The organism is Variovorax sp. P4_B11 (genome assembly GCF_056402355.1).
The window spans coordinates 55,400-111,701 of sequence record NZ_JBFUHO010000018.1 but is presented as its reverse complement, the minus strand read 5'-3'; the positions used below and the strand labels follow the sequence as shown (position 1 = coordinate 111,701).

53 protein-coding genes and 2 pseudogenes (1 of these 55 only partly in view) are annotated in these 56,302 nt (G+C 65.7%); 28 read left to right on the top strand and 27 right to left on the bottom strand.

Features of this window, described 5'->3' with window-relative positions; translation table 11 throughout:
* Positions 1-507 precede the first annotated feature (507 nt).
* Positions 508-684, bottom strand: a complete 177-nt coding sequence (locus tag AC1DYD_RS17970; RefSeq protein WP_478174100.1) for a hypothetical protein — start codon at positions 682-684, stop codon at positions 508-510.
* 686 nt (positions 685-1,370) lie between these two features.
* Positions 1,371-2,282, bottom strand: a complete 912-nt coding sequence (locus AC1DYD_RS17965; protein ID WP_478174099.1) for a LysR family transcriptional regulator — start codon at positions 2,280-2,282, stop codon at positions 1,371-1,373.
* Between the two features lie 237 nt (positions 2,283-2,519).
* Here AC1DYD_RS17965 and AC1DYD_RS17960 point away from each other — a divergent pair, with 237 nt between their 5' ends.
* The 17 genes from AC1DYD_RS17960 (at position 2,520) to AC1DYD_RS17880 (ending at position 21,021) form a co-directional block, all read left to right on the top strand.
* Positions 2,520-3,494 (top strand): ABC transporter substrate-binding protein, encoded by a 975-nt coding sequence (locus AC1DYD_RS17960; RefSeq protein WP_478174098.1) that lies wholly within the window; start codon positions 2,520-2,522, stop codon positions 3,492-3,494.
* 5 nt (positions 3,495-3,499) lie between these two features.
* Entirely contained in the window at positions 3,500-4,357 is an 858-nt protein-coding gene (locus AC1DYD_RS17955; protein WP_478174097.1) for an ABC transporter permease, read from the top strand.
* An 11-nt stretch (positions 4,358-4,368) separates the two neighbouring features.
* Positions 4,369-5,154, top strand: a complete 786-nt coding sequence (locus AC1DYD_RS17950; protein WP_478174096.1) for an ABC transporter ATP-binding protein — start codon at positions 4,369-4,371, stop codon at positions 5,152-5,154.
* A gap of 20 nt (positions 5,155-5,174) precedes the next feature.
* Positions 5,175-5,969 carry an enoyl-CoA hydratase/isomerase family protein gene (locus tag AC1DYD_RS17945; RefSeq protein WP_478174095.1) on the top strand — a complete coding sequence of 265 codons (795 nt, stop codon included), beginning with the start codon at positions 5,175-5,177 and terminating at the stop codon, positions 5,967-5,969.
* A 3-nt stretch (positions 5,970-5,972) separates the two neighbouring features.
* Positions 5,973-7,139, top strand: coding sequence for a thiolase family protein (locus AC1DYD_RS17940; RefSeq protein WP_478174094.1), 1,167 nt, complete (start codon positions 5,973-5,975; stop codon positions 7,137-7,139).
* 5 nt (positions 7,140-7,144) lie between these two features.
* Positions 7,145-7,591 (top strand): Zn-ribbon domain-containing OB-fold protein, encoded by a 447-nt coding sequence (locus AC1DYD_RS17935; protein ID WP_478174093.1) that lies wholly within the window; start codon positions 7,145-7,147, stop codon positions 7,589-7,591.
* A gap of 7 nt (positions 7,592-7,598) precedes the next feature.
* Complete coding sequence (locus AC1DYD_RS17930; protein WP_478174092.1) at positions 7,599-9,143, top strand: class I adenylate-forming enzyme family protein; 1,545 nt, start codon at positions 7,599-7,601, stop codon at positions 9,141-9,143.
* Complete coding sequence (locus tag AC1DYD_RS17925; RefSeq protein ID WP_478174091.1) at positions 9,140-10,603, top strand: aldehyde dehydrogenase family protein; 1,464 nt, start codon at positions 9,140-9,142, stop codon at positions 10,601-10,603. The genes AC1DYD_RS17930 and AC1DYD_RS17925 overlap by 4 nt, the downstream gene beginning before the upstream one ends.
* A 19-nt stretch (positions 10,604-10,622) precedes the next feature.
* Positions 10,623-11,795: an acyl-CoA dehydrogenase family protein gene (locus tag AC1DYD_RS17920; protein WP_478174090.1), complete on the top strand. Its 1,173-nt coding sequence runs from the start codon at positions 10,623-10,625 to the stop codon at positions 11,793-11,795.
* Entirely contained in the window at positions 11,792-12,826 is a 1,035-nt protein-coding gene (locus AC1DYD_RS17915) for an acyl-CoA dehydrogenase family protein (protein ID WP_478174089.1), read from the top strand. Before AC1DYD_RS17920 ends, AC1DYD_RS17915 begins: the two co-directional genes overlap by 4 nt.
* A gap of 31 nt (positions 12,827-12,857) precedes the next feature.
* Entirely contained in the window at positions 12,858-14,378 is a 1,521-nt protein-coding gene (locus tag AC1DYD_RS17910) for an AMP-binding protein (RefSeq protein WP_478174088.1), read from the top strand.
* 79 nt (positions 14,379-14,457) lie between these two features.
* Complete coding sequence (locus tag AC1DYD_RS17905; protein ID WP_478174087.1) at positions 14,458-15,435, top strand: NAD(P)H-dependent flavin oxidoreductase; 978 nt, start codon at positions 14,458-14,460, stop codon at positions 15,433-15,435.
* Between the two features lie 35 nt (positions 15,436-15,470).
* Positions 15,471-16,505: a Bug family tripartite tricarboxylate transporter substrate binding protein gene (locus AC1DYD_RS17900; protein ID WP_478174086.1), complete on the top strand. Its 1,035-nt coding sequence runs from the start codon at positions 15,471-15,473 to the stop codon at positions 16,503-16,505.
* Positions 16,506-16,522: 17 nt separating this feature from the next.
* Positions 16,523-17,707 carry an acetyl-CoA C-acyltransferase gene (locus AC1DYD_RS17895; protein ID WP_478174085.1) on the top strand — a complete coding sequence of 395 codons (1,185 nt, stop codon included), beginning with the start codon at positions 16,523-16,525 and terminating at the stop codon, positions 17,705-17,707.
* Positions 17,708-17,713: 6 nt separating this feature from the next.
* Positions 17,714-18,901, top strand: a complete 1,188-nt coding sequence (locus AC1DYD_RS17890; protein ID WP_478174084.1) for an acyl-CoA dehydrogenase family protein — start codon at positions 17,714-17,716, stop codon at positions 18,899-18,901.
* 10 nt (positions 18,902-18,911) lie between these two features.
* Positions 18,912-20,045: an acyl-CoA dehydrogenase family protein gene (locus AC1DYD_RS17885; RefSeq protein WP_478174083.1), complete on the top strand. Its 1,134-nt coding sequence runs from the start codon at positions 18,912-18,914 to the stop codon at positions 20,043-20,045.
* A gap of 61 nt (positions 20,046-20,106) precedes the next feature.
* Positions 20,107-21,021 carry a LysR family transcriptional regulator gene (locus tag AC1DYD_RS17880; protein ID WP_478174082.1) on the top strand — a complete coding sequence of 305 codons (915 nt, stop codon included), beginning with the start codon at positions 20,107-20,109 and terminating at the stop codon, positions 21,019-21,021.
* Between the two features lie 3 nt (positions 21,022-21,024).
* On the opposite strand, the gene AC1DYD_RS17875 is transcribed toward AC1DYD_RS17880, so the two are convergent.
* The 10 genes from AC1DYD_RS17875 to AC1DYD_RS17830 form a co-directional block, all read right to left on the bottom strand.
* Positions 21,025-21,576: a VOC family protein gene (locus AC1DYD_RS17875; protein ID WP_478174081.1), complete on the bottom strand. Its 552-nt coding sequence runs from the start codon at positions 21,574-21,576 to the stop codon at positions 21,025-21,027.
* An 8-nt stretch (positions 21,577-21,584) separates the two neighbouring features.
* Positions 21,585-22,568 (bottom strand): zinc-dependent alcohol dehydrogenase, encoded by a 984-nt coding sequence (locus tag AC1DYD_RS17870; RefSeq protein WP_478174080.1) that lies wholly within the window; start codon positions 22,566-22,568, stop codon positions 21,585-21,587.
* 26 nt (positions 22,569-22,594) lie between these two features.
* A complete protein-coding gene (locus AC1DYD_RS17865) occupies positions 22,595-23,377 on the bottom strand; it encodes a 3-ketoacyl-ACP reductase (protein ID WP_478174079.1) in 783 nt (260 codons plus the stop codon).
* Between the two features lie 5 nt (positions 23,378-23,382).
* Positions 23,383-25,098: an acetolactate synthase catalytic subunit gene (locus AC1DYD_RS17860; RefSeq protein ID WP_478174078.1), complete on the bottom strand. Its 1,716-nt coding sequence runs from the start codon at positions 25,096-25,098 to the stop codon at positions 23,383-23,385.
* Positions 25,099-25,107: 9 nt separating this feature from the next.
* The gene (locus AC1DYD_RS17855) at positions 25,108-26,076 is read right to left on the bottom strand and encodes a tripartite tricarboxylate transporter substrate binding protein (RefSeq protein WP_478174077.1); all 969 of its coding nucleotides are present in this window, start codon (positions 26,074-26,076) and stop codon (positions 25,108-25,110) included.
* A 235-nt stretch (positions 26,077-26,311) separates the two neighbouring features.
* Positions 26,312-27,124 (bottom strand): alpha/beta fold hydrolase, encoded by an 813-nt coding sequence (locus tag AC1DYD_RS17850; RefSeq protein ID WP_478174076.1) that lies wholly within the window; start codon positions 27,122-27,124, stop codon positions 26,312-26,314.
* A gap of 34 nt (positions 27,125-27,158) precedes the next feature.
* The gene (locus tag AC1DYD_RS17845; RefSeq protein WP_478174075.1) at positions 27,159-27,935 is read right to left on the bottom strand and encodes a ferredoxin--NADP reductase; all 777 of its coding nucleotides are present in this window, start codon (positions 27,933-27,935) and stop codon (positions 27,159-27,161) included.
* A gap of 57 nt (positions 27,936-27,992) precedes the next feature.
* Positions 27,993-28,271 carry a 2Fe-2S iron-sulfur cluster-binding protein gene (locus tag AC1DYD_RS17840; protein ID WP_478174074.1) on the bottom strand — a complete coding sequence of 93 codons (279 nt, stop codon included), beginning with the start codon at positions 28,269-28,271 and terminating at the stop codon, positions 27,993-27,995.
* A complete protein-coding gene (locus AC1DYD_RS17835; protein ID WP_478174073.1) occupies positions 28,268-28,603 on the bottom strand; it encodes a ferredoxin in 336 nt (111 codons plus the stop codon). The genes AC1DYD_RS17840 and AC1DYD_RS17835 overlap by 4 nt, the downstream gene beginning before the upstream one ends.
* 16 nt (positions 28,604-28,619) lie before the next feature.
* Positions 28,620-28,925, bottom strand: a complete 306-nt coding sequence (locus tag AC1DYD_RS17830) for a 2Fe-2S iron-sulfur cluster-binding protein (protein ID WP_478174072.1) — start codon at positions 28,923-28,925, stop codon at positions 28,620-28,622.
* Positions 28,926-29,186: 261 nt separating this feature from the next.
* Between AC1DYD_RS17830 and AC1DYD_RS17825 the strand changes: the two genes are divergently transcribed.
* From AC1DYD_RS17825 to AC1DYD_RS17800, 6 genes and pseudogenes are all read left to right on the top strand, one after another.
* The gene (locus AC1DYD_RS17825; RefSeq protein ID WP_093012495.1) at positions 29,187-29,918 is read left to right on the top strand and encodes an iron-containing redox enzyme family protein; all 732 of its coding nucleotides are present in this window, start codon (positions 29,187-29,189) and stop codon (positions 29,916-29,918) included.
* A 100-nt stretch (positions 29,919-30,018) separates the two neighbouring features.
* On the top strand, positions 30,019-30,999 hold the full coding sequence (locus AC1DYD_RS17820) for a Bug family tripartite tricarboxylate transporter substrate binding protein (RefSeq protein WP_478174071.1): 981 nt from the start codon (positions 30,019-30,021) through the stop codon (positions 30,997-30,999).
* On the top strand, positions 30,996-32,435 hold the full coding sequence (locus tag AC1DYD_RS17815; protein ID WP_478174070.1) for an aldehyde dehydrogenase family protein: 1,440 nt from the start codon (positions 30,996-30,998) through the stop codon (positions 32,433-32,435). The genes AC1DYD_RS17820 and AC1DYD_RS17815 overlap by 4 nt, the downstream gene beginning before the upstream one ends.
* A gap of 85 nt (positions 32,436-32,520) precedes the next feature.
* Positions 32,521-33,441 carry a LysR family transcriptional regulator gene (locus AC1DYD_RS17810; RefSeq protein WP_478174069.1) on the top strand — a complete coding sequence of 307 codons (921 nt, stop codon included), beginning with the start codon at positions 32,521-32,523 and terminating at the stop codon, positions 33,439-33,441.
* A 565-nt stretch (positions 33,442-34,006) separates the two neighbouring features.
* Positions 34,007-34,154: pseudogene (locus AC1DYD_RS17805) on the top strand (IS3 family transposase); the annotation flags it as partial.
* A 463-nt stretch (positions 34,155-34,617) separates the two neighbouring features.
* Entirely contained in the window at positions 34,618-35,241 is a 624-nt protein-coding gene (locus AC1DYD_RS17800) for a TetR/AcrR family transcriptional regulator (protein WP_478174068.1), read from the top strand.
* 266 nt (positions 35,242-35,507) lie between these two features.
* Here the strand turns inward: AC1DYD_RS17800 and AC1DYD_RS17795 are convergent.
* The 8 genes and pseudogenes from AC1DYD_RS17795 to mdlC all read right to left on the bottom strand — a co-directional run.
* Positions 35,508-36,577, bottom strand: a pseudogene (locus AC1DYD_RS17795) (maleylacetate reductase); the annotation flags it as partial.
* Positions 36,558-36,917, bottom strand: a complete 360-nt coding sequence (locus tag AC1DYD_RS17790) for a Dabb family protein (RefSeq protein WP_478174067.1) — start codon at positions 36,915-36,917, stop codon at positions 36,558-36,560. The gene AC1DYD_RS17790 and the pseudogene AC1DYD_RS17795, both read right to left, overlap by 20 nt.
* Positions 36,918-36,953: 36 nt before the next feature.
* Complete coding sequence (locus AC1DYD_RS17785; RefSeq protein WP_478174066.1) at positions 36,954-37,802, bottom strand: intradiol ring-cleavage dioxygenase; 849 nt, start codon at positions 37,800-37,802, stop codon at positions 36,954-36,956.
* Between the two features lie 12 nt (positions 37,803-37,814).
* Complete coding sequence (locus tag AC1DYD_RS17780) at positions 37,815-38,735, bottom strand: Bug family tripartite tricarboxylate transporter substrate binding protein (RefSeq protein WP_478174065.1); 921 nt, start codon at positions 38,733-38,735, stop codon at positions 37,815-37,817.
* Between the two features lie 38 nt (positions 38,736-38,773).
* On the bottom strand, positions 38,774-40,534 hold the full coding sequence (locus AC1DYD_RS17775) for an FAD-dependent oxidoreductase (RefSeq protein ID WP_478174064.1): 1,761 nt from the start codon (positions 40,532-40,534) through the stop codon (positions 38,774-38,776).
* Between the two features lie 23 nt (positions 40,535-40,557).
* Positions 40,558-41,523, bottom strand: coding sequence for a Bug family tripartite tricarboxylate transporter substrate binding protein (locus AC1DYD_RS17770; protein ID WP_478174063.1), 966 nt, complete (start codon positions 41,521-41,523; stop codon positions 40,558-40,560).
* A 20-nt stretch (positions 41,524-41,543) separates the two neighbouring features.
* Positions 41,544-42,995 carry an aldehyde dehydrogenase gene (locus AC1DYD_RS17765; protein WP_478174062.1) on the bottom strand — a complete coding sequence of 484 codons (1,452 nt, stop codon included), beginning with the start codon at positions 42,993-42,995 and terminating at the stop codon, positions 41,544-41,546.
* A 40-nt stretch (positions 42,996-43,035) separates the two neighbouring features.
* Positions 43,036-44,664 carry a benzoylformate decarboxylase gene (gene mdlC / locus AC1DYD_RS17760; RefSeq protein ID WP_478174061.1) on the bottom strand — a complete coding sequence of 543 codons (1,629 nt, stop codon included), beginning with the start codon at positions 44,662-44,664 and terminating at the stop codon, positions 43,036-43,038.
* 84 nt (positions 44,665-44,748) lie between these two features.
* Between mdlC and AC1DYD_RS17755 the strand changes: the two genes are divergently transcribed.
* The gene (locus AC1DYD_RS17755) at positions 44,749-45,654 is read left to right on the top strand and encodes a LysR family transcriptional regulator (protein ID WP_478174060.1); all 906 of its coding nucleotides are present in this window, start codon (positions 44,749-44,751) and stop codon (positions 45,652-45,654) included.
* Here AC1DYD_RS17755 and mhpA read toward each other — a convergent pair.
* The gene (gene mhpA / locus AC1DYD_RS17750; protein ID WP_478174059.1) at positions 45,644-47,284 is read right to left on the bottom strand and encodes a bifunctional 3-(3-hydroxy-phenyl)propionate/3-hydroxycinnamic acid hydroxylase MhpA; all 1,641 of its coding nucleotides are present in this window, start codon (positions 47,282-47,284) and stop codon (positions 45,644-45,646) included. The genes AC1DYD_RS17755 and mhpA overlap by 11 nt on opposite strands.
* Before the next feature lie 25 nt (positions 47,285-47,309).
* Entirely contained in the window at positions 47,310-48,461 is a 1,152-nt protein-coding gene (locus tag AC1DYD_RS17745; protein WP_478174112.1) for an alpha/beta hydrolase family protein, read from the bottom strand.
* 38 nt (positions 48,462-48,499) lie between these two features.
* Between AC1DYD_RS17745 and AC1DYD_RS17740 the strand changes: the two genes are divergently transcribed.
* Entirely contained in the window at positions 48,500-49,531 is a 1,032-nt protein-coding gene (locus AC1DYD_RS17740) for a LysR family transcriptional regulator (protein ID WP_478174058.1), read from the top strand.
* On the opposite strand, the gene AC1DYD_RS17735 is transcribed toward AC1DYD_RS17740, so the two are convergent.
* Positions 49,482-50,633, bottom strand: a complete 1,152-nt coding sequence (locus AC1DYD_RS17735) for an MFS transporter (protein WP_478174057.1) — start codon at positions 50,631-50,633, stop codon at positions 49,482-49,484. The two genes, AC1DYD_RS17740 and AC1DYD_RS17735, sit on opposite strands and share 50 nt — an antisense overlap.
* A 390-nt stretch (positions 50,634-51,023) precedes the next feature.
* Between AC1DYD_RS17735 and AC1DYD_RS17730 the strand changes: the two genes are divergently transcribed.
* The 3 genes from AC1DYD_RS17730 to AC1DYD_RS17720 all read left to right on the top strand — a co-directional run bounded on the left by AC1DYD_RS17730 (position 51,024) and on the right by AC1DYD_RS17720 (position 53,127).
* Positions 51,024-51,548 carry an MOSC domain-containing protein gene (locus AC1DYD_RS17730; RefSeq protein ID WP_478174056.1) on the top strand — a complete coding sequence of 175 codons (525 nt, stop codon included), beginning with the start codon at positions 51,024-51,026 and terminating at the stop codon, positions 51,546-51,548.
* A 1-nt stretch (position 51,549) separates the two neighbouring features.
* Positions 51,550-52,500, top strand: coding sequence for a PDR/VanB family oxidoreductase (locus tag AC1DYD_RS17725; RefSeq protein ID WP_478174055.1), 951 nt, complete (start codon positions 51,550-51,552; stop codon positions 52,498-52,500).
* A gap of 96 nt (positions 52,501-52,596) precedes the next feature.
* Positions 52,597-53,127 carry a helix-turn-helix domain-containing protein gene (locus AC1DYD_RS17720; RefSeq protein ID WP_478174054.1) on the top strand — a complete coding sequence of 177 codons (531 nt, stop codon included), beginning with the start codon at positions 52,597-52,599 and terminating at the stop codon, positions 53,125-53,127.
* Positions 53,128-53,167: 40 nt separating this feature from the next.
* Here AC1DYD_RS17720 and AC1DYD_RS17715 read toward each other — a convergent pair whose 3' ends face one another.
* The 4 genes in view from AC1DYD_RS17715 to AC1DYD_RS17700 are tightly spaced (at most 28 nt apart) and all read right to left on the bottom strand, a layout consistent with a single transcriptional unit that may run on beyond the window.
* Positions 53,168-53,857, bottom strand: a complete 690-nt coding sequence (locus tag AC1DYD_RS17715) for a 3-oxoacid CoA-transferase subunit B (RefSeq protein WP_478174053.1) — start codon at positions 53,855-53,857, stop codon at positions 53,168-53,170.
* The gene (locus AC1DYD_RS17710; RefSeq protein WP_478174052.1) at positions 53,854-54,516 is read right to left on the bottom strand and encodes a CoA transferase subunit A; all 663 of its coding nucleotides are present in this window, start codon (positions 54,514-54,516) and stop codon (positions 53,854-53,856) included. The genes AC1DYD_RS17715 and AC1DYD_RS17710 overlap by 4 nt, the downstream gene beginning before the upstream one ends.
* The gene (locus AC1DYD_RS17705; protein ID WP_478174051.1) at positions 54,513-55,715 is read right to left on the bottom strand and encodes an acyl-CoA dehydrogenase family protein; all 1,203 of its coding nucleotides are present in this window, start codon (positions 55,713-55,715) and stop codon (positions 54,513-54,515) included. Before AC1DYD_RS17705 ends, AC1DYD_RS17710 begins: the two co-directional genes overlap by 4 nt.
* Positions 55,716-55,743: 28 nt before the next feature.
* Positions 55,744-56,302: the 3' portion of a Bug family tripartite tricarboxylate transporter substrate binding protein gene (locus AC1DYD_RS17700; protein WP_478174050.1), read on the bottom strand. The gene runs 425 nt beyond the window's last position; the window shows 559 of its 984 coding nt (coding positions 426-984); its start codon lies off the right edge, out of view; the stop codon is at positions 55,744-55,746.

The following is a 56,302-nucleotide window of genomic DNA, read 5'->3' as shown; positions in this document are numbered from 1 at the left end:
AGCCCGGCGCCTGAACCCTCGATTTCATTGTGCGATTGCGGATCGTGCCTCGCGCAGTTCACATCGCCGGGAGAGTCGACCATGAAGTTGCGCTGCGGCGCGTTCACGGTCAGAGTGACAGTTGGAGCCGTAACCGGGCCAGGCCTGGATTTGCAAAGTGCAGTGTTGATCCGTGGATGCCGTGTGGTTCGCGACGCTGATGAACCCGCGCGCTGTCACTGTGTGCTCGCTGTCACTCTCGTGGGGTCTCTGACGGGTCGAGGCCCATCGCGCCCGTCTCTTCTCCAAGCGGCATGCCAACCGCATGGAGGTTCTTTTGCAAGATGGTCTGGCTATGCAGGCTCCAGCGGACTCAAGGCTGCTCCCTCTGGCCAACGTGGCCCTGCGGGCGCAGATGGCCCGTCGCGTGAATTGTTCCATGCATCTGTGCCTGGGCACCGCGACTCCGTCTGGGCGATGGAGGCGCACACTAAGCGGTGCTTCCGGCGCGACTTTCCCGCAGCGCCTTCACGGCGTGGGTCGCTGCACTGGAGCCGCAGGTGCGAGTCGGATCCAGCGCACCACTGGATGCGGAATCTCTTCGTCGATCTTTTCGACGACAAGAACCGCGCCGATCGCCCGTAGCGGCTGGCCCTTTTCGAGCAGACCTTCCCTAAGCTTGCCTGCGTTCGATAGATTGGCCAAGTTTTTTGCTGGATCAACGCGGAACTTTGGAGCGTCGCAGGTCATGAGCACGACGTAGAGGACCGCGGGCTGTTGTTTTCCATGAATGCCTGACGTGCTGGGGTTTATTGGGGCACTTTCAGGTGGAAATCAACGCTGTAGGCACTGGTCAGCGCGGTCCGGCTGTCGACCCGACTCACACTGCTGTTGATAGCGGCCTTCGGCTGATGCTGGTCGTGAACAGCGCGCGCGGGCTATCGACTCGCCCTGCCACGAACGGCATTGAGTGTTAGCGTCATGCTGCTCGCGGCGCGCGCAATGCTCACGGCGGATTTGGGTGCCGGCCATCGCGCCCGACGGTTGACGACGTAAAGTCTGCGCTGCGGTCCTTAGCACCGGGATGTTGTAGGTGCCACATTGGCGACCGGCGTGACGAAGGGGAAGGGCTCGCAGTGTCTAGCAAGATGTTCTTGCCGCGGTTGTTCTGCAGGGCCACGGTGCCGGTCAAGCCCAAGAGGGTTTCCGCCCACGGCAGGCTTGATAGCGCAGATCACGGCGATATCGGTGACGTTAATTGCGCAACCATCGTGTCGCCACCGTTGGATCTGGGGCAGGTCTTCGCGCCTTGCTTCATTCGCGTCGTCATAGCTATGCGCAGTACAAAAACCGGAGGCCGGCAAGCTCGCTAAGCGACGCGATCTCACAGGTCACCGCGCTTCTTGCTGGTCCAAGCTGAGTCGATCGGACATGAAGTCCAAAAAAGCGCGGATTTTGCTGGGCATGCCTTTGCGGCCGAGCACCAAAGCGGTGGCATGCATTGAAGGGCTCTCCCAGTCCTTCAGTACTCGTTGCAGCCGCCCCGACCGCAGGTCGCTTGCGCACATCACGTTCGGCAACATGCTCAGCCCGACGTGGCCGATCGCCATCTCTCGCGCGATCGAGATATTGTTGACAACCACCTTGCCCTCAATGTTCGCAAAGCGGTGCGTGGCCTCATTGCGCAGGGTCCATATGCCGTCCGCGCGCTGCTGCGTCGTGATGATGCAGTCGTGACGGTGCAGTTCGTCCACCGAAAGCGGCACGCCATGGCGGTTGAGGTACTCGGGGCTTGCGTACACCCCACGCGTTATCGTGGCGAGACGGCGGTAGGTCAGCTCGGTGTCCTTGAGCGGCCCCAGTTGGATCGTTAGGTCGTAGGGGTCTTCCCGGGGATTCACGGCGCGGCTATTCACATCGACCTCCAGCTCGAGCTCGGGGTAGGCCCGGACGAACTCGGCAATGGCCTTGCCGATCCACGACACGCCGAAGTCGATGGGGATGCTGACCCGCAGCGTGCCGCGCATGGCCGTTTGCAGCTGCAGTGTGTCGAGGCTGGCTTGCGCCACCTCGTCCACCACGCGCCGGCAATGCTCATAGAAGCGCGCGCCGATTTCCGTCGTCGTCAGGCGGCGCTGTCCCTTCTTCAGCAAGATCGTGCCCACGTTCTGCTCGAGCTGCGTGAGCTTGCGGCTGATGGTGGACTTGGGCATTCCGAGTTCGAGGGCAGCGCGCGTGATGCTTTGCGCGTTGACCACGTCATAGAACAGTTGGAGCGAGTTCAGATCGAGTTTGTCGTCCATGGTGTGTTGTTTGTCGGAATCGAGGCAGGCGCAAGGTTAGTCGACAACGCCACCGCCGCGCGGCCTTTGCGTTCCATGGCTGGAACGCCCGGTCCACATCCGATGCTATCCGGAACGCTGGCCGCTTTCTAACATCGCCGCAAAGAGAGATACCGAGCGCAGGACGCAAGGCCAGCGACGCGCCATCCAACTCAAGAACGGAGACAACCAGTGAACAACTATCCACTTTCGCGCCGGATGTTGCTGAAGGCCGTGTCGGCCTGGGCACCAGCTTCGGTGCTGGGCGTCGGCCTTGCCTCCGCAGGCGGCGCCAGCGCCCAGGCGGGCCTCAAATGGGCCAACCTGTCGCCCGGCTTCACCACGCTGCTGACCGACTACATCGTCGCCAAGGGGCTGGACAAGGCGAACGACCTGCAGCTGGGAAAACCCACAGCGTACACAGCCGTCACCACCTACTACAACGACTTTGTTGCCGGGAACTATGACGTGTGCATCGGCAGTTGGGACACCTTCGCCTCGCGCTACATTGCGGGCGTGCCGATGCAGTACGTGTGCTCCGTGACCACGGGCAACATGATCAACATCGTCACGCAGGCCCACGGTCCGGCAACGATCCGGGACATCAAAGGGAAAACCCTTGCGGCACCGCAGTCGACCGGCACCTACCGGATGATGCGCGCCGTCGTCAAGGAACTGGCGGGCATCGACCTCGAAACCTACGCGGTGGTGCAGAACGTGGACAACCCTGCCGCCTCAGTTACGTTGGTCATGGCCAACCGAGCGGACGCCGGCCTGACGTGGGAGCCCAATGTCTCGGTGGGGCTGAAGCGAGTGCCCGACATGCGCGTGCTCTATAACGCTGGCGAGGAGTACCGCCGTCGCGTCAACCTCGACCTGCCGTACTTCGGCGTGGCCGTGCGCAAGGACGCCGTCGCGCGCGACCCACAACTCGTCGCGCGGCTGAACAAGGCCTTTGCCGAGTGCATCGAGGGCATCAACACCAAGACGCAGGAAGCCGTGACCATCGCCGGCGCCAACTCTGGCATCCCTGCCGATGTGCTGAAGACGGCCATTGCCTCGAAGCGGTTGGAGTTCAAGCACGTGTCGATGCAGAACGAGGAAGGGCGCCGCAGCATCCTGTCGGCCAACGAATTCCTGATGCGCAACGGCGCGCTCACCAAGTTGGTCGACAACGGCTTTTTTGCGGCATGAACGGCATGAAGCAGGCAGAACTTCCCGTCGGCGCTACTGCGCCCGAGAACGCACCGCGCGCACCGGCCACTACGGCGGCGATGGCCAAAGCGCCGAAGGCGTCGATCGGGCGCGACCGCAGCGACCTTAAGGCGCTGGCCGTTGTCGTGGTGCTCATCTGCGCCGCGATGGAGGTCGCGAGCTGGTATGTGCCCGACTACGTGATGCCCTCGCCGCAGGCCATCGCGAAGGCGCTGGGCGAACTGCTCACCACCGACTTGCTCCACGTGGCCATCACGCTGGGCCGGCTGTGCGTGGCAATCCTTTTCTCGGCGATTGCGGGCGTCGCGGTCGGGCTGCTGATGGGCACGTCCAAGCGGGCGGGGCCTTACCTGAAGGCGCTGGTGGTGGTTGATACCGGCATACCCGCGCTGTCGTGGATGCTGCTGGCCGTGTTCTGGTTCAAGGACCCCGAGGCGCGGATCTTCTTCATTCTCACCGTGATCCTTTTGCCCTTCTATGCGCTGAATGTCTACGAGGGCGTGCGGGCGCTGTCCACCGAGTGGGTCGACATGCTGGAGAGCTTTCGTCCGACGCGCTGGCAGATGCTGCGCTACCTGGTCGCACCGCACATCGTTCCCTACATCTTCCTGACCACCAAGTCGGTGATCGGCTACGCGATCCGCATGGTGATCTTCGCGGAGCTGGTGGCCTCGGCCTTCGGCATCGGCTCTCGCATGAGCTTTGCGCAGTCGACCTTCCGCATCGATCAGGTGCTGGCTTGGACCGTCCTGCTGGTGGCGCTCAACCTCGTGATCCAGTGGCTGGCCACCGTCGCCGAAACGCAGCTGCTGGGCTGGCGCAAGGAAGTGAAGGTGCGCTGATGACAAAGACCATGAACACAGCCGTTCCCATCATTGAACTGCGCGACGTTAGCAAGCGCTTCGGCAGTCACACCGCCATCGACCATCTCTCGTTGGTGGTGCGCGATGCCGAAACGGTGGCCTTGCTGGGCCAGACCGGGGCTGGCAAGAGCACCGTGATGTCGCTGCTGATGGGTACGTCGTCGGCCGACGAGGGCTCGGTGCAGGTGGCCGGCGTCGACCCGGCGGTCGATTTCATCGCGCTGCGCGGCAAGCTCTCCGTGAGCTTCCAGACCGACCGCCTGCTGCCTTGGCGCACTGCGCGCGAGAACGTCGAGCTGGGCCTGCTGCTGCTCAAGCGCCCCAAGGCCGAAGCGCGCCAGCGCGCACAGGAATGGCTGGAGCGCGTGAAGCTGGGCGACGCGGCGCACAAATACCCGTCGGAGCTGTCGGGGGGGATGCGCCAGCGGGTGTCGCTCGCGCGCGCCCTGGCCGTCGATCCGGCGCTGGTGCTGCTGGACGAATCGTTCAGCCAGCTCGACCACGTGACCTCGCAGACGCTGCGGCGCGATTTCGCGGAGATCGTGCGCGAGCAGCGCAAGACCTGCGTGTTTGTCACGCACCGCATCGAGGACGCGCTCGAGATTGCAGACCGCATCCTCGTGCTCGCGGCCCCTGCGCGCGTCTGCCTCGAACTCGCGATCAGCGCCGAACAGCGCCAGGACGCGGAATGCATGGTGCACATGCACCGCCAGGTGGAGCGCGCCATCGGCGGCGAAGCGCCGCTGGCTTCCCCTATCTCCCCAACACACCACTAGTAAGAAAGCGGATCTTCAAGATGAGCTACCAGGACATCATCGTCGAGCAGGTAGAAGGCTGGCTGGAAATCACCATCCACCGTCCCGAGAAAATGAACTCGCTGCGTGAGACCACGGCCGAGGAAATCCTCGACGCGCTGGGCGAGGCGGAGTCGAAGCGGGACATCGCCGCGGTGATCCTGCGCGGCAGCGACAAGGCCTTCTGCACAGGCATCGACACCAGCGAATTCACCATCGGCGACAACGAGTACTTCGACTTCTATCGCAAGCGCAAGCGGTCGCGCAAGGTGAACGCGCTGTTTCGCGAACTGCCGGGCTACACGAAGCCCGTCATCAGCGCCATCGAAGGCTTCGCGCTTGGCGGCGGCCTGGAACTGGCCCTGGTCGGCGACATGATCGTCGCCGGCGCCAACGCCAAGTTCGGCCTGCCCGAGATCCGCCTGGGCCTGATGCCCGGCGGCGGAGGCACGCAGACGCTACCGCGCCTCATTGGTCCGGCCCTGGCCAAGGAACTCATGTGGACCGGCCGGCGCATCACCGCGGCTGAGGCGCGCGAGTACCGCCTGGTCAACCACGTGACCGAGGCCGGCAAGGCGATCGACAAGGCGCGCGAATTGGCACGCACCATCGCCGGCAACGCACCGCTGTCGGTGATGTTCACCAAGGCTGTGATCGACCGCGGGATGGACCTGCCGCTGGCCGAAGGCATGGCCGCCGAAGGCGACGTGTCCTTCATGCTGTATTTCACCAAGGACCGCCAGGAGGGCCTGGGTGCCTTTCGCGAGAAGCGGACCCCCGATTTCCGAGGAGAGTAAGAGATGAAGAAAAGAGACATCGTGATCGGCGGCTACGCCGAGACCCCGATCGATTTCAAGACCGGCCGCAGTGCCTACGACCTGGCCGGCGAGGCGCTCGATCAGCTGCTGGAGCGCACCGGCATCGACAAGAGCGAGATTGACGGCCTGTCGGTCACCACCGCGCTGTCGGAAGCACAGAATCCCTTCTTCGCGGTCTACATGACCGAGGCGCTGGGCATCACGCCGACGTGGCTGAACTACGGAGGTATAGGCGGCTGCTCGGCCACCGGCGGCGTGGCGCGCGCCATGTCGGCCATCCGCGATGGAATGTGCAAGCTGGCGGTGGTGATGTCGTCCGACGCACCGAGCTCCAACTGGCGCTCCAACTACGGCGCCTACCGCGGCGAGTTCCAGGACCCGCCCGGGGTGCAGGGTCCGCCGGCGACCTTCGGGTTGCTGATGAGTCGCTATATCCACCAGTACGGCCTGGACCCCGAGGCGCTGGGCAAGATCGCGGTCACGCAGCGCGCGCATGCGCTGCACAACCCCAACGGCTACAAAAAGTTCCAGAAGGAACTGACGATGGAGGAGTACCTGAAGTCGCGCGTCATCTCCGACCCGCTGCGTGTGCTCGACAGCGTGATGTTCTGCGACGGCGCCAACGCCTTCATCGTGACCACCGAAGAGAACGCCAAGCGCCTGGGCCTGAAGAAGATGGTCTATCCCGTAGCGTACGGCGAGGTCACCAACTTCAACGGTGCTGATCCGCTGGCCGATATCACACTGTCGGGCTTCACCAAGATCGGCCCCGAGGTGCTGCGCAAGGCCGAACTCGCTCCGAAGGACGTGCGAATGTTCCAGCCCTACGACGATTTCACCATCGCGGTGATGATGCAGTTCGAGGCCTTCGGCTTCTGTGAGCGCGGCGAAGGTTCGGCCTACACATTGCGCACCGACCTGTCCTTCAGCGGTGACCTGCCGTTGAACACCGGTGGCGGGCAGATCTCTGCTGGCCAGCCCGGGCTGGCCAGCGGCGGCCTGAACCTGGCCGAAGCCGTGCGCCAGATGTTCGGCGAAGGCGGCAGCCGCCAGGTGGCGGATCCGCGCAACGCGCTGGTCACTGGCATCGGCGTGATCCCTTACGGCCGCAACTGGGGCACCAGCTCGGCCATGGTCCTGGAGGCATGAAAACCATGAGTGAAACCACTTCAATCCCCGCACCGGCTGCACCCGCCGCACCAGCGCGCCCCGTGCCCCAGCAAGGCGTCTACGTCGACAGCAAGCCCTTCTGGGACGGCATCGCACAGGGCAAGCTCGTGCTTCAGTACTGCACGGTCGCCAAGCGCTTCCAGCACTATCCCAAGCCCGTGAGCGGCTTCAGCGGGCGCCGCACACTGGAATGGCGCGAGGTGACCGGCACCGGCACCATCTACGCATGCACGGTCGTGCGCATCGCAGGCCCGGGCGTCGAAGGGCGGATCCCGCTGTGCGTGGCCACCGTCGAACTCGATGAGGGCGTGCGCATCATCGCCAACGTGCTGAACTGCGCGCCGGCGGATCTGGCGATCGGCAAGCGCGTGAAGCTGGCGGTGGACCACCTCACGCCCGAGCAGCCGTACCCCGCCTTCGAACTCGCTTAGGAGCACCATGCGTCTCGAACACTTCATGGCAGCGCATGCCTTGCGCACGCCTGCGAAACCGGCCGTGGTCGTGGGCGCGCAGCGCCTGAGCTACGGCGAGCTGCTTTCGAGTTCGCGCTCGCTGGCGGCCGGGCTGCGGCGCGCCGGCGTGGTCCAGGGCGATCGCATCGTCGTGTATCTCCCCAACTGCGTTGAGTTCGTGCAGATCATGTACGCGGCTTTCTCGGTCGGCGCTACGGTGATTCCGGTCAACACCCGCAATACGCCGCGCGAACTGGTGTACTTTGCGCAGGACAGCCAGGCCCGCGTGCTGGTGTTCCATGCAGAGAGCGCCGAGGCGATCGAGGCGCTGTCGGCCGAGTTCGTGGGCATCCGCCGCGTGGCAGTGGGCGGCGAAGTGGCCGGCGCGGAGTCGTTCGAGATGCTTCGGACCCACTCCGACGAGCGCCTGCCCGAGCTCACGCTGTCTCCAGACGACGCGATGATCCTCTACACCTCGGGCACCACCGGCAAGCCCAAGGGCGCGGTCCTCACGCACGCCAACTTCGTGATCGGCAACGCCTTCGTGAATGCAGTGGAGTGGGGTGTCACGTCGCACGACGTGTTCCTGGTGACCACGCCGCTTGCGCACCGCACGGGCCTGGCGCGGCTCATGAACTCGATGTGCCTAGGCGCCAAGCTGGTCGTCATGGAGCGTTTCGACGCGCAGGCCGCGGTCGAGATCATCGAGCGCGAGCAGGTCAGCGCCGCGGGCATGGTGCCCACCGTGGCCCGTATGCTGATGCCGGTGCTCGAGAAGGAGGCTGCGCGCTGCGCCAGCCTGCGCCACATCATCGTCACCGGCGAGGCGTTTCCGGTCGAGCTCAAGCGCCGCATGATCGGCTATCTGCCGCAGGCGCGGCTGCATTCCTTCTTCGCGATGACCGAGGTCGGCTCGGTCACCGTGCTCGACCACGAGGAGCAGTTCACCCACCCAGCGTCGGTGGGGCGCGTCACGCCGGGCGTGCAGGTCAAGCTGGTGGACGACAAGGGCCAGCAGGTGTCGGTAGAAGATGTGGGCGAGATCCTGGTTCGCTCGGGCGAGGCCGGGCGCTTCACCACCATGAAGGGCTACTTCGGGCGCCCCGATGCCACCGCCGCCACCATCGTCGATGGCTGGGTCCACACCGGCGACATGGGGCGCTTCGACGTCGACGGCTACCTCTACATCGTCGACCGCAAGAAGGACATGGTGCTCAGCGGCGGCTTCAACATCTACACCAAGGAAGTCGAACAGGTGCTGGTCGAGCACGTCGACGTGGCCGATGCGGCCGTGGTGGGCGTACCCGACGAGATCTTCGGCGAAGCGGTGACCGCGTTCGTCGAGCGGCACCCGGGCCGCACGCTGAGCGTACAGGCGCTGCAGGAGCACACGAAGTCTCGCATTGCCAGCTACAAGAAGCCCAAGCATGTGTTTTTTGTCGACGCGCTGCCACGCAACGGCGTGGGCAAGGTGCTCAAAGCCGAACTGCGCGAGATGGCGCTCGCGCGCCTGGCTCAGCCTGTCGCATGAGCAGCGCTGCCGTTCCCTGGGACACGCAGGCCGCGCACTGGATTGGTGGCCGGTGGCTGCCTTCCGGGCCTGCCTTCTCATCGACCAACCCGGCAGACGCATCGCTGGTTGGTCATGCGCCGGACGGCGGCCCGGCGGAGGCGCAGGCCGCGATCGATGCGGCTCGCCACGCCTTCGACACCACGCCTTGGCGCCACAGCCCGCGCCTGCGCGCGCAGGTGTTGTTGGACATGGCGACGCGTCTCGCGGCCGACGCAGCATCGCTGGCGCTGCTGCTGACGCTGGAAAACGGCAAGGTGCTGCGCGAGTCGGCCGGCGAGGTCGAGGGCGCCGCTTCGGAGTTGCGCTACTACGCGGGCATGGCCCGCAGCGCGGCCGGCCGCGTGGTCGAGCCGGCGCCAGGCGTGCGCTCGCTCATCACGCATGAAGCTGCGGGCGTGGTGGCGATCATCGTGCCGTGGAACGCACCCCTGATCCTCTTCGTGCGCTCGCTCGCGCCGGCCCTGGCGGCCGGCTGCACGGTGGTTATCAAGGCGGCGCCGCAGGCCGCGCTCTTCATGCACCGCGTGGCGCAGCGCATGGCCGAGACCGAGGGGCTGCCGCCTGGCACGGTCAACATTGTGCACGAAGCGGGCAGCGACGTGGCGCAGGCTTTCGTCGCCTCGCCGGGCGTCGACGTCCTGAGCTACACCGGCAGCACCGCCGTGGGCAAGGCCATCATGGCGGCGTCCGCGCCGCAACTCAAGCGCCTGTCGCTGGAGCTTGGCGGCAAGGCCCCCTGCGTGGTGTGCGAGGACGCCGACCTGAGCCTCGCGGTGCGCGAGATCCTCGCGGCCGGCACCATCCTGTCGGGTCAGCAGTGCACCGCTGCCAGCCGGGTGCTGGTGCACCGTAGGCTGTATGCCGATTTTCGTGATGCGATGGCGTCGGCCATGCGCATGCTGCGTGTGGGCCCGGGCCACCTCGCCGAGAACGCCATGGGCGCGGTGATCGACTTGGCGAACCGCGATCGCATCCTGCGCCTGGTCGACGAACTGGGCGAGCAGCACCGCGTGGTGGTGCGCGGGGCGCCCGTGCCGGGCCTTCCCATGCACGGTGCCTTCGTGTCGCCCACGCTGGTGGAAGTCGACGACCCGCAAACGCCGGTCGTCCAGGACGAGCACTTCGCGCCATTGATGACATTGGAGGTCTTCGACGACGACCGTGGCGCGGTCGCGCTGGCCAATGCCACGCGCTTCGGGCTGGGCGCGAGCGTGTGGTCGCGCGACAGCGCGCGCGCGCAGCGCATCGCGCGCGAGATCCGCTGCGGCACCGTATGGATCAATGCGCACAACAAGCTCTTCGCGGAAGCGGAGGTCGGTGGCTACAAGGAAAGCGGATTCGGCCGGCTTCACGGCGCCGAAGGCATGCACGACTTTCTTGAAATCAAACACGTCTACCAGGAGATCGGCAGCCTCTGAGGCCGCCGCCATTGCCAAGATGCTCAGACCCGAATCGGCCGCCGACGCGGCCTTCCGCAACGAGGTACGCGACTGGCTCGCGACCCACGCGCCCGACGCGCTGCGTCACCGGACCTTCCGGCCGCTGCCGGTCGAGGGCATGCCCTGGTACCGCGCGCTGTCGCAGCGCGGCTGGATTGCGCCGCATTGGCCGCGCACGCATGGCGGCATGGGTGCCAGCGCGGTGCAGCAGGTGATCCTCATGGAGGAAATGGCGCGCGCGGGCACGCCCGACTTTCCGACGCAGGGCCTGAACCACATCGGCCCGCTACTCATTGCGCGCGGCACGCCGGCGCAGCAGCAGCGCCACCTGCCGGCCATTCTTTCAGGCGACGCGATCTGGTGCCAAGGCTATTCGGAGCCGGGCTCGGGCTCGGACCTGTCGAGCCTGCGCACCCGCGCCGAGGTGCGCGGCGGCCCGGACGGAGACAGGCTCGTCATCAACGGCCACAAGATATGGACCACCTGGGGCCACCATGCCGACTGGATGTTCGCGCTGGTGCGCACCTCCAGCGCCGGCAAGCCACAGCACGGCATCACCTTCGTGCTGATCGACATGAAGACGTCGGGCATCCGGCGCCGGCCGATCCGCACCATCGCGGGCGACGACGAGTTTGCCGAAGTGTTCTTCGACGAGGTGGCAGTGCCGCTGGACAACGTCGTCGGCGAGATCGACAAGGGCTGGCAGGTGGCCACCGCAGTGTTGAGCGAGGAGCGGTTGCGCATTGGCTCGCCGGCCCAGGCGCTGCGCGCGCTGGAGCGCCTGCGCATGATGCTGCGCGCCACGCCTGCGGACCGCTTGCCGCCCAGCGTGCACGAGGCCGCCGCACTGGCCGAGGTGGAGGTCGAGACGCTCATCGCCGCCTACCTCGAAGCGGCCGAAGCCGCCGAACAGGGCATCGCAGCTGACAGTTCCTACCTGAAACTGCTGGCCACGGACACCGTGCACCAGCTGCTCGACCTCGTGCAGCGCGTGGCGGGACCCGCCGCCGCGTTGCGAGACCCGGTTCGCCGGGGTGACGACCTGCTCGATGCCACCGAGATGTTCCTGCAGGCACGCCGCCTGGGCATTTACGGCGGGAGCAGCGAAGTGCAGCGCAACATCATCGCGACGCGGGTGCTCGGCCTGCCGGTCGCCGGAGCCAAGTCATGAACGCCGAACACAGCGCGTCCCTGCGCATGATTGCCGAGAGCGCGGCGGACGCCGCTGCCTCGTTCGGTGGCCCGGCACGGGCACGCCGGGTGCACGAAGGCGGCCCGGCGTGGGAGCCAGCCACGTGGAAAGCGATCGCCCAACTCGGCTGGCTCGCGATCGCGGTGCCCGAATCGGCGGGTGGCCTGCAGCTGGGCGCGCCGGCGCTGTGCGTGGTCGCCGAAGAAGGCGGTCGCGCATTGCTGGCACCGCCGCTCACGATGGGCATGGCCGCCGCTGCGGTGCTGGCCGAGGCGGGCGAGGTCGCGGTGCCGACGTTGCAGGCGCTGATCGAGGGCTTGGCGCACGTCGTTCTGGTGGATGCCGCCGAGTCCGCCGACGCCACCCTCGCGGCGCATTTGGTACCCGACGGCGACGCGGCCGCCCACTGGCTGGTGGCTTGCGGCCTGGGGCACGAGTTCAGTGCGCGGCTGCTGGACCCCGGCGCACCTGGTGTTGCGCTTACCGTGCGCCACGCCGTGGATGGCAGCCGCTTGGCCGATCTGCACGTCGGCCGCGCCACCTGGAACGATGCGCCACAGGTGCTGTCGGGCACCGCGGGCGAGGCCGCCTGGCGGCACGGCCGGCACCTCGCGGGGCTCGGCGATGCTGCCTACCTCTGCGGCCTGATGGACGCGGCCCTTGCCCTCGCGCTCGACTACCTGCGTCTGCGCCGCCAGTTCGGCGTGCCGATCGGCAGCTTTCAGGCGCTGCAGCACCGTGCCGCAGCCTGCCATGTCGACGTGACCGCCACGCGCGCGCTGGTGCACGAGGCAGCGCGCGCGACCAGCACCGGCAAGGAAGGCTGGGCTGCCGCGGCCGCCGTGCATCGCTCCGGCGCCGCGGCGCTGCGCGTGACCAAGGAGGTCGTGCAGTTCCATGGCGCGATCGGCTTTGCCGACGAGCACGACGCCGGCCTGTACCTGCGCCGCGCCATGACCATCGGCGCGCGCCATGCGGGCGCGGCGCTGGCGGCGTTGCAAAGCCGCTGAGACACCCAAGAACAACGAGGAGACAACCGAAGTGAGCTACCCGACGATCGTTTTTTCAGGACGCACCTTCACCGCCGAATGGATGGAGGCCGAGGTCGAGCGCCTGTGCGCCGGCCTGGAGGCGGCCGGCGTGGCGCACGGCCAGACCGTGGCCATGATGATGCGCAACTGCCCGGCCTACGCGGCGCTGATCCTGGCGTGCCGCCGCGCAGGCGTCTATTTCGTCTCGCTCAACTGGCACTGCAAGCCGCCCGAGGCGGCCTACATGCTCGAGGACAGTGGCGCCGCGATGCTTTTCGTGCATGACGACCTGCTCGCGCAGGTTGTGGCCGGGGTGCCGACCGGCGTGGCCATCGTCGCCGTGCCGGCCGACGAAAAAAGCCCGCAGCCCGACGCCAGCGGCCGCGCCGTGCGCTGGATCGAGTTCGGCGTCGGCGTGCCGCCGATGGCAGCGCGCCCGCGCCTGCACTTCGGATCGGTGCAATACACATCGGGCACCACCGGCAAGCCCAAGGGCGTGCGACGGCTGGCGCTTGCGCCGCAGGAGCGCGATGCGCTGGAGGTGGAGTCGCGCCGAATCGGCCGCATCGCCTCGGGCATGGCGCCGGGCGTGACCGCGATGCTGTGCGCGCCCATCTATCACAGCGCTTCCACCATGTACCTGGTACAGGCTTGCGACGCCGGTGCCACGCTGATCCTGGAGCCCACCTTCGACGCGCTGCGCACACTCGAACTGATCGAGCGGCACGCCGTCACGCACGCCTACCTGGTGCCCACCATGTACCGCCGGCTGCTCGCGCTGGGCGATGCGCAGCGCGCGCGCTTCAGCGTGGCCACGCTGCGCCACGTCACCTCCACCGGCTCACCCTGCGCGCCCGATGTCAAGCGCCGCATGATCGACTGGTTCGGCCCCGTCATCACCGAGGCCTACGGCGCCAGCGAGACCGGCTACGTCACCTTCATCGATTCGCCCACCTGGCTGGCCCATCCCGGCTCGGTCGGCCAGGCGCTCGGCCCGGCGCGGCTGCGCATCGTCGATGACGAGGGCCGCGAGATGGCCCCGGGGCAGATCGGCGCCATCTACGTGCGCCAGCCGGCGCTGCCCGATTTCACCTATGTGAACAACCAGGCGGCGCGCGACGCGATGGAGCGCGACGGCCTGGTCGCACTTGGCGACGTGGGCTACCTGGACGAGCAGGGCTTTCTCTACATCTGCGACCGGCGCAACGACATGATCATCTCGGGTGGCGTGAACATCTACCCGGCCGAGGTCGAGTCGGTGCTGCAGGACTTGGCGGGAGTGGCCGACTGCGCGGTGTTCGGCATTCCCGACGAGGAGTTCGGCGAGAGCGTGGCTGCGGCGGTGCAGCTGCGCCCCGGCGCGCAACTCGATGCGGCCGGCATCCAGCACTTTCTGCGCGCGCACATCGCCAACTTCAAGGTGCCGCGCGTGATCGAGTTCCATACACAGCTGCCGCGCGAGGACACCGGAAAGATCTTCAAGCGCCTGCTGCGCGAGCCGTACTGGCGCGAGCAGAACCGCCGCATCTGAAACATCCTTTGGCCGATGCGCGCCCTGCACGAACGCGCACCTTCGGCATGCCCGTCCAACCGATTCCAGGAGTCTTCGCATGGCGCTTCCACAGGTTCTTTCACAACGGCTTCGGCTGCCGCTGATCGCCTCGCCGCTGTTCATCATCTCGACGCCCGAACTCGTCATCGCGCAATGCAAGGCGGGCATCGTCGGATCGTTCCCGGCGCTCAACGCGCGGCCCAAGGAAGAACTCGCGAACTGGCTGCAGCGCATCACCGACGCGCTTGCGGTGCACGACCGCGCGCATCCTGAGCGGCCCAGCGCGCCCTTTGCCGTGAACCAGATCGTGCACCGCTCGAACGACCGACTGCAGCACGATCTGGAGGTGTGCGCGCGCTTCAAGGTGCCGATCGTCATCACCTCACTGGGCGCGCGGCCCGAAGTGAACGACGCCATCCACGCCTATGGCGGCATCGTGCTGCACGACGTCATCGACAACGCGTTCGCGCGCAAGGCGATCGAGAAGGGCGCCGATGGGCTGATTGCCGTGGCGGCGGGCGCGGGGGGGCATGCGGGCACGCAGTCGCCCTTTGCACTGGTGCAGGAAATACGGCAGTGGTTCGACGGCCCGCTCGTGCTGTCGGGGGCCATCGCCAGCGGCCGCTCGATCCTGGCGGCGCGCGCGATGGGCGCCGACCTGGCCTACATGGGCTCGGCCTTCATCGCCACCGAGGAGGCCAACGCCGCGGCCGCCTACAAGCAGATGATCGTCGACAGCGCGGCGCGCGACGTGGTGCACACCAACCTCTTCACCGGCGTTCACGGCAACTACCTGCGCCCTTCGATCGTCGCGGCGGGGCTCGACCCCGACAACCTAGCGGACGGAGACCCCAGCAGCATGAATGTCGGCTCAGGCCGCATGAAGCCCAAGGCCTGGAAGGACGTCTGGGGCTGCGGCCAGGGTATCGGCGCCATCGACCGAGTGGTGCCGGCCGCCGTACTGGTCGACCGGCTGGCCGCGGAATACGACGCCGCGCTCGGCCAGATGCTGGGCCGTCAGGCCATCGCCGCCTGAGCCGCATCCATCGAATCAACAGCAGGAGACAAAAAATGAAGACCGATACTCTCTGGACGCGGGCCGCGTTGCGGGCTGCCTTGTGCGTCGCCGCCGCGGTGTCGCTGCAGGCGGTGGCCTGGGCGCAGGGCGCCCCCGCCACCCTAGCCACCCCCGGTGCCGCCACGCTGACCAAGCCCGCGCGCATCGTCGTCACCGTGCCGCCGGGCGGCGGCATCGACACCATCGCGCGCCGGCTCGCGACCCGCATGGCGCCCGTGCTCGGCCAGCCCGTGATTGTGGAGAACCGGCCCGGTGCCTCGGGCGTACTCGGCGTGGACAACATCGTGCGCTCCGCGCCCGACGGCAGCTCGCTCATCCTGGCGGCGGGCTCCACCATCACCGTGCTGCCGCACCTGATGAAGAAGCTGCCGTACGACGCGACCAGGGACCTCACGCCGATCGCGCAGATCGGCGTCACGCCGCTGGTGATGCTGGTCAACTCCGACAATCCGGCGAAGACCGTGGCCGAGTTCGTGGCCGCAGCCAAGAACAGCCCGAACACCATGAGCTACGGCTCCTACGGCAACGGATCGCTCGGCCACCTGATCGGCGAGGCCTTCAAGCACGCCTCGGGCATGACCATGGTCCACGTGCCCTACAAGGGCTGCGCGTCGGCCATCAACGACCTGATCGGCGGGCAGCTGAGCGCGGTGGTGTGCGATGTTGGGTCGGCCGCCGCCTTCCTGCAGCCCGGCAGCCGCCTGCGCGGGCTGGCCATCACCGGCACGCACCGCGTGGCGTCGTTCCCGACCATCCCGACCTTCCCCGAGACCGGCTATCCCACGCTCGGGCCGCTGCTCGGCTGGCTGGGCATCTTCGGGCCCGCGCACATGCCCAAGCCGCTCGTCGCGGCGTTGGTGAAAGACTTCGCCGAGGTGATGAAGACCGACGACATGCGCGCCGCGCTCGCGCAGATCGGCTACGACATCGGCGACCCCTCGGCAGCCAATTTTGCAAAGACGGTGCAGCAGGACGGCGTGGTCTGGGGCCAGCTGATCCGCAGCATCGGCGGCATCACGCTCGAATAGTTAAAGAGAAGGCAACCATGCGCGAAGCAGTCATCGTTTCCACCGCCCGCACGCCGCTGGCCAAGTCCTTCCGCGGCGAGTTCAACATCACGCCCGGCCCTGAGCTCGCTGCGCATGCGGTGCGCGCCGCCGTGGACCGCGCGGGCATCGACCCCGAACGCATCGAAGACCTGATCCTCGGCTGCGGTTTTCCCGAAGGTACGACCGGCCGTAACGTCGCGCGGCAGGCGGCCTTGCGCGCCGGTTTGCCGGTGGGCGTGGGCGGTGCCACCATCAACCGCTATTGCGCTTCGGGGCTGCAGGCCATTGCGATGGCGGCGGGCAACATCGTGGTGGACGGCATGTCGGTCGTCGTGGCCGGCGGGGTCGAAAGCATCTCGCGCATTGCGCCGCGCGCCCCGGGGCCCGGCGATGCTGATCCGTGGCTGCTCGCGCAGCAGCCCGGACTTTTCATCTCGATGATCGAGACGGCCGACATCGTGGCCGCACGCTACGGCATCACGCGCGAGGCGCAAGACCGCTTTGCGACGCAGAGTCAGCAAAAAACCGAGGCCGCACAGCGCGCGGGCCGATACCGCGAGGAGATTGTCGCCGTCACCGCCACCATGGCCGTGCAGGACAAGGCCACCGGCGCGGTGTCACGCCGCGAGGCGACGATCGACGCGGACAACTGCAACAGGCACGGCACCACCTACGAGGCGCTGGCGCGGCTGCAGCCGGTGAATGGGCCCGAGCGCTTCGTCACCGCGGGAAATGCCTCGCAGATGTCCGACGGCGCGGCCGCCTGCGTACTGATGGAAGCGCGCGATGCCGAGCGCGCCGGCTTCGCGCCGCTGGGGGCCTTTCGCGGCCTGGCCGTGGCGGGCTGCGAGCCCGACGAGATGGGCATCGGGCCGGTGTTCGCGGTGCCCAAGCTGCTGGCGCGCCACGGCCTCACGGTCGACGACATCGACCTGTGGGAACTGAATGAGGCCTTCGCCTCGCAGTCGCTCTATTGCCAGCAGCGCCTGGGCATTCAGGACGAGCGCTTGAACGTCGACGGCGGCGCCATCTCCATCGGCCATCCCTACGGCGTGACCGGTGCGCGCCTTGCAGGTCACGTGCTCATCGAAGGGCGCCGGCGCGGTGCGCGCTATGCGGTGGTCACGATGTGCGTCTCCGGCGGCATGGGCGTGGCCGGCCTGTTCGAGATTTTTCGCTAGACCCGCATGAACCTGAACTTCACACCTGAAGAAGAGGCCTTCCGCGCGGAAGTCCGCGCTTTCCTGGCCGAGCGCCTGCCACCGGCGCTGCGCCGGCGGGTGGCCGAGGGCCGCACGCTTCGCAAGGACGAGATGCAGCAGTGGCATGCCATCCTGCAATCGCGTGGCTGGCTCGCGGGGCACTGGCCGCGCGAGCACGGCGGAGCCGGCTGGAATGCGGTGCAACGCTTCATCTTCGAATACGAATGCGCGCTGGCCGACGCGCCGCGTATCGTGCCCTTCGGGCTCCTCATGCTCGGGCCAGTGCTGATCCGCTACGGCACCGAGGCGCAACAGCGCCACTGGCTGCCGCGCATCCTCGATGGCTCGGACTGGTGGTGCCAGGGCTACTCGGAACCTGGCGCGGGCTCCGACCTGGCGGCGCTGAAGACGTCGGCGGTGCGCGGGCACGATGCAGCGGGCGCGCACTACATCGTCAACGGCCAGAAAACCTGGACCACGCTCGCGCAGCACGCCGACATGATCTTCTGCCTCGTGCGGACCTCCAAAGACGCGCGCCGTCAGCAGGGCATCAGCTTCCTGCTGATCGACATGCGCTCGCCGGGCGTCGAGGTGCGGCCCATCGTCACGCTGGACGGCGAGCACGAGGTGAACGAGGTCTTCTTCACCGACGTGCGAGTGCCGGCGCACAACCTCGTTGGAGAAGAGAACGATGGCTGGACTTGCGCCAAATACCTGCTTACGCACGAACGCAACGCGGGCATCGGCTTTTCAGTGGCGGCGCTACAGCGCCTGAAGACCGTGGCGGCCAAGGTCATGAGCGGCGGCCAGCCGCTGGACCGCGACCCGGCCTTCGCGGCGCGCATGGCGCGCGTGGAGATCGACCTGGAAAACCTCAAGACGACCAACCTGCGCGTGACGGCCGCTGTGGCCAACGGCGGGAGCCCGGGCGTGGAAAGCTCGGCGCTGAAGCTGCTCGGCAGCGAGATCCGCCAGGAACTCGCCGCGCTCGTGCGCCGTGCGGTCGGCCTGCATGCACTGCCGCACCTCGGCGATGCCGAAGCCCTGGCCGGCGCGCCCGCCGAATCGGTGAGCGCGACCGCGCAGTACCTGAACAACCGCAAGCTCTCGATCTTCGGGGGCTCCAACGAGATCCAGCGCAACATCATCGCCAAGACGGTGCTGGGGCTATGAAGGACGCCGCATGAACTTCGAACCGACCGACGAACGGCGCATGCTGGACGATGCGCTGCGACGACTGCTGGCGCAGCACTACGAATTCGCGCAGCGCCAGCGCATTGCGCAATCGGGCGAGGGGCACAGCACGGAAATGTGGCGGCATCTCATCGATCTGGGGGCGCTCGGCGCGCTCTTCGCCGAGGCTGACGGCGGCCTGGGCGGCAGCGGCTTCGACATCGCACTGGTGTTCGAGGCGCTGGGCGGCGCGATGGTGCTGGAGCCCTTGCTCGCAGCGCTGATGGCCGCTGCGGCGCTGGCCGAAGCGAAAACGGATGTGCAGCGTGCGCTGCGGCGCGACATCGTGGCCGGCAGCACGCTGGCCGTTCTTGCCCACGCCGATCCCGAGGCCCGCTACGAGGCTTCGCACGTGACGACGCGTGCGCGGCCGAGCGATGGTGGCTGGCAGCTCGACGGCCTGAAATGCGTGGTGCGCCACGCGGAGCAGGCCGACTTTTTCATCGTTTCGGCCCGCTCGTCCGGCGGCGACGACGATCCCGCGGGCATCAGCTTGTTCGTGCTGCCCGCCGCAACTCCGGGCATCGCGCTGCGCGGCTACCCGCTGGCCGACGGTGGCCGGGGCGCGGACATCGCGTTGGAAGGCGTGCATCTGCCGGCCGATGCGCTGGTCGGCACCGAAGGCCAGACCTTTCCGGCCATCGAAGGTGCAGTGGGCGCCGGCGTGCTGGCGCTGTGCGCACAGGCATTGGGCGCGATGGAGTCCGCCAAGCGACTCACGCTCGACTACCTGCGCGCCCGAGAGCAGTTCGGGCAGTCCATCGGCAGCAACCAGGCGCTGCAACACCGCATGGTGGACCTGTGGCTGGGCATCGAGCAGGCGCGCTCTGCCGTCATCAACGCGGCCAACGCGCTGCAATCGGCCGACCGCGTCACGCGCGAGCGCGCGCTGTCGGCAGCCAAGGCGACCACTGGCCGAGTCGGAACGCGCGTGGCCGAGGAGTGTATCCAAATGCATGGCGGCATCGGCATGACCTGGGAGCTGCCGCTGTCTCACCTGGCCAAGGGCCTGGTGCTGACCAATCACATACTCGGCGACGAGGACCATCACTTGGCGCGCTATGTGTCGCTCGGCCGCGTTTGAAAGCAGCGCCTTGGCGCGCGTGCATCCTGCGGCGCGGGAGCGCGTGCGCTAGGCTGCAACCATGTCATACGACCGCTTTTCCGAGCTCAACGTCTTCATCCGTGCGGTCGAGAGCGGAAGCTTCTCGGCCGCTGGGCGGCAGCTGGATCTCAGCGCCTCGGCGGTCAGCAAGTCGATCTCGCGCATGGAAGAGAGCCTGGGCGTGCGCCTGCTGAACCGCACCTCGCGCTCACTGCAGCTGACCTATGAGGGCGAAGTGTTCATCGTCGGCGCGCGGCGCGTGATGGAGGCGATGGACGATGCGCAGCGCAACCTGGCCGCGCTCTCGGCCGACCTGAGCGGCAAGCTGCGCATCTACACGCTGCCGAGCTTCGGCTACACGCTGGTGCCCTTCATCGCGGAGTTCGTGCAGCGCTTTCCGCGCGTGAAGATCGACATCCAGCTCGGCGCTGAGCGGGTCGACCTGGTCGAACGCAACATTGACGTGGCCATTCGCCTGGGCGTGCTGCAGGACAGTGCGTACTTCGCGCGCAAGATAGGCATGACTACGCACGTGATCTGCGCTGCACCCTCGTACATCGAGCGGCGCGGGCGCCCGGTATCACCCGAGGCGCTGAAGGACCACAACTGCCTGAACTTCTCGATCCGCACGCACCACATCCACTGGGGCCTGCGCGCGGAGTCGCCACTCAAGCCGGCCTCCGTTGAGGGCGACATCTCTTCCAACCAGGCCGAGATGCTGCACCGGCTATGCGTGGCCGGTGTGGGCATCGTGGAGCTGCCTTTCTATGTGGTGCAGATGGAGCTCGCTGCCGGCGCGCTGGTGACGCTGCTCGACAGCGAGGCCAAGACCGAGTACGACCCGATCTGGGCCATCTACCCGCACAACCAGAACCCGAGTCCGCGCACCACAGCGTTCATCGAATTCCTGCGCGAGCGCATCGCCGAATCGACGTGCTTCCTGCCGGCGGCCTGACGCTCAAACCCCGTCTGGGCCCGCCCATTCGAGCGTCTTGCCGTTCCAGTCGCGCGCGGCGGCTGCGATGCCCGCGTAGAAGCGCTCGCTGGTCTCGGTGATTTCAATGAACTCCACCATCGCGTGCAACGGCGTCGGCCCCTCGAAATAGGCGATGCGGGCACCGCGACCCGTGCGCGCGGTGTAAAGCATCTCCTTGCCCTGCGCGAGTTCTCCCGCCAGCCGCTCGTCGAAGCGGCGCGTGCCGATGCCCCAGTGGTGCAGCCCGTAGCCGCGCTGCGCCACGCCGTCGCGGAACACCGAGGGCTGTTCATCGTGCTGCTGGATCAGCTCCAGCATCATCGTGCCGTGAAAGGCCAGGGCAATCGACAGGTCGTGGTTGACCTCGCAGCCGCGGTAGAGCGAGCCCTCCCGCGGCTGCGAGACGCGAAAGCGATACCAAGGGCCTGCGCCCAGCACGCGCGTGAAGGTCGCCATGGCCACGTCGAGGTCTTCGACCACGTGGCCGGCCTGGATCACCGTCTCGGCGCGGCCGCCAAACAAGAATTCGTTCATGCCAAGTCTCAGTTCTTCTGTTGCGGATGAAGGATGGCCTTCGACGCGATGCGCGCATAGGCCGTTTCGAACGCCTGCACGGCTTGGTGCAGCGGATAGCGGTGCGTGATGAGCGGGCGGAACGTCTCGGGGTTCGCGGTCACCTGCGCGATCACCTTGTGCCAGCCCTCGCGCGTGTTGCCGTAGCTGCCACGCAGTTGCAGCTGCTGGCGCACCATGCGCGTGATGTCGACTGTGGCCTTGTCGGGGTGGATGCCGGTCGCCACGAAGATGCCCTTGCGGCGCAGCGCGTGCAGGCCTTCATCGATGGTCGACATGACGCCAGTCATCTCGATCACGGCGTCGAAGCCGTCACCAGCTAGCGCGGCCAGGCGCTCGGCGGAGCCGGGCTCCGCGCGGTCGATCAGCAGATCGAAGCCCATTTGGCGCAGCACCTCGAAACGGTGCGTGTCGGCAAAGCCGGTGACCACGATTTGGCTGGCGCCCGCGAGCCGCGCGAACAGCGCCGCGCCCTGCGCCAGCGTGCCGGCGCCCATGATCAGGAGGCGCTTGCCCGCTCCGGTTTCCGACAGCGCGACGGCGTTTTCCGACACGGTGAGCGGCTCGATCAGCGCACCCAGGTCGCTGTCCAGCGCATCTGGCACCGGCAGGCAGTTGACGGCCGCGACCGCGACCATCGGCGCGAAACAGCCGTTGCGCTGGATGCCGATGCCCACGGGCAGCGCCACCACGCGCCGACCCAATAGGTCCGCTGCGGCGCCTTCGCCCAGCTGCACCACACGGCCGCAGAACTCGTGGCCCAGCGTGAGCGGCAGGCGGGGCCACACGTTCGCGTAGGCCGAGCCCTTGGCATCGTAGATGTGCAGGTCGCTGCCGCAGATGCCGGCCGCCTCGACCTCGACCAGCACCTCGCCGGGCGCGGGTTTTTCGGGCGGTGCGACGTCCATCAGCGAGACGCCGAAATCGGGGGAGATCTTTCTCAGTGCAAGCATTTCAAGTTCCTCGAATTCATGCGCGCTCAGGCGCTGTTGGCGCGCAGGCCGCCGTCGATCACGAAGGGCTCACCGGTCACGTAGGGAACGAGGCCGGCAGCGAGCGTGGCGACCAATTGGCCCACGTCGGCGGCCTCGCCCCAGCGGCGCAGAGGCACCTCGCCGCTGGCGATGCGGGCGTCCTGCGCGCTTGTGTCCAGCGAGCCGGTCATCTCGGTGCGGATGAAGCCCGGCCGGATGTCGTGCACGTGAATGCCGTGCGGCGCCAGGCGCAGCGCCAGGATCTTGGCCATCATGGCCACCGCCGCCTTCGACATGCAGTACTGCGAGCGGTTGAGCCGCGCATAGTGCGCCGCCATCGACGAGATCACGATCACGCTGCGGTAGGGCCGTGGCGCCCGGTCCTCGAGCATCCGGCGCGCAACGGCCTGCGTGAGGAAGAAGGTGCCGCGGATGTTGACGTCGAAGTTACCGTCGAAGTCCTCGGGCGTGATGTCCAGCACGTCGCGCAGTGGTCGCGCTGCAACGCCGGCGTTGTCGACCAGGCAGTCGACGTGGCCGTGCAGCGACCACACAGCCTCCACCAGCCCGGCGTGCGTGGCGAGATCAGCGATGTCAGTGCGCACGAAGTCGGCGCGCACGCCCAGCGCGCGGATGTCCGCGAGCGTGACCTGTGTGCGTTGGTCGTCTTGCAGATCGGCGATCACGAGGTGAAAGCCCTGGCGGGCAAGGGCCAGCGCGGCGGCGCGGCCGATGCCTTGCCGCCCGCCCGTCACCAGTGCCACAGGAGGCTTGGAGGGAAAGTTCATCGCCATCAACCCAGCTGGCTCGGCCGCGAACTGTAGGCCGTGAGCGGCGGACACGCGGCGGGGTCGACAACCACATCGAGCACCGTGGCGCGGTCGGCCGACATGGCCTCCTGCAACGCGGCGCGCAGGGCGCCGGGCTCCGAGATGCGAACGCCGTGCAGGCCGCAGGCGCGCGCAATGGCCGCATGATCGACCGGCTCGAAGCGGGTGTCCGTGCGCCCGCCGTAGCGGAACACCTCCATGTCTTCCTGCATGCCGAGCACGCCGTTGTTTAGCACGATCAGCACCAGCTTAATGCCGTGGCGGCGAATGGCTTCGAGCTCGCCCCACACATGGCCGAAGCCGCCGTCGCCCACCACCGAAACCACCGTGGCCTCGGGGCGCGCGAGGTGCGCCCCCATGGCCAGCGGCAGCCCCCAGCCGAGCCCTGCGAGCCCGCGCGGCAGCAGGAAGCGCTCGCCGGCATGGCGCGCCGTGAGATAGAGCGAGGTCCACACCGAGGCGTAGCTCGCGTCGGCCGTGACGATGGCGTCGGCCGGTAGCAACTGCCCCAACTCGTGCATGAGCCGTTCGGGCCGGATGGGCAGGCGGTCTTCGGTGCGCACGCCGTGCTGCAGGCGCTGCGCGGCCGCATGCGAGGTGGCGATGGCGTCCTCCACCGCGCCCCGGGCGGATTGGCGCTGCTGCGCATCGAGCTGCGACATCGCATCGGCCAGCGCCTCGAGCGTGAGCCTGGCATCGCCGACGAGGCGTAGCGATTCGTAGTTGCGGTCGATCTCGACCGGATCGATGTCGATGTGGATGAAGCGCGCATTGCGTGGGTACTGGCTCCAGGTGTCGGTGCCGTTGGCCGCGGTGCGCGTGCCCAGCAGCAGCACCACGTCGGCCTTCGTGACCAGCGCACGCGCTTCGTAGGCGGGTGCGCCCACGTTCAGCACGTTGCCGATGACGCCCAGTGACAGCGGATGCAGCTCCGAGACGGCGCCCTTGCCCATCATCGTGGTCGCCACCGGCAGCGCAAAGCGCTGCTGCAGATCGGCCAGCGCAGGTGCCGCGCCCGAGAGGTGCACGCCGCCACCGGCAATCACCAGCGGCCGCTCGGCCTGCATCAACAGGCGCGCGGCCTCGCGCACGCGTTCCGGCGCCGCCACCACTGGATCGAGCGGAAAGCGGCCGTTGACGGCGCGGCGGGTCGGGTCACCGGCAACCTGACTGTCGGCGATGTTCACTGGCAGCAGCAGTACCGCGGGTCCGCAGCGGCCGCTTGTCGCGATGCGGAACGCCATGTCCACCCATTCGTCGACGCGCTCGGCGCTGTCGATGCGGCCGACCCATTTGCTGCAGCCCGCAAAGAGCTTGAGATGGTCGTACTCTTGGAAGGCATTGCGCTCGCGCGAGCCCACGGGCACGTCTTGCACCAGCGCGATGATCGGCACCGAGGACTTGAGCGCCTCGGCCAGCGGCGCCACCAGCAGCGTGGCTGCGGGCCCGTTCTGCGCGGTGACCACCGCCGTCTGGCGACTAATTCGGGCGTAGCCGTCGGCCATGGCGCCGCCGGCGTTCTCGGTGCGGTAACCGATGTTGCGCATGCCATGCTGCGGCACCGCGAGATGAAAACGAACCGGGTTGCACTGGCCGAACACGACCTGCACGCCGTGGCGACGGCAAGCCGCCGCCACGCGGTCGGCCACGGTGCCACCGCTTGTTGCTGGAGTTGACATGGGGATGGATTACTTGGAGGAGGGGAAACGGCTCTTGAGCTTGGACACGGTGATCTCGGCCTGCTCGATCTCGGCGCGGTACGCCTTGCCCGTCATCGGCGCGGGCTCGACGCCGTAGGCGTCGATCAGCTTTTTCTGGAACGCCGGATCGCGCGCCACCTTGAGCGTGGCGTCTTCGAGCTTGCGGCGGATCGGCTCGGGCAGGCCGAGCGGCGCACCCACGCCAAAGTAAGCGTCGGTGACCACGTCGTAGCCGAGCTCGCGCAGCGTGGGCACGTCGGGCAGTTCGCGCATGCGCGTGGAGCTGGCCGCAGCCAACACGCGCAGCTTGCCCGCCTTGACGTAGGGCATGAAGTCCGTCGGGTTCTGAACCACCACGTCGATCTGGTTACCCAGCAAGGCCACCACCGAGTCGGAGCCCGAGCGGTAGTTGACAGTCTCGAATTGCATGCCGGTCTTCTCAGCCAGCAGCAGCATGCCCAGCGTGTTGACCGAGCTCGGCCCGCCGAAGTTGATGCCGCCTTTGGCCTTCTTCGAGGCCGCGATCAGGTCCTCGATGGTCTTGTACGGGGAATCAGCGTTGACCACCACGGCGAACACGTAGCGGCCCACGCTCGCGATGCTGGTGAAGTCCTTCGACGTGTGCGGCTTATTGGAGACCAGCTGCCACAGCGCCAGGCCGCTGGAGAGCATGCCGAGCGTGTAGCCGTCGGGCTGGGCGCGCGCGAGCAGCATGCCCATCACCGTGCCCTGCCCGCCAGGGCGGTTGAGCACGACCATCGGCTGGCCCAGGCTTTGGGAAAGCTCGGTGGTCAGCGCGCGAGCCACCAGGTCGGTGGTGCCGCCGGGGCCGAACTGCACCATGAAGCTGATGTCGTGCTCGGGCCATTCCGCGCAGGCGCTGGTGGCTGCGATGGCCAGCACGAAGGCCGAAACGGCGATGCGCCATGATCGGACGCGGGCGAGAAGGATGGTCATGCGAACTTGTCTCCGTTTTCTTGTGGGTCGCCGCCATGCGCAAGCCGGTGGATGGCAATGCGGTGGCGACCCTACAAATCGTACGGAGACGAAGCGTCTTGTTCGAGCCATCTTGTGGAATCACGAGGATGACAATCTTTCACAGGTGCGGGCGTGCGAACGCGTCGCGGTCCCTCGATCCGATGCCCTGCATCGGCGCAAGGTGCTGTCGGTACGGTGCCTGAAGCCGCAGTTTTTACTCGTGCGCGTCCAGGTGCCGCAGCAGCGCAGCGTCGAATGCCGCATGCTGGTCGATATTGGGCAGGTGCCCCGCCTGCGCAATGACCTCGAGGACGGAGCCCGAGATGCGCCGCTGGATCTCGGTCATAGCTTGCGGCAGCACCCCGTCGTTCGCACCAACGATCAGGGTGGTCGGCAACGCGATCTCCGACACCCGTGCCAGGTAGTCGAGTCCCTGGATGGCGCGCGCGCATCCGACAAATCCGACCACCGATGTCGAAGCTGCGACCTGCAGCAAGCGCTGCGCGATGTCAGGGTGTGCATCGAGAAAGACGCGGCCGAACCAGCGTTCGAGGGTGGGCCGTGCGAGTGCCGCGCAGCCCTCGCGCTCGGCGATGGCGATGCGCTCGTTCCAAGGCGCAGACGCCTCTGGTGGTGTGTCTGCACGCGCATCGCACAGGCACAGGCTCGCTAGCCTGTCGGAATGCGCAAGCGCCAGGCCGAAGCCGCTCATGCCACCCAACGAAAGCCCGATGTAGTGCGCCTTCGCGATGCCGAGTGCATCGAGCACCGCGACGGTGTCGGTCACTAGATGCTGCATGGAGGAGGGCGCCTCGTGGGCCACCGAGCCGCCATGGCCGCGTGTGTCCGCGCACACCACGCGCCAGCCGCGCGAGACCAGCAGGTGTGCCTGTGTGGACCACATGGCGCTGCTGGAGAGGATGGAGTGCGCCATGTATACGGTGGGTGCGCTGGCGTCGCCATAGCAATGCACTTGGATGCTGCCGGCCTCGGAGGGCAGGGCGATGGTCTGCGTCGTGATCTGCATGGAAGAACTCCTTTGGCGCTTGAAGACGATGGGCTCAGTAGCCGGCGAAGAACTCGATCGCCACCTGCTCGGGCGGCACGCCGCAGGCATCGAGACAGTCCTGCATGGCCGCGACCATGGCGGTGGGGCCGACGATGTAGTAGCGGCAGGCCTTCCAATCGGGGACTTCCTGCTGGATGAGCGCGGCGTCGATCACTCCAGCGCGCCAGGCGTGCGCGCCCTGACCACGCGTTGAGGGCGGCGCGTCCTTGTCCTCGGCAATCACATGCAAGACGCGCAACTGCGGCAGGTCGGCGCACAGCTGCGCGAGCTCACTGCGCCAGGCTGCGAGCGCGTGCGTGCGGTTGCCGTAGAGCAGCGTGACCGGCGGCACCACCTTGCCGCTGGCGGCCTGGTACTGCAGGTGGCGCAGCATGCTGTAGAACGGCGTGATGCCGATGCCACCGGCGAGCATCACGAGCGGCTGGCGCGGGTCTTCGGGCAACACGAAATCGCCCATGGCCGGACTCAGGCTCACGAGGGCGCCGTCGGGACCGAGGGCGCATTGCGAGAGGTGGCGCTTGAATGCCGTATCGCGCATGCGCATCGCAATCATGAGGTGCGGATCATGGGGGGCGCTGGCGATCGACAGCATGCGCTCGCCGTCGTCCGAGCCGTCTTCCGGCGCATCGAAATCCGGCAGCTGGAGGCTGACGAACTGGCCCGCCTCGAAGTCGAAGCCGGCAGGGCGTTCCAGGAAGAAAGCCACCGTGTCCGTGGCGATGGGGGTGCGCGCCAGCACGCGCACAGGGAAATTGTCGGGGTCCGTCATGGGATAGGTGCTCGATGTTGTCGGCGCGGCGAAGGTGCGCCCGCGCCTGAATGGGAATTACCAGGAGACGCTGACGTCCCCGTTCACGAAGGTCTGGCACGCCATGCGAAAGCCTTGTTCGAAATCCGCTTCCGAAAGGTGCTTGCGCTCCTTCTGCTTGACCGCGTCGGTGTGTTCCAGGCCGCTCTCGATGCGGCACTTGCAGGTGCCGCACAGGCCGCCGCCGCACTTGAAAGGAATGCCGCCTTGCCCGCGCAGCGACACGCGCAGCAGGTTGCTGTTTTCAGGCGCGGTCAGCACCTTGTTGGCATTGGTGATGAAGGTAACGCTGATCATGGGCGGCCGGTCTCCTGCGCGTCGACACGCACGAGGCGCACGAGGCGCACGTCCAGGTGGCCGAAGTTGACCAACTGCGCGAGTTCCTCGCGCGCGGCTTCGAGCGTGTCGAACTGCGGAAGAAACTTGGAGGGAACGAGGTTGCGCGTGGGCGGGTCGCCCTCGTCCACGATCGCGACCTTCACCGGCCGTTCAAGCTCGGCAATGACGAAACGCGCGCGCCGCTGGCGGTAGAAGAAGTAATCGTGGCTTTCGACGGGGCGGAGGCCGTCGCACAGCTCGGTGCGGAACTGGCCGTCCTTGTTCGTGAGGATGACGTATGCGTTTGGCATGTGTGTGAAGGGTGTGTCAGGCAGGGATCGCCTCGTCTTGGCTCAGCTCGATGTCCTGGTGGATCCAGAGCTGGCAGGCCAGACGGAACCCAGCGTCGAGATGCTCGCCCAGCTGCTTCTTCTCTTTCCAGTTGGGCGCGGCCAGGTGTTCGCCGCCGTGCAGCACCTTGCACATGCACTTGGAGCACTTCCCCATTCCGCAACCGTAGTTGAGGTGTGGAAAAGGAAACTGCTTGATGCCTGCGCGTACGACAAGGTTAGTGTTCGGCCGCACCTCGCCCTCGAAGCACTGACCGTCTTTCCTGATCACAACTTTGGGCATGAGCACTTATTCCATGGTTGCCAGTGGAGGGGCGAATCGGCCGTGGTCCTCCCAGGCCGAATGCTTGGTGGCTAATGTCCAAGCGAAGCCGCCACCGCGTCAAACAACATCATGACCGCCAATGCAAGGGATCAATAACATTGATATGAATTGCGGTTTTGCATCGCGCATACGTAGGATCACGCCATCCCCTCCAGGGGCTCTGTGCCGCGCGCCTCGCAGCTGCCGCGGACCGTGTTCATACCAACGAAGGAACAACCCATGACGGCATTGATGAGCAAAGAAGACTTCCGCCACGCGCTGGAGGAAACGGTGCGCGGAAAGAGCGCTAACAAATCGCCCTTCAGCATGGCGTGGGCCGCAGGCCGACTCTCGCGCAAGCATCTAGCGCGCTGGGCCGAGAACCACTACCACTACGTGGGTCCGTTCGCAGACTATCTGGGTTTCATCTACTCGCGCACGCCCGCGCACCTGATCGAAGTGAAGGACTTCATGCTGGCGAACATGTACGAGGAGGAAATCGGCGGCGACCGCCACACTGACCTGCTGATCCGCTTTGCCGAAGCCTGCGGTTCGTCGCGTGCTCGCGTGACCGACCCCGACAACATGCTGCCCTCCACGCGCGGCCTGCAAAGCTGGTGCTATTCGATGTCGATGCGCGAAAACCCGATCATCGCGGTGGCCGGCATCGTCGTGGGACTCGAATCGCAGGTCCCGTCCATCTACCGCAAGCAGGCGCCCACGCTGCGCGAGCAGTACAAGTTCACGGACGAAGAGGTCGAATTCTTCGATCTGCACATCGTGTCCGACGAGATCCACGGCGAGCGCGGCTACCAGATCGTGGTCGAGCATGCCGACACGCCCGAACTCCAGGCAGCCTGCCTGAAGGCCTGCGAAGTGGGTGCGCAGATGCGGCTGCTGTACACCGCGGAGCTTTTCCGCGAGTACGTCGAGAAAGACCTGGCGCAGGAAGCGCTCGCATTGGCCGACTGAGCGGCCGATGCACTGCGGGCGCACCCGATGTGCCAGTGCCCGATGAGAGAGCCGGGCGTTCGACGAGCGCCCGCGCGTTCCCCGATGAAGGAGACAAACCATGCCGGTATCACGCCGCGGTGCCACCGCCGCCTTGCTCGGCAGCGCGTTCGCCCCCGCGCTCTGGGCGCAGCCCGCTGCGGCCGGCAACTACCCGGCCAAGCCGCTGCGCATCGTGGTGCCGTACCCCGCGGGCGGCTTCAACGACACGCTGGGGCGCATTGTCGGCGTGCACCTAACCGCGGCGTGGAAGCAGTCCGCCGTGGTCGACAACAAGCCCGGTGCCGGCACGGCCATCGGCACGCAGGCCGTGGCCAAGTCGCTGCCGGACGGCTACACGCTGCTTGTGGTGCAGTTTCCGTTTGCGGCCAACCCGTGGCTCTACAAGCTTCCCTACGACAGCGACAAGGCCTTCGACCCGGTGATCCTGGCGGGGCGATCGCCGATGGTGCTGGTCGCTCACGCGGGAAGTCCCTATCGCAGCGCGGCCGACGTGCTGGCGGCCGCCAAGGCGAAGGCCGGCGCCATCAACTACGGCACGTCGGGCCCGGGTTCATCGAACCACTTGGCCATGGTGCTGTTCGAGAACCTGGCTGGCATCCGCATGAACCAGATTCCCTACAAGGGCAGCACGCCGATGTTGACTGACCTAGCCGGTGGCCAAGTGGCGGTGGCGATGGACCTGCTGCCCAATGCGCTGCCGTTCATCCAGTCCGGCAAGGTGCGCCCGCTGGCCCTTGCGGGCGCGCAGCGTTCGCCGCTGATGCCGGAGATTCCCACTGCGGCAGAGGCCGGCGTCGCGGGCTACGAGGTGTCGTCCTGGCACGGCATCGTGGTGCCCGCAGGAACGCCGAAGCCGGTGGTCGACAAGCTCAATCGCGAAATGAACAGCATCCTCGCACTGGCCGACGTCAGGAAGATCTTCGCCCAGCAGGGCGTGGTGCCCGACGGCGGCACGCCCGCCCAATTCCACAGCTTCATCGAAAGCCACAAGTCGCTGTGGAAGCGCGTTATTCAACAAAACCACATCACCGCAGCATGACCATCCAACACGACGCCCTCAACCTCATCGATGGTCACTGGCAGCCAGCGGCTTGCGGCGCATGGGGCGAGCGCAGCGACCCGTCCGATGGCACCCCGCTCGGGCGCCACGCCGCATCACGGCGCAGTGACGCCGAAGCCGCCGTGGCCGCCGCGCGCCGCGCGTTCGAGCAGCCGAAGTGGGCGCACGACCCGCGGCTGCGCCAGATGGTGATGTTGCGCTGGGCCGATCGCCTGGAAGCTCAAGCCGAAGTCCTGGCCGTACTGCTCACGCGCGAGAACGGCAAAGTGCTGGCGCAGTCGCGCGGCGAGATCGCCGGTGCGGTGTCGGAGATCCGCTACTACGCAGGCTTGACGCGCTACATGCCGGGCCATGTGTTCGAGGTGGAGCCTGGCGCGTATTCCACGTTGCTGAAAGAGCCCGCTGGCGTGGCCGGCATCATCGTGCCGTGGAATGCGCCAGTGGTGCTGCTGATTCGCTCGCTGACCCCCGCGCTGGCAGCGGGCTGTACTGCAGTGATCAAGCCGGCGCCGCAGACGGCGTTGATCACCGCGCGGGTGATAGAGACGCTGCATACCTGCGAGGGTCTGCCGCCCGGCGTGGTCAATCTGGTGAGCGAAGACGGTCACGCAGTGGCGCAGTATCTGACCGAGAGCGCGCAGGTGGATGTGCTGAGCTTCACAGGCTCGAACGCCACCGGTCAGCGCATCATGGCTGCGGCGGCACCCACCATGAAGAAGCTGTCCCTGGAGTTGGGCGGCAAGTCGGCCTGCCTGGTGTTCGAGGATGCCGACGTCGAGAAGACGGCCGGTGCGATTGCCGTGGCTGCGACCATCATCAGCGGCCAGCAGTGCACAGCAGCGCGACGCGTGCTCGTCCATGCACACCACTACAGCGCCATGCAAAAGGCGCTGACCGAAGCACTGGCTGCGCAGCGTGTGGCACCGGGGCTGACGCCGGGTGCGCAGATCGGCCCGCTGATCGACACGCACGCCGCCCAACAAGTTAGCCAGCGCATCGACGACGCGCTGGAGGCGGCCGATGCGGTGCTGCTGCGCGGGCGGCGCGACGTAAACTTCGTCCACCCTTCCCTCGTCGCGCATCGTGATACGCATGCCTTCTTCGTGCAAGAGGAAATCTTCGGCCCGCTATTGGTACTGGAGCGTTTCGAGGACGAGCGCGAGGCCATCGCCCGCGCCAACCACTCGGAGTATGGCTTGTCGGCCAGCGTCTGGACGCGCGACGGCGCGCGCGCCATGCGGGTGGCCCGCGCATTGCGCAACGGCACGGTCTGGATCAACGACCACAACAAGCTCTTCGCAGAAGCCGAGACGGGCGGCTTTCGGCGCAGCGGGCTTGGCCGGCTGCATGGGTACGATGCGCTGATCGACTTCCAGGAAATCAAGCACATCTATCAGCAGGTCGGCACGGCCTGAGCCAGCATCGCAGAGGGCCACCCGCCTTCTACAATTGCTCTCCCTTGCGAGCCCGGTCAGCGGGGCAATATCCAAGAAGGCCATCGTGGACCTGAGGCAAATCCAGTACTTCCTTGCGCTGTTCGAAGACGGCTCGATGACGCAGGCCGCCAAGCGGCTGGACGTCGTGCAGCCGACGCTGAGCATGCAGATCGCGAAGCTGGAGGAAGAGCTGGGGCAGCCCTTGTTCGAGCGCAAGCGCCGAGGCATGTCGCCCACCGCGCACGGACGCCTGATGTACCGGCTGTTTCTGCCGATCGTGCGCAGCATCGACAATGCGCGCGAGCAACTTGCGCAGCGCAGCGAGGCTGTGACCGGCCACGTCTCGCTGGGGCTCATTTCCTCGGTGGCCGAAAGCGTGCTGGCCGACGCGCTGTCGCGGTTCAACGAAGCCTACCCGCATGTGGAGGTCACGGTATCCGTCGGCTACAGTGCCATGCTGATCGATTGGGTAACGAGCGGACAACTCGACGTCGCGGTCATCAACGAGCCGCGGGCCAAGCTGTCGCTGGCCACGGAATCGCTCGCCGAGGAAGACATGCTGCTCGTAACGAGCGTGCAACACGGCCCGCGCCTACCTGCCAACGTGCGCCTTGCGCGCCTGGCCGAACTCGGCTTGGACTTGATCCTGCCCACGCGCCGTCACGGGCTGCGCGGCGTTTTGGAAGCGGCGGCTCGCCAGGAGGGCATTCTGCTTGCACCCAAATTCGAGGTCGACGTGCTGAGCACCATCGTGCGCCTCGTGGAGGAAACGCGCTTCGCGACCATCCTGCCGCGCATTGTAGTGCAGCGCGCGGTCAACGAGGGCACACTGGCTGTATGCCCGATCCTCTCGCCGCGCATCGTCCGCCATGTGGTCCGCGTCAGTGACCGGCGCAAGCCTCTGAGCGCTGCAACGCATGCGCTCGTGGACCTTGTGGCGGACGAGATTCGAAGGATACTGAGCGTTGGCAAGGCGAACAAATAGAGATTCAATGCTTGGCGGCGCGGCAAGCCCGTCAGCTTCAAGCGCGTCGGCGTGTAGACGCAGCGCCGCACGACGATCCTCAGAATCAACTAGCGCAACCCGGCCGATCTTCCAGACGGCGAGTGCGCAGGCATCTGAGTTGTCATGCCCCCAAGAAAAAAGCAAATCGATGGCGGTCCGCTCGTCCAGCCGGTGAGCTGCGGTCGCGTCAGGCCAGAGCCAGTGGTCATCGAATTGCCCAGCGTCCGGGCGCAAGCCGACCGGATTGCGGAACTCATGACCGGCGGGCGCAGCGAGGGAATACGCCTGTCGCCCAACGGCGCGATCTCCGCGAGGCCCTCTTCGGTGATGCACTCGATCGTTGCCATCGGAACTGGATGTACACCCCCGCGCCTCAAGGGTTGTGATCCTGGCTTCGAGCAGCATGGGCTGGTATTCGATGAGCGTCCGCCCGATCTATCGCGGGTTGGCCGAGTTCGACGGCACGGCGCAGCTGTGAACGCGCAGCGGCACCGACGTCACGAAATGGTTTCCCGATGCGGGACAGAGCTTCGATCACCGTGTCAGAGCCCCATGCCCTTTGGATCGGGTCAACCGCCAGTTCCGCGCGCGGCGACCGAACCAGTGCCGTGGGTCTCAGTCTACGCGTACGTGTCCATGTCGCAGGGCTGCTCTACGCCGCCTTCTTGATCCATGTGTTCGCCCGACGCATCGCTTGTGCTCGGCGCTCCGGTCGCGTCGGAGGTATTCGTTGACAATCTTGGCAAAGGGCGGCGTCATCTACCACCTCGAGCGCGAAACATCCGGCACGGCGCGAGACCTGGCGGCGCTGATCATTCCCTGAGTCGCGTGCTGCGGCGTGGACGCCTAGCCGGGCAAGGTTGGCCAAGGCATGCTGACCTGTCGCGTAGGTCAGAGAGGGCTTTTGTGCGAAAGTAGTTCGTCGATTCGGCTGTTCAGATGCCTGAGCATCCTTATCGCTCGTTCAGGACCTCGGGGGACACTTGTTCAATCTCCTCATGCTCCCGTCCCTTTGAGAGTGTTGAGCCTCGAAAAACTTGACGTATGTCAATCTCTTGGAGATTCCGCTTAAAACTGAATCTCCCACTTGGGGCCCGATGGTCGAAGGTCTTCTTCTGCTAAGCTGATGGTCCTAACGACTTTTAAGAGCCTGCTGTGAGCGCCTTTGCTGAACCCGATTTGCCACTAAGCGCGCGCGGATGTCAGCGTCACAAAGACTTGATCGCGGCAGCGCTTCGCGTTTTAGTTCGCGACGGGCATCATGCTGTAACTTTGCGAGCGGTTTCAGTCGAAGCCAATGCAAGTCATGGCTCTATCAACTATTACTTCGGGTCCCGAAGTGCCCTGATGTGCGCCCTCGCTGAAGATGTTTGCCGTCGAATTGCAAACAACATTACCCTCGTCACTCCTAAGCTTGGGAAGTGCGCAGATGATCCGGATCGGTTCGCCACCGTTCTTGCGGAGCACAACCTTAAATATATGGTTAACGACCATGCGATGGGCATGGCGATCACCGAACTTACACTTGCGGGGTCGCGCGACCAGGAGCTAGGTGGTGTGCTTGTGAAATGGGGAAAGATACACGCCCGTCTGATGCGGGATAGCTTTCTGAAACTTGGATCCAAGGATCCAGAATTGGATTATGCTTTTGTGTTGAATTGTGTCAACGGGCTCATCATGGCACAACTCGCGATACCGCGCCGCGACTTCCAGTCGCGGATTCTGCAGCCCTCATTGCTTCGGCTTGTTCGCGCTATCGCAAGTGAAAGAATCGGATAACGCTCCGCGACATTTCTTAATTAATTTAGGGTAAAAACGTTTTTTTGAACTCGTCAATTGCCAATAGGTAGTCGCCTTGGAAACGACTACCCAGTCTTGGGGCCGGCTTTTTGGATCCCTTTTAAATTCTTCTGGCCAAGGAGGAAGGATAGCCGGGTCTTCAATAGTGATCAGCCCGGGTTTAATAATCGAGACAGATTTTTCCTCAATGCTGTGGCCGGTGTGCCGAGACCAGTTGATCTCGACTGCAGGTACTCGGCTTGCTCAGGCCGGGTGCCCTCAAAGGCCTTTTGCAGGAGTTCGCTAATCTCGCCTCGCTGAGCTACGCCGATCTCTCGCGGGTTCCAGTAGGGGTTTTCTAAGGCGAGACCTGCAGCGCGGTCGAGGTCAGCTTCCGTCATCCCGAGGTCCCGCAGCGCCACCGGCGCTGCGTTGTCTCGTGCCAAGTCAAAAAGGCCTGCCGCGGCGCTGCGCGGGTCTGCTGAACCGAGTGCGCGCTCGATGCGGGATATAGCTCCAGGCACTGCGGGCGAGTTGAAGGCAATGGCCTGGGGCAGCACCACCGTGTGAACCTCGGCATGCGGCAGGTTGAAGCTGCCGCCCAGGGTGTGGCACAGCTTGTGGTGCAATGCCATGCCCACGTTGCCAAGTACCGTACCGCACAGCCATGCACCGTACAGCGCGTCTGTGCGCGCGTCGACATCGTCGCTGCGTCGGCGGATGGCCGGCAGCGCCCTGGCCAGCGCGCGAATGCCTTCCTCGGCCATCAGGCACATCACGCGATTGCCGTCGCGCGCGTGCAGACCTTCGGCCGCGTGTGCAATCGCATTCATGCCGCTCGTCACGCTCAAGGAAACCGGCAGCGTCAGCGTCAACTCCGGGTCGTAGATCACGGTGCGAGGCAGCACGCGCGCGTCCTCGCCGGTCTTCTTCAAGCCATCTTCCGTGATGCCGTAGGTCGGCGTCATCTCGCTACCCGCGTAGGTCGTGGGGATTGCGAGGATCGGCAGGCCGGATTCCAGCGCAATGGCCTTGCCTAGGCCGGTGGTCGAGCCACCCCAATGGCGATAGCACAGTCCGCGCCCAGCCGTCGCGCCTCGTCGCGGGCTTCGCGTGCTGTCTCGATGGGCACATGCATGGCGGCGCGCGCAAAAACGCCCGCCGCGCGGCCGCCGAGACGCTCGGCCACCAGCTGCGCCTGCTCCTGCTGGTCGGGCGTGCACAGCACGAGCGCACGGCGCCCCCCGAGACGTTCGATCTCGTGTTCCAGGTGCGCCAGGGAGCCGGCGCCGAACACCACCCGCGACGGCTGGCCGTTATAGACGAAATCCTTCATGCGATCCCTGCTGTGTGGTGCTCATCCGAACTCGGCCGGGCCGGACTTCGTAGTCCACCTGATGCCGTGCAATGCGGACGCCCGCCAGTTCGTCACGTACTCGCAGATGTTCGGGATGCACCGCATAGGCGGCCAATGCTTCCCAGGATTCGAACTCGCTGTACAACACGACGTCGCGAGCATAGTCAATCTTGCTGACATCCACACCGATCTCCAGATAGAGCAGCCCGGGAATGCAGCAGCGCAGACCATGGAAGCACTGTTGGAGGCGTTCGACGTTTCGCTGCTTTTCCTCGGCCGTATCGCCGTTCACGTCCCACATGACGATGTGCCGGATCATTGCGCGCCCTTTGCGGCTGTCGACAAAGACAGGATGTCAGACATCCGCAGTGTCCTGCCTGGCGGGCTTCAGCACGAAGTCGTACTCGACAAGGTAGGAGCCATCGGAGTGCTGCTTCCAATCGGCGATCAGCGACTGGCGCACGCCGAACACGGCATCCGAATCCAGGTACCGATCGTCGCTGCGGAACACGTGCGTGATCAGCTTCTCGTAGCCGTCCGCCTCGATCAGGAAGTGCAGGTGCGCGGGACGCCACGGATGCCGGCCTGTGGCCTTCAGGAGATCGCCCACCGGGCCATCGTGCGGAATGGCATAGGGAACGGCGAGGATCGAGCGGAAGCGGTAGCGGCCTTCACTGTCGGAGTGCACGATGCCGCGCGCCTGCGCGTGGCCGAGCTCCGGGTGCTGCACGTCGTACAGGCCGTCCTCGTCCGATTGCCACACGTCCATGCGGGCGTTGGCGACTGGCTCGCCGCCGATGCCGCGCACCGCGCCGCGCACCAGGCACGGAATGCCGCGCGCACCATTGGAGATGTCCGCGCCAGGTTCGTAGTGAGGCGCCCCTTCCACGTGGAACGGGCCGAAGACGGTCGCCTCGGTACAGCCGGCGGGCTTGTCGTTGTTTTGCGCCACCGTCAGCATCGACAGGCCCAGCACGTCCGACAGCAGGATGAATTCCTGGCGCTTGTCGTCCGTGATGTGGCCGCAGCGGGTCAGGAACTCGATGCCCTCGAGCCACTCCTCTTCGGTCAGAGCCACCTCGCGTGCAAAGGCATGCAGGTGCCGCACGAGGCTGTCCATGATGCGCCTGAGCCGCGGATCAGCCGCCTGCGCCTGCCGCGCAAGCACGGCGTCGGTGATGGTGTGATGGTCCAGGTTGCGCATGTTGGTCCTCCTTCAATCCAGTTGCAGCTGGGTTCGCTGCGCGACCGTACCCCACTTGGCAAAGTCCTCCTGGCTGCGCCGTTGCGCCTCCTGCGTGCTGTAGCCCTCGACACGCAGGTCCATCTCCGCCAGCCGTGTCTTCACGGCAGGAGCCTGGAGCGCGGCACGCACGTCGCGCTGGATTTTCTCGACCGTGGCAGCCGGCAGGCTGGACGGTGCCATCAGGGTCTCGAAGAAGGTGGCATCGAATCCCGGATGTCCGCTCTGGGCGATCGTCGGAATTTCGGGCAGCAGGCCCGATCGTTCCTTGCCGGACACGGCGATCGCGCGCAGCCGCCCGCTCCGGACATGCGGCAGGACGATGGAGGAGACGATGAAGCCGCAGTCCACATGGCCTCCCATCACGTCCTGCGCGGCAGGGCCGGGGCCTTTGTAGGGCACATGGGTGAGCTTGGTTCCGGTCGTCGCCAACAGCATCTCCATTGCCATGTGGCTCGGTGTCCCGGCGCCGCCGGAGGCGTACAGCCGCGTCGAGGGCAACTGGACGAACTTCGCGAGGGACGGAACATCGGCGGCCGGATCGCAGACCAGCGTCTGGTTGAAGCTCGCGAAGTAGGTCACCGGCTTGAGCGAAGCCCTCAAATCGAAGCCCAGCTTCCTGTACAGATGGGGATTGATGGTGAGGATCGTGTCGGGCCCGACGAGCAGTGTGTGACCGTCCCTGGCATGCGCGACTTCCCCGGCCGCCAGGTTGCCTCCCGCGCCTGTCTTGTTCTCGATGACGACCGGCTGATTCCAGGCGGCCTGAAGCGCCGGCTGTATCAACCTCGCGATCACGTCACCGGGGGTGCCCGGCGGAAATGCGGCCACCATGCGAACCGGCTTGGTGGGCCAAGCCTGCGCGAAGGCCGAAGGAGCGATCGCCAGGGCCATCGCAAAGGCGGCGAGACGAAGAAGCGGGGTGTTGGTTTTCATGCCGGGTCTCCTCTCGTCGCATCGACGGAGATTGTTGAGGGGGTTGAAGTGGCGTGTGGCGCCGCGGGGCGAAGCCGGGCGGTGGCGCGAGACAGCACACTTGCTGCATCGTCCGCGGCTGCACCGCGCCATGCCACGATCTGGTCCGGGCGGATAAGGGCAAGCGGCGCTTCGTATAGTTCGCGCAGGGATGGCTGCGCCAGCCGCACGACGCGCAGGTCCATTTCCAAATGGCGGGCCGCGGCTTCGAAGTCGTCGGTAGCGGGGCAATCGGGGCCCAGCGCGAGCAGGGTCCATTCGGCGTGGAACAGATCGAACAGCGAACGCCCGTCATCGAGCCACGCATGCGGCGGCCGGCCGCCGGGACTGGCGGTGGGTGTGTAGGCATTCGGCTCGTCGGGCGGCAGCACGGCCCCATCGCCGAGGATGATGGGCGAGGCGTCGTACCGGCCGCCGAAGGTCACGCCCGGGATATTGAATTCGAGCCGGGCATGCGCATCGAAGTGCAGCCCGGCAAGTTTCCGCTCGGCATCGCCCCGTTGGGAGGCTTCTTCCAGTTCGGGCTTTGCCGCGAAGAGTCCCACCGAGTCGGCGAACTTGCGCGCGTAGCCGGTGTTGCGCTCGGCCAGGGGCCGGCGCTCGGCCTCGTAGCTGTCGAGCAGCGCCAGCGGTGCCTGGCCGCGGATCACACCCGCGAGCTTCCAGCCCAGGTTGACCGCGTCTTCGACGGCCGTGTTGTAGCCCAGCCCGCCGGTGGGCGTGAACAGGTGGGCCGCATCCCCCGCGATGAAGACCCGGCCCTGCTGGAAGCGCTGCGCCACCAGCGCGTGCCCGGCGAGCCAGGTGCCCATCGAGAGGATCTCGATCGGCACGTCGACGCCCACTGCCTCTGCGAAGACGCGGCGCGCATCGGCCTCGGTCCAGCCGTCGGCATCTTCGCCGGGGCGCAGCGCCGCATGGAAGGCGTATTCGGACACACCGTCCACCGAGGCCATGAAGGCACGCCTTTCGTGGTTGACGGCCACGTACATCCAGGCCTTGGGAGATTGCAGTGCAGAGAGGAACTGGGGCGCACGCAGGTAGATGGCAAACATCTTGCCGCCCATGAACTCGCGCTGGATGCCGCTCACGCCGCCCCACTCGATCCCCAGCTGTTGCCGGACCAGACTGCGCGCGCCGTCGGCACCGATCAGGAACTTCGCGACCACGTCCTGCGCCGGGCCGCCTTCGCTCGGCCGCACCGTGGCGCTCACCGATTCACCGTCGTCGCTGAACCGCTCCAGCCGCCAGCCATAGCGCACATCGGCGGAAGGCCAGGCCTGTGCATGGCGGCGCAGCGCTTGCTCGACGAATTTCTGCGACACGCGATGCGGCAGCTCGGCGGCGCTCCAGGACCCCGTCATCGCCTTGACCTTGACCGCGGCCTCGGCGGCCGTGGGCAGGCTGATGCGTGCCAGCTCATGCCCGGCCAGGCGCGTGAAATAGGCGATGTCCGTCGGGTGATCGGCGGGCAGTCCCAGCGCACGGATCTCGTGCGCGAAGCCCAGCCGGCGGAAATGCTCCATCGTGCGGGCCTGCGTCGCGTTGGCCTGCGGGTTGAAGGCCGTGCCCGGTTTGGCGTCGACGAGCAGGCAGCGGATGCCGCGGCGGCCGAGCTCGTTGGCGAGCATCAGGCCGCAGGGACCGCCGCCGGCGATCAGCACGTCCGTGGCGATGAGGGGAGGGCGGTCGGCATCGGGCCGGAACGTGGCGGTCATCGGCTGTCTTTCTTCTTCATGCATCAGTCGGCGCGGATGCCGCGTTCCCGGATCACGGCGCCCAGCCGCTTGAAGTCGGCCGCGCCCTTGTCGCCGAAGGCTGCGGGGGTCAGCGGCTCCGGCACGTTGCCGAGGGTTTCGATGGTTGCCCTGACGGCAGGCAGTGCCAGCGCGCGGTTGACTTCGGCATTGATCCGCTGGATCACGGCCGGCCGTGTGCCGGCAGGCGCGTAGAGGCCGAACACCGCATCGGCGTCGAAGCCCTTGAGCCCGAGTTCGTCGAGGGTCGGCACCTCGGGCATCTGGGGCGCCCGCTTGAGGCTTGCGACCGCCAGCATGCGCAGCTTTCCGGTCCTGACGTGCTGGATGCTGATGCCGGGATCGAACAGGAAGTCGATCTGGCCGCCCAGCAGGTCCGTCAGCGCGGGCGCCGCGCCGCGGTAGGGCACGTGGATGGCCGTAGTCCCTGTCTGGCCCGTCATCATCTCTGCCGCGAGGTGGGGCGAGCTTCCGTTGCCGGGCGATCCAAACGAGCGCTTGCCGGGGTTCGCCTTGAGGTCGGCGACCAAGCCCTTGAAGTCCTTGACCGGGCTGTCGGCACGGACCACCAGGTAGAACGGCACGCGTGCGACGGATGCGACCGGGACCAGATCCTTCGCCGGATCGAAGGGCATCTTTGCGTAGATATGCGGATTGATCGACACCATGCCGCCGGAACTCATCAGAAACGTATAGCCGTCGGACGGCGACTTGGCGACGAAATCGCCGCCGAGGTTGCCGCCGGCACCGCCCCTGTTCTCGACGAGCACCGGCTGGCCCAGGGCTTCGTGCAGCGGCGCGCTGATCACACGGGCCAGCTGGTCGGCCGCGCCGCCGGGCGCGAAGTTGGCGACGATCTTGATCGGCTGCCTGGGCCAGTCCTGGGCGTGGGCGATGCCGCACGGTCCGAGGCCGAGCGCCAGCGCCGCGGTTGCGAGCAGGGATTTCATGAGCTGTCTCCTGCTGTTCATCAGAACGGATAGTGGCGGTCGGTGGTCTGCACCGTGAGCCACCGCAACTCGGTGAAGGCCTCGACACCCGCCTTGCCGCCGAAGCGGCCGTAGCCCGAGTCCTTCACCCCGCCGAAGGGCATCTGCGCCTCGTCGTGCACGGTCGGGCCGTTCACGTGGCAGATGCCGGAGTCGATGCGATTGGCCACCTCCCAGGCGCGGGCGATGTCACGCCCGAACACCGCGGCGGAAAGCCCGTACGGGTTGTCGTTGGCCACGCGCACCGCTTCGTCGACGCCGTCGACGCGCACCACCGGCTTCACGGGACCGAAGCTCTCTTCATGGTAGATGCGCATCTGCGGCGTCACATGGTCGAGCAGCGTCGCGGGCATTAGCGTGGTCTCGGCCTTGCCGCCGCACACGAGCTTCGCGCCCTTGGCGAGCGCGTCGTCGATCAGCGCGTTGCAGCGCTCGACGGTGCTCGCATCGACCACCGAACCCAGCACCACCGGCCCCTTGCGCGGATCGCCCAGCGGGAGCTGCGTGGCCTTGGCGGCGAGCTTCGCGACGAAGGCGTCCGCGATCTTGCGGTCCACGATGATGCGCTCGGTGCTCATGCAGATCTGGCCGCTGTTGGCGAAGGCGCCGAAGGCCGCGCCATTGACTGCGGCATCGAGATCGGCATCTTCCAGCACGACCAGCGGGGCCTTGCCGCCAAGCTCCAGCACCGCCGGCTTCAGGTACTTCGCGCAGGTCTGTGCGATCAGCCTGCCGACGCGGGTGGAGCCGGTGAAGTTCACGCGGCGCAACGCTGGATGCGCAATGATCGCTTCGACTACCTCGGCTGCATCGGCGGGCGCATTGGTCACGAAGTTGACGACGCCGGGCGGGAAGCCCGCATCCTTGAACGCTTCAACGATCAGTCCGTGGGTCGCAGGGCTGAGTTCCGAGCCCTTGAACACGACCGTGTTGCCGCAAGCGAGCGGCGTGGCGATCGCACGCACGCCGAGGATCACCGGAGCGTTCCATGGCGCAATGCCAAGCACCACACCGGCCGGGCGGCGCAGGCTCAGAGCCAGGCTGCCGGGCACATCGGAGGGGATGACCTCGCCGCTGATCTGGGTCGTCATGCCGGCCGCCTCCTGCAGCATGCCGGCGGCCAGGTGCACGTTGAAACCGGCCCACGGGGCGCCGGCACCGGTCTCGAATGCCATGGCATCCGTCAAGGCCTGGGCCTTGGCCTCGATGGCCTGTGCCGCCTTCAGCAGCAGCGCCCTGCGTTCGCTCGGGCCGGTACGGGACCAGGCCGGAAACGCGGCCGCGGCGGCTTCGACCGCTGCCACGGCGTCGGCTTTCGTGGCGGCCGGTGCGATGGTCGCCATCGTGCCGTCGAGCGGATTGCGGCGCTCGAAGGTGGCACCGTCCGCAGCTTGGCGGTCCTCGCCATTGATCAACATCGATATCGTGCCCATCGTCTTGTCTCCTTGTAGATCTGAAAAAAGCGAAAAACTGTCAGGCCACTTCGATCTCGACCAGCATCGGTGCGGTTGATTGCAGGGCCTGGTGTAAGGCGGGACGCAACTGGTCCGCCGTTTCGACGCGCAGCCCCTTCATGCCTTGCGCGCCAGCCAGCGCGACAAAATCGAGATCGGGCAGGTCTGTGCCTGGGACATGCTCGTCAGGCCGGTAACCGAAGATGCGGGCGAACTCGTACAGCGCGGCGTAGCGGCGGTTCTTCAGGATCAGAACCGTGACCGGCAGCGCCAGCTGCGCCGCGCTCCACAGCGCCTGAATGGCGTACATCGCCGAGCCGTCGCCTATCAGCGCAATGACCTGGGCGCCCGGCTTGCCCAGGGCCACCCCCACCGCAGCCGGAAGGCCATAGCCCAGGCCGCCGCTGCACATGGTGTAGAAAGTTTCCGATTCGAAGATCGGCAGGTGGCCATGCATGACCGGCCGCGCGCTGGGCGCTTCCTCGACCACGATGCTGTTGCGCGCGCGCACATCGGCAAGCGTTTGCAGGACCCACGCAACCGGCAGGCGCTCGCTGGGCTCGGGCTCTGCCATGCGCGGCGGCCGCACATGGGCAGGTGGTGCCGGACGATCGCGCGGCGTGCTGCACTCGAGCAGATCGAGCAACCCGAGGCGGATGCTGCCGACCACGGAGGTTCCTGTCGGCGCCCAGGCCGCGACCTGGGGATCGTCCGTCAGCTGCACCAGCTCGGTTCCTTCGGGCAGGTGCGGCCCTTGGCCCGGCACATGGTAGGTGAACGCCGGCGCACCGAGCGCGAACACCAGGTCGTGACCGGCGAGTCGCTCGACGATGCGCTCGCGCATTGGCGGCAGGAATCCTCCCCACAGCGGATGATCTTCCGGAAAGCTGCATCGGCCCGACATGGGCGCGACGTACACGCGGGCGTTGTGCCGCTCGGCCAATTCAACCGCCTCTTTCCAGGCCTCGTCGCGATCGACCGCGGCACCGACCACGAAGGCGGGGGAGCGGGCGCCATCGAGGGCGGCGGCAATGCGCGCGAGAAGGTCGGGGTCAGCGCGCACGTGGCGGCTGACCTCTCGTGCATCGACCGGCAAGGTCTGAACGTCCCAGTCGTCCGACGGGATCGAGACCAGGACGGGGCCGCGCGGCGGTGTCATCGCGATGTAGTAGGCCCGCGCAATCGCCAGCGGAACATCCTCGGCCCGGGCCGGCTCGACGCTCCACTTCACGTAGGGCCTCGGCAGCTCGGGCGCCTGCGTGGAGCCGAGGAAGGGCTCGAAGGGCAGGATAGAACGCGCCTGCTGGCCGGCCGTGATCACCAGCGGCGTGCGGTTGCGAAAGGCTGTGAAGATGTTGCCCATCGCATGGCCGACGCCGGCGGCGGAATGCAGGTTGACGAACGCCGCGTTGTGCGTTGCCTGCGCGTAGCCGTCCGCCATGCCAACGACCACGGACTCCTGCAGCCCCAGTACATAGCGGAAGTCTTCCGGGAAGTCGATGAACATCGGCAGTTCCGTCGATCCTGGGTTGCCGAACACGCTGGTCATGCCAAAGGCGCGCAGCAGCCTGAAAACCGCGTCTCGCACGGTCAGAGCGCTGCCGGCCGAGAGGGGCGCTTGCGCGGGAAGTTCGACGTGTCGATCCATGAGTGCTCCTAGATGAGGTCCGCAGTTTTGCGGTTGTCGTTGTATTCATCAATACAATGAAATGTCTAGAACAAAATAAGCTGTATGCATACCGAAAAGCTGGACATGAACCTGCTTCGTCTGTTCGAAGCGGTGTACCGCCTGGGCAGCGTCAGCCGCGCTGCCGATGCATTGGGACTGTCGCAGCCGGCCGCCAGCCAAGGTCTGACGCGATTGCGGCTCGCCTTGGGCGATGCGCTGTTCGTGCGCGCCAACGGGCGCATGCGCCCGACGCTGCGCGCGGAGCGGCTGGCAAGCGTCATCCAGCCGGCCGTGGCCGCCATCGAGGATGTGCTGCGGGACGAAGACACCTTCGACCCCTCGCGTTCGCAGATGACCGTTCGGCTGCACCTGAACGACATCGGCGAGGCCCGGTTGCTGCCGGAACTGATGGAAGCCTTGCATCGTCAGGCACCCGGCATTCGGGTGCACACGACTCCGCTGCCGCACGGGGAGATCACGGATGCCCTTGAGACCGGCGCCATTCACTTCGCACTCGGTTTCCTGCCCTCGGTCAGCGGAACGGAGCGCGTCGAGCTGCTGCGCGACCGTTACGCGGTGGTGGTGCGGGCGGGGCATCCGATGGCCGAGGCCTCGAAGGCCTCGGATGTCCGCATGACGATCCAGGACCTGCGGCGCCTGGAGTACGTGGCCGTCCGCTCGCACTCGGAGACCTTTCGCATCCTGCAGCAGCTCGGCCTCGATGGAAGGCTGGTGCTGAACTCGGCGCACTTCCTTGCGCTCCCGGCCATCATCGCGCGCACGGATTTCGCCGCTGTGATGCCGCAGGCGATCGCGCGCAGATTCATCGAGCCGAAGCGCTATGCGGTGCTTCCGGCTGAGCTTCCCCGCAGCACCTTCACCGTGTCGCTCCACTGGAGCCGCCGCTTCGAATCGGATCCGGCGCACCACTGGATCCGCAATTTCTTCATCGGCCTTTTCACGGACTAGGGACGCTGATGGTGGAATGATGCCGCCTTGTCGAGGTGTGCAGCAACTGCTGCAGGAAGCTTTCGGCCAGATGCACGAGACCTGCACGATCGGCGTGTCCATACACCACGAAGTCAGGGCGCGTCAGAACGGCCTCGGCGTCGAGCGACTCCAGAAATGGGGCATACACGCCGTCGGCATCTATCACGCGATCACCCTGGCACAGGCCTGCAGCAGATGCCAGCTCGACGAACCGGACACCGACCGCCCGCAGCGCGGCCTTGAGAGTCGCAGGCAACTCGTCTGTAACCTTGGGGTTTGCAAGAAGGGCGAAATTGAACCCGACATGCTCATCGAAGCGCATCGTGCGACCGTCCACCGTGACGCGGCCCTGTGGAGCCAAGGTCCCCGCCCGCCGCATTGGTCTCCCATCGGCTCCTTTGGCCAGAATGCCATCGGTGAGCACCGGGAACTTGGGTTTCGGCGCGAGATTGAACTTGAACAGCAGGTCCCGCACCGCCGCTTTCACAGGGTTCGAGGTGTTGGCCACCAGTCCCAGCGCACGCGAGTCCAGCATGATCTGCTGGGCGTGCGGCCTGCGTTCCGATTCGTATGTATCGAGCAGGCTGGCGTCGGTCAAGCCGCGAAGCACGAGATCGAATTTCCATGCGAGATTGGCGGCGTCGCGCATGCCGGAGCAGGCACCTTGCCCGAGGTATGGTGGATTGGTGTGTGCGGCATCTCCGGCCAGAAAGACCCGCCCGACCTTCCAGGACTTCGCCAAACGGCACTCGAACGTGTAGACGAGATTCCGGATGAGGTTCAGATCTTCCGGCTCCAGCCCGTGATACTGCTTGACCAGGCGAAATGCGGCATCGACGGTCTGCATCTCCTCTGTTGTCTCCTCGGGCAGCAAAGCGAACTCGAATCGCTGCCGCTTCGTGCCAATCGGCATGAACATGTGACCACGGCGCGGATCGCACACCTGGATGGCGTTGTCGTCGAACTTCGGCGGCAGCTTGCGACGAGGCTCGGTGTCGACGCACAGCCAACGCTCGTTGAAGCCGAAGTCGATGCGATCGACGCCGAGGGCCTCGCGCACGAAGCTGTTCGAGCCGTCCGATCCCACGAGGTAACGAGCGCGCAAGCTCAACCCGGATCGTGGCGAAGCGGAGGGATCCGTCCCCTTCCCCCACGGCACGCATCTCAGGGTGACGCCCTCGGAGTCCTGTTCGAGGCCATTGGCGAGATATCCCCGATAGAGGTGCACATTGGGAAGGGACGTGATTCGCTCGTGAATCGCCTCCTCGATGTGCGGCAAGTGAACCGAGATATGGTCGTCCCACAGCATCCGGCGCGTGTTGCCGCCCGCACCCACGTCCAGCAGGAGTTGCCCCTTGCCGTTGAACCAGTAGTAGTGGGGGGTGGTCCATGCGTCCCGCAGGGCTTTGTCCGCGTCTGCGCAGACCGAAACCAGCCGGGCCGTCTCGCCATCGATATGCGTCAGCCGCGGCTTGCCATACAGGGTCGGCCAACGTTCGACCACCGCCACCTGATGGCCTTGCTGTCCCAGCAGTGAAGCGAGGATAAGACCGCTTGGTCCGTACCCGACCACGATCACGTCAAATTCAAAGCTTGTGGATTCTTCCAATTCATGTCTCCTTCATTGCTCTCGATCAAAACGCCGCCGCCGAATCCAGCTGCTCGGCAAACCAGTCCGCCGCTCGCGCATTGCGCTCCTGGGCATAGTTGTAGATGGTGTGTTCGCCGTCCGCCCACGTGAGTACGGTTTTCGCGTGGGTTGGCACCAAGGTGAAGAACGACGTCTGCTCGCCCAATGGGACCAACGCATCGCGCCCGCCTTGAACGACCAGCAGATGGGCATCGATGCGGTGGCAGCGTGGGCTCATGGCCAGCGATTGCAATCGGTAGCCTAGAGAAATCTCGTCATCTACACCGAATGCCGCTTCCATTTGCTCGCGGGCGGTGCGGAACGAAGGGACTGCGGGAGTCATCGGGGCGCCGTTGACGCACACGGCCCGCACCCTTCGATCGCTCGCGGCCAGTTGTGCAGCGAACAAGCCGCCAAAGCTGTTGCCCCACACCCCGCACCGGCGTACACCCAGAGACTCGGCGTGATCCAGGAAAGCGCTGAAGAGCGGCAGGGTTCGGTTGTCGAGATGCATTCCGCCTCGAAGACGAGTCAGGCCCTGCCCAGGCCCTTCGGCAAGAATCGCGAGCAGGCCGCGAGTCGCGAGTGCGCGTCCAATGTCAAGGTACACGCTCCCCCAGCCGCTCAACCCACCCACAACGATCACCGCAGCCTTTGCAGCCACACCTTCGGGACGGACGATCCAACCATGAAGACCGCCGTATGCCGTCGGTAGTTGTACCTCCGTAAGATCTCCGCTCAAGTGCGCATGTCGGGCGAGCGCGGCATGGGCCTGCTCGTAGAGCGCTCTTTTGCGAGGCACGTCTTGATTGAACGCGAGCTGCGCGCATTGAAGCAGCGCCGATGCGGCTCGCCATGCCAGTAACGCGGTTGCGGATTGGCCAATCTCCTCCGCGGCCTCTGCCAAGCCATGATGCCGTGCCGCTAGCTGTTCGCAGATTTCGTCCCAAGCGGCCGCAGCGTCCATCGCGATCAGGTCATGGACGTGGAGCGCGTCACCCAGCGGCACTCCGTAATCGACCATCCGCGTGACGGGAACGGCTCGTTGCATCGCGGCAAGGTGCTTGCGACGCTGGTCGGCGTCGAGTTGAACGGGACTTAACAAATTCTCTCCTGCAAGTTCATGGCGGAGAATAGGTAGTCTCAGGAAGTCCATCAATCGCGAAACTTGAGCATCGAATATCTGAAAACACGATGAAGCAGCTCGATCTGAACCTCCTGAGACTATTGGTGGCCCTAGATAGCACCCGGCACCTGGGGCGAGCAGCTGAAAGCCTGCAAATGAGCCAGTCGGGCTTCAGTACCGCGCTGAACCGCCTGCGCAAGCAGCTTGGCGATGACCTGTTCGTCCGCACCGGAATCGGCATGCGTCCGACGCCGCGTGCCGTGGCCCTGGCCGTGACCGCTCGCGCGGTACTCAGTGAACTCAATCGGGAAGTCGTCGAGGGTGGCTCATTCGTCCCTCTGCACAGCGAAATGGTCTTTCGCCTGGCCATGCCTGATTCCGCCGAGGCTCTGCTCTTGCCAACGCTCACCGCACTTCTCGCGGAGCAAGCGCCCCGCACATCGGTAAATATCGTGTCGTCTAACGTGCTGCCGCTCCATGAGCGGCTCGCCAACGGAGAGATTGACATCGCGATCGGCTACTTTCCGGCGATGGAAAAGGATGTGTACTTCCGGCAAGCCTTGTTCACGCATACCTACGCGTGCATCGTGCGGCGAGGTCATCCCCTTGTCGCGCAAGGGATGAGCCTAGCCGCCTTCCAGGAGGCAGGGCACGCTGTACTCGCGATCCCCGCGCGTTCAACTGTCTTGCTGGAGGCAGCCCTGGAGCGTCATGAAATTCGACGACGGGTAGTGATCAGTACACCCAATCTGCTCAGTCTGCCCGCCACGATCGCCAAGACTGACCTCATCGCAACGGTGCCGCTGCCCGCGGCCATTGGATTCGCGCGTTCTGGGGAGATCGAAATTCTGCCACTGCCGTTCGATCCGCCGTCCGTCACCATCTATCAGTACTGGCACCGCCGTACCCAGCGGGAACCAAGCTGCAAATGGTTGAGGGCTCAGATCATGACGCTGCTAAATTGGCAAACCGACCCTTACGCACAGCATCGTGTTGCGCTTTACGGGTCACAACCAATTACGCGTCTCCACACCGAAGGCGACGAAACTTCTATTGAGGTGCAGGACGGAGCTCAGGGGCCGTCAACCGAATCCGACTGAAGCAGGCCACGGCAAGTGCGGCAATGAGCAATGCGGCCATGCCAAGGGCTGCGTATCCGGAAGTCTTTACCAACGTTCCGCCTACCACCGGACCAATGGCCGCACCGATCATCAACATGGCGGGGGTGGCTGCAACGATACGACCTGAGGGGTCCAGTCGCGCCAGCAGTCCGAACGCAAAGGTGTGAGTGAATACCATGACGAAGGCGAACACCGAAGTCGCCATTGCGTAAGGCGCGAACGCCACGCTGGACGTGATCATCAGCGCGATGACGGCCTGTAGGATCGCTCCGGCGACGACTGCACGGTGCGCAGCAAGTCGGTGCTCGAGCAGACCCGCGAGCAATGCCGGGAATAAATTGACCAGGCCAATGGCTAGAAGAACCCCGTGGACAGCCGGCATGCCGAACCCGCGATCTACGCCAATACGTTCGACGAAGCTGAAGATCATGGCCTGAGTCAAGGCCATGAGAGAAATTCCGACCACCCCGAACCAGACAGCAGGTTCGAGCTTCGCATGAGCCTTGAACTCCTGACTATGCAACGCGGCATCCGGCAGGGGATAAGTGATTGCCGCAAGCAAAGCGGCGACGGCCATGACTCCCCCGAACACGATGAACAGTGCCGGCCCGCCGGCCCGCGCGATGAGCGGAGGCGTAAGCCCCAGGAACACGACTGCAAATATGCCTATCGAGATGCCCACTGCCGCGAACAACCGGTGAGGATTTTCGCTGCGGCCGATGGTGCCGTGGGTGAAACTCAGTGCGCTTCCCGCCGAGAGTCCAGCTACCGCGTGCATCATCCCCATGATGAGATAGCTGCTGGTCTGAGACACTGCGAAAAGCGCGACCGCTGACACGCCATAACCCATCGCAGTCGCCCACCGTGCCGAAATTCGGTGAGAACGGGATGCAAAAAAAGCACTCCCGAGCACCGCACCTAAGAGGAACAGCGTCACCAATCCACCAGCCTCCTGCGGGTCGAAGCGATAGTGGCCAATCAACGTACCTATCCAGACCGGGAGCGCGACCAGATCCAGCATGCCCGCGCAGTGGCTTACCATCAAGATGAGTTTGCCCGTACGACTGCTGGCTCTAACCATTTTCTGTCTCCTCTTTAAGTTGCGTGGCGGGAACGGCTCGTTGCATCGCGGCGACATGCTTCCGGCGCTGCCTCGGCGTGGGTCTGCACAGGGCTCAGCAACTTTGTCTCCCGATCGTTTTCGCCAGAGAATAGGCACTCACCGGATCACTCGCAATCGGAGAATCCGAACATCCGTTATCTGCAAAAGCGATGAAGCAACTCGATTTGGGCCTGGTGCGCCTCAAAGTGGCACTCGACAGTCCACCGTCACCTGGGCTCGCGCAATCGTGCTGCCACGGCCTCGTGATCGATCTTGAAACACTCTTGTGAGTCTCATGGGACACAAAGTGTCCTAAAATGACGTTCCTTCATCAGACCGGCTGGATCGCCGTTATCAAGGAGCGTCTACATGCTTACTGCCACAGACCACTCACCGCAGCTCGAGGAACGCCAAGCCGTTCCTGCCTGGAAGGGGGTCGTTCGACATCTGCACATCACGCCTCGCGCCTTCCTTCCTATGGAGGCGTTTGACCAACTGACGCTCGTGGCGAGCAAGGGCATCGAGGGAGACCGGTACATGATCGGCCGGGAGTCCGGCTTCTACTCCCACAAGCCGGAGGAGGGACGACAGATCACGCTGTTCGAGATCGAAACACTCGAAGCCTTGGCGCGCGATGCAAAAATCCAGATGCTGCCCGAGGAGCATCGTAGAAACGTTACCGTGCAAGGTGTGCCGCTCAATCATCTCGTTGGCCGCCGGTTCTGGGTGGGGGAAACGCTTCTCGAGGCAACCCGGCTGTCCACGCCGTGCCGCCACATCGAAGAGATCCTCGGCAAGGCCGTGTTCGATCCATTGATCAATAGGTCAGGACTCAATTGCCGAATCCTGAAAGGCGGCGTCATCCGCGTGGGCGACGCTGTCCACGGGGCGTGACATGCCGAAGGCGATCAAGCATCTCCAAGCTGTCGTTCGGGAAATCGACGAGCCCCTGCCGGGAGTCAAGCGGTTGGTATTGGCTGACCAGGACGGCTGGCGATTGCCAGCGTTCAGGCCCGGAGCGCACATCGACCTCTATTTGGGCAACGGGCACGTGCGCACCTATTCGCTGTGCAACGATCCCGCCGACTGCAGGAGATACGTTGTTGCAGTCAAGCGCGAAGAGGAGGGGCGCGGCGGGTCTCGCCACATACACGACGAGCTTCGTGCCGGCGAAGTCGTTGGTGTTTCGGTACCTCGTAGCGGGCTGGAGCTCTCGTCCACCGGAATCAACATCTTTGTTGCGGGCGGCATAGGCGTCACACCTTTCGTCTCTGCCATTCTGGCGCTGGAGCGTGAAGGCAAGTCGAACTACCAGCTGCACTGGGCCAGCATGGGCGAGCCGAGCCTGATCGACATGCTGGAGCCGGCGGTAAAGGGTGGACGGGTCCACTTGTACAACACGCTCAAGGTCAATCCGCCCGACATCCGATCCATCGTGGAGGGCTCTGGCCCGGACGCGAAAGCATTTTGCTGCGGACCCGCCGGAATGCTCGATGCATTCGAATCCGCTGTCGCCGAGTGGCCCGAAAGCCGCAAGCACGTGGAGCGGTTTACCGCGCCGAAACTCGTTCCAACCCTGAACGCGCAGCCGTACAGCGTGGTGCTGGCCAGGAGCGGACGCGAGATGGAGGTGGAGCCCGAGGTGGGCCTTCTTGCCACTTTGGAGGCGATGGATGCGGACATTTCCGTCTCATGCGCAGGCGGCATCTGTGGCGCATGCCGCACCCGCTGGACCGAGGGACCGCCCATCCATCGCGACAGGGTATTGAGCGCTCAGGAGCGCGCGCATGAAGTGATCGTGTGCGTTGCGGAGTGCGCGGGGCCGCGCCTGGTTCTCGACATCTAGGCTGCGGGCGACACACTCGTGCCAGAATCGGGCCCCGCAGCAACTTCCAGTGGGTTGCGAATAGCCGATCGGCCTGCCGTAGACCCGTTCAAAGCCTTGGCACTACACCTCAAGTACCTGCGCGTCCAAAGCGGACTGACGCTAGAGAATCTGGCTCGGGATTCAGGGCTGACGCGCAGCTATTTGTCGAAGATCGAGCGGGGCATATCCACCCCGTCGATCGAGTCGGCGCTCAATATCGCCAAAGCCCTGGGCGTGACGGTGGACCGGCTCTTCGGGCAACAGCCGGAGGAAGACGTTGTTTCCATCGTACGGGGCAATGGATCCATCGCGGGAGATCCCACGACGCATCTCTCGTTGGTCGCGGGTCTTCGCAACGATCGCGTGATGCGGGCGTTCATCGTGCGACCGGGACAGACCCAGAAGCGCGGCCGGATCATGAGCCATCATGAGGGCGAGGAAATCCTCTTCGTTCTCACCGGCCACATCGAGATGCAGATCGGGGCACGCAAGGAGCGGCTGGAACCAGGCGACTGTGTGCAGTTCGACTCCACCATTCCGCACAAGCTCACGGCGCTCACCGACGAACCGGCTTCGGCTCTTGTCGTGATTGCCGCCACCGCATAGGTCCCGAGGCGCGGCTCGCCCCGTAGCCTGAATCTCGGCCTCAGCAGGACGGCGCGAGCACCCCATCCGAAGAGAATCGCCACAGCGTGGGCGCCGGCTTCAGCGGCGCCCCGGTGAGTTGCTGCACGGATTCAAGCGATGCACCCTCAAAGAGCGCCTGCACGACAAATCCATCGCTGGTAATTTCGATGATCGCCAGATTCGTGAACACCTTGGCCACAACGCCCACTGCCGTGAGCGGCAAGGTGCAACGCTCGACCAGGCGCGGCTGTGCGTCGCGCGTGGTGTGCTCCATCATCACCCATATCTGCTTTGCTCCCACGGCAAGATCGATGGCTCCGCCGATGGCCGGAGGCGCACCGTTCAGATCGCCCGTGGTCCAGTTGGCAAGGTCGCCGTGCTGGGAGACCTGGAACGCACCGAGGATGGCAATGTCGAGGTGCCCTCCGCGCATCATCGAGAACGACAGGCTCGAGTCGAAAAATGAGCCACCGCGGGCGAGCGTGACGGGCATCTTCCCGGCATTGATCAGGTCCAGGTCTTCCTCTCCCTTGGCTGGTTTGGGCCCGACGTTGAGAATGCCGTTCTCGCTGTGGAGCATGACCGAGGTATCCGAGGGAAGATAGTCCGCCACGCTCGTCGGTGCTCCGATGCCGAGGTTGACGAACCCTTGCTTGGGAAGCTGGTGTGCGACCAGGCGCGCGAGTTCCAGTCTGGATAGAGAGTTCATGCGGGCCTCGAGAGAAAGACGCGGTCGACAAAGATGCAGGGGGTGATGATGCCTTCGGGGTCGAGCTCGCCGGGCTCCAGGAGTTCGTCGACTTCCACCGCAACCACCTCGCCGGCAGTAGCCATCACCACAGAATGATTTCGAGCCGTTTTGTTGTAGTTCAGGTTGCCGAGCACATCTGCCTGTCGGCCCTTGAGCAACGAGAACTGCGCACGTAAGGGCTTCTCAAGAAGGAACTCGCGGCCATCGACCACGACCTTCTGCTTGCCCTTCTCGAACACGGTGCCTACACCTGTGGGAGTGAGGAATCCGCCAAGGCCCGCACCGCCGGCCCGGATGCGCTCGACCAGCGTGCCCTGCGGGACCAGCTCGAGTTCGACATCGCCGGCCCGGTATTGGTCGGCGAACACGTCCGCGCTTCGCGGGTAGGAGCAGACGATCTTCCGGACGATGCGCGCGCCGAACCAAAGCGAAAGGTCCTGGCCGCCGGAGCCTGCGTTGTTGGAGATGACGGTCAGTTCGCGCACCCCCAGGTCCAGCACCGCCTCGATCATCCCGCGCGGAACGCCCGCGCCGCCGAAGCCGCCGACCATCACCGTGTCTCCGTCGCGCAAACCGCTGACTGCCGCGTTCGCATCTTTGACGACCACATTTCTCATCGATCAGATTCCTTTTGCGCGGGCGAAGGCCCGTAGTCTTTGGCCAAGCCCTTGGCGATGCGGTCGAGCAGCATCTGGCTGGTGCCGTCGCCGAATGCCGCCAGGCGTGTTTCGCTCGACAGCATGGCAAGGCGGTGATCGGCGCTCGCGCCGGTGGCGCCCATTGCACGCTGGCACTGGTCGAGTGTCCAGACGGCCACGTCGACGGCGAACTTTTTCGCCTGCGCGGCCAGCGTCAGCGCCGCCTTTCCTGTTTGCACGGCAATCGCCGCGCGCAGCACGAGTGCATTGGCCGCCTCCAGGCGCAGTGAGACCTCCGCGAGCTCCCACCCGAATCCCTGGTGCCTGAGTAGCGGCTTGCCAAAGGCTTGCCTTGATTCCGCGTAGCCCACCGTCTCTGCCAAGGCCGCTCTGGCAGAGGCGACGCACATCGCCGCGACATGAACGCGTGCGGCGTTGACCGATGCCATGGAAGACTTGAAGGCCCGCCCTGGCGGGTCGAAGAGACACCAGTCGGGAACGAAATGATCCTGGAAAACCAGGGATGCCAGTCGGAAGGACCGGGCGCCCGGCATGACGAGTTCTTCCCTTCGCAGCGTCGGCCCGTCAACCAGGGGCACCAGAAAAGACGCGATATCGCCGACTGCTTCCGCGCCGGCTGGGTCAACTCTTGCAAGCAGGTTTGCGCATTGGATGATCGAACCGTTGGTGATCCACGACTTCGTGCCGCTGATCAGCCATCCGCCGTCCACGCGCCGTGCCCTCGTCTTCAGCGCGGCCAGGTCGCTGCCGCCATCGGGCTCGGACATCGCGGGGGCGCACAACGTTCGCCCGCCCAGCATGGCGCCGAGAAGCTCGGCACGTTGCCTCTCGGAACCGAAGCGCGCCACGCGAGTCACGGAGCCTTGCAGATTGTTGATGGCGAAGGCGGCGGCAAAGCCATGCTCCGCCATCGTCTGGGCCACGCGGATCTTGCAGAGGAACGAGGCATCGTGGCCGCCGAATTCCCTTGGCGCTTGAAGTCCCAGAAAGCCTTCCTTTGCCCACCTGTCGATCCATGAAACATCGTAGGCGCGGCCCTGCGTGTGAGATCCCAGGAGATGGGCGCTGAATTCGCCGCGGCAGAAGTCGCTGGCGGCCTGGACGAGCGATCTTTCCGCCGCGGACAGTCTCTCGTCGTAGAGGTCGTAGAAGTTCATCGGGTTCGAATGCGCGGTCGGCAGTCGCTCAGCGGGCCAAGGGAGTCGTCAATGTTTTCGCCCAATCGTTCCAGAACACGATCTCCTTGGCCACCTGTTTGGTGTACAGATCGGGTGTCGACACCTTCACCGGAACGGCGCCGAGCGTCTCCAGCTGCGCCAGGAACTCGGGGCTCGTCACCACCTTGTCGAGCGCCGCCGCAATCTTCTGGACGACAGGACCCGGCGTGCCGGCAGGCGCCGCAATACCGAACCACGGTGAAAGATCGATCGGCTTGCTGCCGGCTTCCTGGAGCGTGGGCAGGTCCGGGAACGCGGGCGAGCGCTCCGGCGCGGCGACCGCAAGGGCCTTGATCCTTCCGGCGCGGATGTGCTGGGCGACCGTCGCCTCGGTGAAGAAGCCGACCTGCACCACGCCGGCCAGGAGGTCGGTGATGGGCTGTGCGCCGCCCTTGTAGTTCACGAACGTCAGATGCGTGCCGTTGCCCGCGTCGAAGAGCGTTCCGCCGATGTGCGACGTGGCGCCGAAGGTGCCGCCGAAATTCAGCTTGCCGGGGTTCGCCTTGGCGTAGGCGATGAGTTCCTTG

Coding starts and splice junctions, on each gene's coding strand:
- AC1DYD_RS17965 (WP_478174099.1), bottom strand. CDS start 2,282: ATGGACGACAAACTCGATCTGAACTCGCTCCAACTGTTCTATGACGTG.
- AC1DYD_RS17960 (WP_478174098.1), top strand. CDS start 2,520: ATGTTGCTGAAGGCCGTGTCGGCCTGGGCACCAGCTTCGGTGCTGGGC.
- AC1DYD_RS17955 (WP_478174097.1), top strand. CDS start 3,500: ATGAAGCAGGCAGAACTTCCCGTCGGCGCTACTGCGCCCGAGAACGCA.
- AC1DYD_RS17950 (WP_478174096.1), top strand. CDS start 4,369: ATGAACACAGCCGTTCCCATCATTGAACTGCGCGACGTTAGCAAGCGC.
- AC1DYD_RS17945 (WP_478174095.1), top strand. CDS start 5,175: ATGAGCTACCAGGACATCATCGTCGAGCAGGTAGAAGGCTGGCTGGAA.
- AC1DYD_RS17940 (WP_478174094.1), top strand. CDS start 5,973: ATGAAGAAAAGAGACATCGTGATCGGCGGCTACGCCGAGACCCCGATC.
- AC1DYD_RS17935 (WP_478174093.1), top strand. CDS start 7,145: ATGAGTGAAACCACTTCAATCCCCGCACCGGCTGCACCCGCCGCACCA.
- AC1DYD_RS17930 (WP_478174092.1), top strand. CDS start 7,599: ATGCGTCTCGAACACTTCATGGCAGCGCATGCCTTGCGCACGCCTGCG.
- AC1DYD_RS17925 (WP_478174091.1), top strand. CDS start 9,140: ATGAGCAGCGCTGCCGTTCCCTGGGACACGCAGGCCGCGCACTGGATT.
- AC1DYD_RS17920 (WP_478174090.1), top strand. CDS start 10,623: ATGCTCAGACCCGAATCGGCCGCCGACGCGGCCTTCCGCAACGAGGTA.
- AC1DYD_RS17915 (WP_478174089.1), top strand. CDS start 11,792: ATGAACGCCGAACACAGCGCGTCCCTGCGCATGATTGCCGAGAGCGCG.
- AC1DYD_RS17905 (WP_478174087.1), top strand. CDS start 14,458: ATGGCGCTTCCACAGGTTCTTTCACAACGGCTTCGGCTGCCGCTGATC.
- AC1DYD_RS17900 (WP_478174086.1), top strand. CDS start 15,471: ATGAAGACCGATACTCTCTGGACGCGGGCCGCGTTGCGGGCTGCCTTG.
- AC1DYD_RS17895 (WP_478174085.1), top strand. CDS start 16,523: ATGCGCGAAGCAGTCATCGTTTCCACCGCCCGCACGCCGCTGGCCAAG.
- AC1DYD_RS17890 (WP_478174084.1), top strand. CDS start 17,714: ATGAACCTGAACTTCACACCTGAAGAAGAGGCCTTCCGCGCGGAAGTC.
- AC1DYD_RS17885 (WP_478174083.1), top strand. CDS start 18,912: ATGAACTTCGAACCGACCGACGAACGGCGCATGCTGGACGATGCGCTG.
- AC1DYD_RS17880 (WP_478174082.1), top strand. CDS start 20,107: ATGTCATACGACCGCTTTTCCGAGCTCAACGTCTTCATCCGTGCGGTC.
- AC1DYD_RS17875 (WP_478174081.1), bottom strand. CDS start 21,576: ATGAACGAATTCTTGTTTGGCGGCCGCGCCGAGACGGTGATCCAGGCC.
- AC1DYD_RS17870 (WP_478174080.1), bottom strand. CDS start 22,568: ATGCTTGCACTGAGAAAGATCTCCCCCGATTTCGGCGTCTCGCTGATG.
- AC1DYD_RS17865 (WP_478174079.1), bottom strand. CDS start 23,377: ATGAACTTTCCCTCCAAGCCTCCTGTGGCACTGGTGACGGGCGGGCGG.
- AC1DYD_RS17860 (WP_478174078.1), bottom strand. CDS start 25,098: ATGTCAACTCCAGCAACAAGCGGTGGCACCGTGGCCGACCGCGTGGCG.
- AC1DYD_RS17855 (WP_478174077.1), bottom strand. CDS start 26,076: ATGACCATCCTTCTCGCCCGCGTCCGATCATGGCGCATCGCCGTTTCG.
- AC1DYD_RS17850 (WP_478174076.1), bottom strand. CDS start 27,124: ATGCAGATCACGACGCAGACCATCGCCCTGCCCTCCGAGGCCGGCAGC.
- AC1DYD_RS17845 (WP_478174075.1), bottom strand. CDS start 27,935: ATGACGGACCCCGACAATTTCCCTGTGCGCGTGCTGGCGCGCACCCCC.
- AC1DYD_RS17840 (WP_478174074.1), bottom strand. CDS start 28,271: ATGATCAGCGTTACCTTCATCACCAATGCCAACAAGGTGCTGACCGCG.
- AC1DYD_RS17835 (WP_478174073.1), bottom strand. CDS start 28,603: ATGCCAAACGCATACGTCATCCTCACGAACAAGGACGGCCAGTTCCGC.
- AC1DYD_RS17830 (WP_478174072.1), bottom strand. CDS start 28,925: ATGCCCAAAGTTGTGATCAGGAAAGACGGTCAGTGCTTCGAGGGCGAG.
- AC1DYD_RS17825 (WP_093012495.1), top strand. CDS start 29,187: ATGACGGCATTGATGAGCAAAGAAGACTTCCGCCACGCGCTGGAGGAA.
- AC1DYD_RS17820 (WP_478174071.1), top strand. CDS start 30,019: ATGCCGGTATCACGCCGCGGTGCCACCGCCGCCTTGCTCGGCAGCGCG.
- AC1DYD_RS17815 (WP_478174070.1), top strand. CDS start 30,996: ATGACCATCCAACACGACGCCCTCAACCTCATCGATGGTCACTGGCAG.
- AC1DYD_RS17790 (WP_478174067.1), bottom strand. CDS start 36,917: ATGATCCGGCACATCGTCATGTGGGACGTGAACGGCGATACGGCCGAG.
- AC1DYD_RS17785 (WP_478174066.1), bottom strand. CDS start 37,802: ATGCGCAACCTGGACCATCACACCATCACCGACGCCGTGCTTGCGCGG.
- AC1DYD_RS17780 (WP_478174065.1), bottom strand. CDS start 38,735: ATGGCCCTGGCGATCGCTCCTTCGGCCTTCGCGCAGGCTTGGCCCACC.
- AC1DYD_RS17775 (WP_478174064.1), bottom strand. CDS start 40,534: ATGACCGCCACGTTCCGGCCCGATGCCGACCGCCCTCCCCTCATCGCC.
- AC1DYD_RS17770 (WP_478174063.1), bottom strand. CDS start 41,523: ATGAAATCCCTGCTCGCAACCGCGGCGCTGGCGCTCGGCCTCGGACCG.
- AC1DYD_RS17765 (WP_478174062.1), bottom strand. CDS start 42,995: ATGGGCACGATATCGATGTTGATCAATGGCGAGGACCGCCAAGCTGCG.
- mdlC (WP_478174061.1), bottom strand. CDS start 44,664: ATGGATCGACACGTCGAACTTCCCGCGCAAGCGCCCCTCTCGGCCGGC.
- AC1DYD_RS17755 (WP_478174060.1), top strand. CDS start 44,749: ATGCATACCGAAAAGCTGGACATGAACCTGCTTCGTCTGTTCGAAGCG.
- AC1DYD_RS17745 (WP_478174112.1), bottom strand. CDS start 48,461: ATGGACTTCCTGAGACTACCTATTCTCCGCCATGAACTTGCAGGAGAG.
- AC1DYD_RS17740 (WP_478174058.1), top strand. CDS start 48,500: ATGAAGCAGCTCGATCTGAACCTCCTGAGACTATTGGTGGCCCTAGAT.
- AC1DYD_RS17735 (WP_478174057.1), bottom strand. CDS start 50,633: ATGGTTAGAGCCAGCAGTCGTACGGGCAAACTCATCTTGATGGTAAGC.
- AC1DYD_RS17730 (WP_478174056.1), top strand. CDS start 51,024: ATGCTTACTGCCACAGACCACTCACCGCAGCTCGAGGAACGCCAAGCC.
- AC1DYD_RS17725 (WP_478174055.1), top strand. CDS start 51,550: ATGCCGAAGGCGATCAAGCATCTCCAAGCTGTCGTTCGGGAAATCGAC.
- AC1DYD_RS17715 (WP_478174053.1), bottom strand. CDS start 53,857: ATGAACTCTCTATCCAGACTGGAACTCGCGCGCCTGGTCGCACACCAG.
- AC1DYD_RS17710 (WP_478174052.1), bottom strand. CDS start 54,516: ATGAGAAATGTGGTCGTCAAAGATGCGAACGCGGCAGTCAGCGGTTTG.
- AC1DYD_RS17705 (WP_478174051.1), bottom strand. CDS start 55,715: ATGAACTTCTACGACCTCTACGACGAGAGACTGTCCGCGGCGGAAAGA.